The sequence below is a fragment of the Nocardia sp. NPDC003693 genome (assembly GCF_053981095.1).
Map to the genome: position 1 here is coordinate 115,344 of NZ_JBSFNO010000012.1, position 54,855 is coordinate 170,198.

Here is a 54,855-nt window from a genome sequence, read left to right on the forward strand (position 1 = left end):
CCGCACCGTAACGGAAGGTGGTGTTTCACATTGGCTTTTTCAGGAAAATTTCCCGGGAAATTGCTGATCTCACGGTATCGACCCGCGATTCGACCACACTTCCGCTGGACGCCGAACCCCCGACGCGCGATGCTGTTCGCATGACCCAGGCGCCCACCGTAGACCTGCACCGACCGAAGGTGGAGTACTTCAACGTCGATGAGCTCACCAATATCGACCCGAAGGGCTTCGTCCGCCACGTCGAGCGCTATCACGCCGAACCCTGGGGACTTTACATGGCACGCCCCTCGGACCATCCGGAGTTCCACTACATCGAATCCTGGCTGCTGCCACGGTTGTCCATTCGCGCCACGATCTTCCATTTCACTCCCGGAAACCTGCGCGATCAGGACTACTACATCGATATCGGCGAGTTCGTCCGGGTGAGCCCGCAGAAGTGGACCTCGGTGGATCACTACCTCGATCTGGTGGTGCGCACCGGGCGCGAGGTCGAACTCCTCGACGTCGACGAACTGCTGGCCGCGCACGCCGCCGGCTACGTGGAGCTCGGGCAGGCCCAGCGCGCCATCGAGTCCGCCACCGCCGCCATCGACGGCATCGCCGCGCACGGGCACAGCTTCGAGGGCTGGCTCGAATCCGAGGGCATCACGCTGACCTGGAAGTAGCGCGGCCGATCACGGCGCGGGGGCGAAGCGAGCAGCGCACCCGCGCCGTCGTGCTGTCCGGTGCTAATCCCGCGGGGCCAGCACCACATTCACCGCGCGGCCCGGATCCGCGTTGCCGTGCACGAGCTCGTTCGCATCGGCCGGTACGCCGGGCGCGGCCGGAAAACCCGCGTCCGCCAGCCGATCCCGCAGTCCGGCGGCGGTCGCGGCGTCCGCGACCGTCACCCGCAGGTCCAGGATGTCCTCGGCGGGCTTGCCCGGCACCGCCGTCGGGCCGACGTGCTCGATGCGCTCGGCCGCGGCACCGCACGCCACGTGCAGGCGCGCGATGAGCCGCTGCGCCTGGGCGGGCCACTCCGGATTCGCGGGCACCACCGGCGATTCCGCCGGCCGCGGCGCCGGGGTCCGGGCGCGCAGATTCCGTTCGAAGGGCACCAGTCGCTCGTCCCAGAGCCGGTGCACCTCGGCCCCGATGACGCCGTCGGCGCCGTTGTTGTCCAGCAGCACGTCCGCCGCGGCCCGGCGCTGAGCGTCGGTGGCCTGTGCGGCGATGCGAGCCCGGGCGTCGGCCTCGTCGATGCCGCGGAACTCCACCAGGCGGCGCACCCTGGTCTCCTGCTCGGCGTCGACCACCAGGACCAGGTTCATGAAGGGCCCGAGCCCGTTCTCCACCAGCAGCGGAATGTCCTGCACCACAATGGCGTCCGCCGGCGCGGCGGCGATCAGCGCGGTGGTGCGCTGCCCGACCAGCGGATGGGTGATGCCGTTGAGGGTGGCGCGGGCCTCGTCGCTGGCAAAAGCCTTGGCGGCCAAGGCGGGCCGGTCCAGGCTGCCGTCCGCGGCGAGGATCTCGTCCCCGAACGCGGCGACGAGGGCGGCCAGGCCCTCGGTCCCCGGGGCCACCACCTCGCGCGCGATGACATCACTATCCACGAGCACCGCACCGCGTTCGACGAGGATGCGGGCGACGGTGGATTTGCCCGCTCCCATGCCTCCGGTGAGACCGATTCGCAACATCGGATCAGTCTCGCATCCGCTCGAATACGCCGATCCGGCACCCCTCACCTGCCGGAAGTACGGAATACCCATTCACTCCCCGAATTTCACTATCAATCGTCCATATTGCCCATTCCGTGATAATCGCGAGACCAACTCGCAACTTTTCCGGCGAATTCGGCGCGATCGGCGACAACATTCCGACACGCCGGTGCGAATGTCACGCAAAATACGGTGTCGGACACTTTTGTTCGGCTAAGGTTCGCCGCAGGCGATCGCAGGCCGGTTCACGCAAGAGAAGGAATATCATTGGGCACCAGAAACATCCAGGCGGGTCGCCACCGTCTGGGACTGCCGGGCATGATGCACTGCATCGAGATCCCCGCGGTCAGGGCAGCGCTTGCCGAGCACCGTCGCACGTGGTTCTCCACCCTGATAAATCCCGCCCGGCACAGTTTCGCGGCCATGCGAAAACGCTCCGCTGCGGCGGCGAATCGCTGGGTACCGGCAACCGCCGGCTGAAACACATTTCCGCCGTGGCCCAGATCCTTTGGACTGGGCCACCTTTGTGTGCGGGCATTCCACCGTCCGAATAGCTGCCGTCTATCAATAGGCGGCAGCTCTAATTCGCGTACCCGAATTCGATGGGCCGATTCGCATGCGCAATTCGAACCCGCACAATACGAAACCCCCGGATCCTGACGGACCCGGGGGTTTCGGTGTAGCTTATCGCGCTACCGCGTCAGCGAATCAGGCGTTGCCCGACAGCTTCTCACGGAGGGCGGCCAGCTGCGCGTCGCTCGCCAGCGAGCCACCGGCGGACTCGGTGGAGGACGAAGACGACGAGGAGGACGCGGCCTGCGAGCCACTCTCGGAGGAGTAGTTCGAGGAACCGCCGTTGGCGGCCTCGGCGGCAGCGTCAGCGGCCATCTTCTCCATCTGAGCGGTGTGCATCTTGTGGCGACGCTCGGCCTCGGCGTAACGGCCTTCCCACTCCTCGCGGACCTTGTCCGAGCCCTCGAGCCATTCGTTGGTCTCGGGATCGAAGCCCTCGGGGAAGATGTAGTTGCCCTGGTCGTCGTAGCTGTCGGCCATGCCGTACTTCGACGGGTCGAACTCGGCGTTGTAGTCCTCGTTCGCCTGCTTCAGCGACAGCGAGATCCGGCGACGCTCGAGGTCGATGTCGATGACCTTGACCATGGCGTCGTCGCCGACGGCGACAACCTGGTCCGGGACCTCGACGTGGCGCTCGGCCAGCTCGGAGATGTGCACCAGGCCCTCGATGCCCTCTTCGACGCGCACGAAGGCGCCGAACGGAACGAGCTTGGTGACCTTGCCCGGGACGATCTGGCCGATCGCGTGGGTGCGGGCGAACTGACGCCACGGGTCTTCCTGGGTCGCCTTGAGCGACAGGGAGACGCGCTCGCGGTCGAGATCGACGTCGAGAACCTCGACGGTGACCTCGTTGCCGACCTCGACAACCTCGGACGGGTGATCGATGTGCTTCCAGGACAGCTCGGAGACGTGCACCAGGCCGTCGACGCCACCCAGGTCCACGAAGGCACCGAAGTTGACGATGGAGGACACGACGCCCTTGCGGACCTGGCCCTTCTGGAGCTGGTGCAGGAACTCGCTGCGGACCTCGGACTGGGTCTGCTCGAGCCAGGCGCGACGCGACAGGACCACGTTGTTGCGGTTCTTGTCGAGCTCGATGATCTTGGCCTCGATCTCCTTGCCGACGTACGGCTGGAGGTCGCGGACGCGGCGCATCTCGACGAGCGAGGCGGGGAGGAAGCCGCGGAGGCCGATGTCCAGGATCAGACCACCCTTGACGACCTCGATGACGGTGCCCTTGACGGCCTCGTCCTTCTCCTTGAGCTCCTCGATCGTGCCCCAGGCGCGCTCGTACTGAGCCCGCTTCTTCGACAGGATCAGGCGGCCTTCCTTGTCCTCCTTGGTGAGAACGAGGGCCTCGACCTCATCGCCCACGGAAACGACCTCGGAAGGGTCGACATCGTGCTTGATGGAGAGTTCGCGGGAAGGGATGACGCCTTCGGTCTTGTAACCGATGTCGAGAAGAACCTCGTCACGGTCGACCTTGACGATGGTGCCTTCGACGATATCGCCGTCGTTGAAGTACTTGATCGTCTTGTCGATAGCGGCGAGGAAGTCCTCGGCAGAGCCAATGTCGTTGATGGCTACCTGCGGCGAGGTCACGGTGGTGGGCATGTGTTGGGAGGCTCCGGACGGATTGTGGTCGGTAGTGGACATGTGGGCTTTCGGTATTGCTGCGAACACACAGCGATGGAACTACGTTGGTCATGCGACAGCACATCGCTGTGGCGGAGCACAACGCTGCCAGAAGCATGCGGACTCACAGCACGAACGTCTGCTCTGCTCGATCGCCCCGTGAAGTTCCGATCCGGACCCCCTGGAGGAACGAGTACAGAAGACACTCGCGGAAAACAGCGTACGCGACTGTCGTTGTACCAAGCAAACACGGGTGCCGCAACGCGAGTCGATAGAGTGCGGCCATGGCCGAAGATCACCCCGATTCCCCCGACGATACCCGGCACGCCGAGGCGAACGCACTGCTCGGCACCGTGGGCGTGGCCCGCGCCAAGGTCGACTCGGCCGTCAGCGAGCGCGCGAACCGGCGCTGGTGGGACGCGGACGCGGCGGCCTATCACGAGACGCACGCCGATTTCCTGGGCGTCGACTCCCCCGCCGGCGAATTCGTCTGGTGCCCCGAGGGTTTGCACGAGGGCGATTGGCGGCTGCTCGGGGACGTCGTGGACAAGACGATCCTCGAGATCGGGTGCGGTTCGGCGCCGTGTTCGCGCTGGCTCGCCGCGCACGGCGCGCGGCCGGTGGGCCTGGACATCTCGCGCAGCATGCTCGACCGCGGCGTGGCGGCCATGGCGGCAGGCGGGCCGCGCGTCCCGCTGGTGCAGGCGGGCGCCGAAGCGCTCCCCTTCGCCGACGCCGCCTTCGATCTGGCGTGCTCGGCCTTCGGCGCGGTCCCCTTCGTGGCCGATTCGGCGCAGGTGATGCGCGAGGTCGCCCGGGTCCTGCGCCCCGGCGGCCGGTGGGTGTTCTCGGTGAATCACCCCATGCGCTGGATCTTTCCGGACGATCCGGGCCCCGAGGGCCTGCGCGCCACGATCCCGTATTTCGACCGCACGCCCTACGTGGAACACGACGCCGACGGCGAGGCGACCTACGTCGAGCACCACCGCACGGTGGGCGACAGAGTTCGCGAGATAGTTGCCGCGGGCCTGACCCTGGTGGACATCATCGAGCCCGACTGGCCGGAGTGGCTGGACCGCGAATGGGGCCAGTGGAGTCCGCTGCGCGGCGAGATCTTCCCGGGCACAGCCATTTTCGTCACCGAGAAGCCCGCCTGACGCGCTCGGACGCCGCGGTTCAGCCGCGGAACGGCGGCAGGGCGGCGAAGGCCGGGTCGAGGCGGATCGTGGGCACCGTCCGCGTCAGCCACGCCCGGACCCGGCTCAGCGGATGGTCCGGGAAGTCGGCGTCGAATTCGGCGGCGTCGGCGCGGTTGTACGGGAGGTCGCCGCGTACCTCGGGCGCGTAGGGGTGCGGCGGGTACATGGACTCGAATCCCAGCCTGGCCATGGTCATCGCCTCCCGCATGCCGGTGATGCCGGTCTCCTCGCAGAAGAGCATGAGCACGGCGCTGCACCGATCCTTGGGCACCACGATCGACGCGGCGAAGACCAGCCCGGTCGGCTGGTCGCGACGCCGCATCTTCTCGATGCGCAGCAGCGCGGGCTGCCCGTCCACGCCGATGACCCAGGCTTCGATGAGCCCGCCGGTGGACGCGTGGATCGCGGTCAGCCGGGCGCGCAGGGTCTCGACGTCCTCCAGCGACGCGGGTAGGTCGGGCGGCAGATCGAAGTACTGCACCCCCGCCATGTCGCCGGTGCCGGGATCGACCCAGCGGGTGGCGTCCGCCTGCTGAAAACCGCCTGTATCGAACGAGATTGGCACCCGGTCACCCTAAACGCCCGATGCCGGGAACGCCGGATCGTCGTCCTGGTTCGCCGGCCGCGGGACACGGCGGGAAGCGCTCGCCGGCACGTCGAACGCCCGCGACGCGGGGTCGCGGGCGTTCGACGAACAGCGGTGGAACTACGGGGATTTGGGATCGCGGCCGGCCTGTTTGAGGGCCAGGCGCAGGGCGTACTCGATCTGGGCGTTGATGCTGCGCAGGTCGTCGGCGGCCCACTTGGCCACGGCTTCGTGAACGGCCGGGTCGAGCCGGAGCAGCACCTTTTTCGGCTCGCGCTTGACCATTACGAGTAGAGGGAGCCGGTGTTCACGACGGGCTGGGCGGGGCGGTCACCACAGAGCACGACCAGCAGGTTGGAGACCATGGTGGCTTTGCGCTCCTCATCGAGTTCGACCATGCCCTGTGCCGCGAGACGCTCGAGGGCCATGCCGACCATACCGACAGCGCCCTCGACGATGCGGCTGCGGGCCGCCACGACCTGGGATGCCTGCTGGCGCACCAGCATCGCCTGCGCGATCTCGGGCGCGTACGCGAGGTGGGTGATGCGGGCCTCGAGCACCTCGATGCCGGCCAGATCGGTGCGCTCGCGCAGCTCGGTGGTGAGCTCCTCGGCGATCTCGGCGCCGTCGCGCAGGCTGGTGCGGGCGTCGTCGTGCGCGTCGTACGGGTGGATGGTGGCCAGGTGCCGGACCGCGGCCTCGGACTGGGTCTCCACGTACTGCTCGTAGTCGTCGACCGAGAAGGCGGCCTTGAAGCTGTCGACCACGCGGTACACCACGACCGCGCCGATCTCGACCGGGTTGCCGTCGGCGTCGTTGACCTTCAGCTTCTGGGTCTCGAAGTTCCGCACGCGCAACGAGATTCGGCGCCGATCGGTCAGCGGCACCACCCAGAAGAAGCCGGGATCGCTGACCGAGCCGATGTAGCGGCCGAAGAACTGGATGACGCGGGCCTCGTTCGGGTTGACCACCAGCAGCCCGGACAGGCCGAGCACGGCCAGCGTCGCGATGGTGAAGCCGAGAACGGCGCCCGCGACCCAGCCCGCGCCGCCGCCGTCACCCGCGGCCGCCAGGCAGGCCACCGCCGCCACGATGGTCACGACGATGACCGCGACCAGGAGCAAAAGGAAGAGGAAACCGTTCCGCCGGAATGCCGGACGTAGCTCCATGTCTGTGCCCTCCAAATATCGAAGTGATATCACGACGATAGCGCGGATCGGCGGGGTTGCCAAGCGACATGATCGACCGGGTTCGCCCTCTCACCTCGGCGCACGTGCGGACGCGAACGCGGGCCGGGGCAACGGCCGTGCCATAGACCCACCTTCGACAGGCCGGCACTACATGCGTAGATGCGCATATAGACGTCTCGCGATTGCCGGAGCGCGCGACCGCACGGCGGCGATTCAGCGCGGGCGAATGTTGCGGTTGGCCCGAAAGAGGTTGCGGGGGTCGTGGTTCGACTTCATGCCCGCCAGGCGGTCGTAGGTGGCGGGGGCGTACCCCGCCCGGGTCTGCGCCTCACCGGCGTCCGCGCCGCCGCCGTACAGGAAGTTGAGATGGTGCCCGATCGTCCAGGGGGACAACGCTTCCCGGATGTCGGCGAGGCGATCACGGGTCTCGTGCCCGGCGTCGCCGTCCGGCATGGCGATGACGCGGGCCACGTAGTCGGCGTCGCGGTGATCGACCGCGACGCCGGCGGGCCCCGGACGCCGCAGCGCGCCGCCCAGGTGCCGCAGGCCCGCCACCACCGGGCTGCCCGAGCGCGGGCCGGTGTGCTCGAGGAAGGTGTCGGTGGCCTCGGCGGGCAGTTCACGCAGTAGCGCGTTGGTGGCGGTGTAGGCGTGCGGGAAGTCCGGATCACGGTAGATGGCATGGGATTCGGTGTAGGGCATGACCCGCAGGTCGTCCGCGAGCCGAGGTCCGATCGCCCGCAGCGGGGCGACCAGTCGCTCGCCTTCCTCACGACCCCCGGTGTACGCGATGTTGATCGTCGCGGTGTAGCGCCCGCGCAGCGGCTCGGGCACCCCGGGATGATCCGGAACGGTGAGCACGGTGACGGCCGAGGTCAGCTCGTCGGGCAGGTCCGCGGTCCACAGTCGCCAGCCCTCGAGCGCGGGTTCGACCAGGCGCGTATCGAACTGGAGCTGACCGCCGTACACCGCGGTGACGGGCAGGAGTTCGAGTTCGAGGGCGGTGACGACGCCGAAGTTGCCGCCGGTGCCCAGCACCGCGCCGAAGAGCTCGTCCCCCGGTGCCAGCCGGCGCGGGCGGCCGTCCGCGGTGACGATCTCGATGGCGCGCACATGGTCTGCGGCGTAACCGAATTCGCGGGCAAGCAGTCCCAGTCCGCCGCCGAGGGTGTAGCCCACCACGCCCACCGAGAGCGAGGATCCGTTGAGCGGGGCGAGCCCGTGCGCGGCCGCGGCCTCGACGAGCGCCCCGGCGCGCACCCCCGCGCCGACGCGGGCGATCCGGGTGACGGGATCGACGCGGATATCTGTCATGCGCCGCGTCGAGATCAGCACTCCGCCGGACAGCGGCGCCGACAGGCCGTGGCCGGTGGCCTGCACCGCGATCGGCAGCTCGCGCAGGGCGGCGTATTCCACCGCCGCGCGCACGTCCTCGGCGTGCAGCGCACCCACGACCACCCCCGGCCGATGCGTGTAAGCGGTTTGGAATCCGGCGATCTCGTCGTCGTAGCCCGCGTCGCCGGGGCGGAACACCGGGCCGGTCACGTCGGGCAGATCGGTTGTGGAACGCGTTGTCTGTGCCATGTCTGCCAGCCTGCCGAGCCGCGTTCGATAACTCCAACAGATAGTTCTTCTCACTACTAGAATCTGATGTTATGGAACTGCGGCAGCTGCGCTACTTCGTCACGGTGGCCGAGGAAGCCAATTTCACCCGGGCCGCGGCCCGTCTGCACCTGTCGCAGCCTGGGCTGAGCGCGCAGATCCGGCAGCTGGAACGTGAACTGGGACAGCGGCTTCTGGACCGCTCGTCGCGCACCGTGACCGTGACGCCCGTCGGCGCGGCGGTACTCCCGCACGCCCGGGCCGCACTCGCCGCGGCCGAGCGGGTGAGCCATACCGTCGACGAGTTCACCGTATTGTTGCGGGGCCGCGTGCGGGTGGGGATGATCTCGGGCGCGGCCGACGGCGAGGTCGACATCGCGCGCGTGCTGTCGGAGTACCACCGCGATCATCCGCAGATCGCGATCACCCTGACCGAGGACACCTCCGAGACCATGTACGAGGCGCTGCGGCACGGCGCCCTCGACATCTGCCTGATCAGTCTCTCCGGCGCGGATTCCGATCCCGACATCGCATTGGAGACGGTGTACGAGTCCCCGATCGTCGCGGCGGTCGCGGCGACCGCGACCGGCTTCGGCGATCGCATCGGACTGGCAGAACTGTGCACCCATCCGCTGGTCTGCCTCCCCGCGGGCGCCGGGATTCGGGGTGTGCTGGAAAAGAGCTGTGCCGCAGCGGGTCTGGTTCCGAACGTGGCGTTCGAGGCGGCCGCTCCCCCGCTGCTCATGCGGCTGGCGTCCTACGATCTCGGTGTCGCGATCGTGCCGCCGATTCCCCCGGACGCCGCCGCGGCGCTCGGGGTGCGCCTGCTCGACATCGACCCGCCGATGCGCGGCCGCCTGGCCCTGGCCTGGAGTACCGCGCAGCCGCTGAGCCCGGCCGCGAAGGTGCTGCTCGGTCAGCTGCGCATCGCCGTGTCGGTCTGGAAGGACCCCGCGGCCATGTTCGTCAGCGCGCCGGAGTGAAGACCGCGCGCAGACCGCCGTCCAGCACCGCCTGCACGGCAACCAGGGCGAGCAGCAAGACGCCGGTCGCGATGTGTTGAACGGCGTCGGCGGTGTGGTTCGGGAAGCTGAAGACCAACACCCGATGGGAGAACAGCGCCCAGACGCCGACCCCGAAACCGCCGCCGAGCGCGGCGATGACGCAGTACCACGCGGACCAGTGCTTACGGGTGGCGGCCGCCAGCGCCGGCATGAACAGCAGCAGGCCGGCGACGGCGTGCCAGCCGTTGTAGTCCATGCCGAGCACCGGCGTGGCGGGTGCGTGCTCCCCGAGGGCGAAGCTCGGTTCGGCGATCCAGCCTGCGATGGCCCACACGATGTGCACCAGCCCGACGACGGCGGTAGCCCATTGCAGAAAGCTCCACCGGGACAGGGTGATTCGGAGTCGGTCGGAAGTGTGCGCAGCCATCGCCAATGCCCCCATCGCATTCGACACAATGTCTACTACATGTCGTAGTTGGATCTACTACACAGCGTAGCTGTCGAGCGGCATCACACGGAAGACTTCGGCAGAAACCTCCCTAAACTTCCCTAAACAACCTTATTGCGCATTCTCATAGGGCTGTTTACAGTCGTTCACATGAACGATCGTCTGTACTCGGTGGAGGAAGTCGCCGAACGACTCGGACTGCACGTGCGCACCGTGCGCGGCTATGTCCGCGATGGAAAGCTCACCGCCGTGCGGATCGGGAAGCAGTACCGCATCGCGCACGCGGATCTGGAGGCGTTCACCGGCCTGCCGGTGCCCGCCTCCCCGAGCGAGAGCGTCGCCCGGCGTCGGCACGCCGAAGCCTCGACGATCGTCGAGGTCGACGCCGTGGACCCGGCCACCGTCGATCGGGTGGCGGCGCTGCTCACCGGTGCGACGGGCAATCGCCGGCTCGGCGACGATCCCCTGCGCTTCCAGACCTTTCACGACCCCGAACGCGCCCGGCTCAAGATCATCATCGTGGGCGGTCTCGCCGATACCGCGCGACTGCTCGAATACCTGGAAGGAGTGCTCGTCCCATGAGCACGCGAAGCACCACCGACGCCGTCGCCCCCATCTACAAGTCCGCCGCCGGCGCGGCCGCCATCGCCGAGCGCTACCGGGAAGTGCTGCGCGAGTGGCCTATTCCCGCCGAACAGTTGCGGATACCCACCCGCGCGGGCGAGACCTTCGTGCTGGCCTCCGGCCCGGTGGACGCGCCCCCACTGGTGCTGCTGCACGGTTCGGGGGCGAACTCCTCGATGTGGCGCGGTGATGTCGCCGCCTGGGCGCGGGAGTTCCGCGTCTACTCGGTCGATCTGGTCGGCGAACCCGGCGGCAGCGCGCCCACCCGGCCGGTGCTGGCGTCCGAGGAAGTCGCGCTGTGGCTCGACGATGTGCTTGCGGGACTGGGTGTTTCGGAAACCTCGATGGTCGCCATCTCACTCGGTGGCTGGACGGCGCTCGACTACGCCATCCGCCGCCCCGGGCGCGTCACCCGGCTGGCCCTGCTGTGCCCCGGAGGCATCGGCAAGCAGCGCCTCGGCTTGATCGTGAAGATGGTGGTGGGCAGGATTTTCGGCCGTCACGACGTCCGCGCCTCGGCGGCCCTGGCCACCGGCCTGAGCGGAGCCGACCTGGACCCGATCCTCGACGACATCACGCTGACCTTCACCCACTTCAACCCCCGTACCGAGCGCCTTCCCGGCTTCACCGACGCCCAATTGCGCACTCTCGCAATGCCCGTGCTCGCCATCGTGGGCGATCGCGATGCCATGCTCGACTCCGCAGCGACCGCCCGTCGCCTGCGGTCGGCGGTCCCGCACGCCACCGTCGAGGTCCTGCCCGGGGTCGGCCACGCCATCTTCGGCCGGACCGGCCGCATCCTCGAATTCCTGCGCGCGGACGCTCCGCCCGCCTGAATCCGCGCGGACACCGGCCACCGCCGCCGAAACACTCCCACCAGACCGATGGACCCTCATCGCCCCTCGGCCCCGCACACGAATCCGCCCGCCTGGTCATTCAGGCGGGCGGATTCAGCCGTGCGGCAATATATTTTGCCAGCGGCAGGTCAGAGAATCCGGGACAGGAACGTCTTGGTCCGGTCGTGCTGCGGATTGGCGAGCAGCTCGCGCGGATCACCCGCCTCCACGACCACGCCGCCGTCCATGAACGCCAGCTGATCGGCCACCTCGCGGGCGAAGCCCATTTCGTGCGTCACGACCACCATCGTCATGCCCGAGGCGGCGAGTTCGCGCATGACGCCGAGCACCTCGCCGACGAGTTCCGGATCCAGCGCCGAGGTGGGCTCGTCGAACAGCATCAGCTTGGGATCCATGGCCAGCGCCCGGGCGATCGCCACCCGCTGCTGCTGCCCGCCGGACAGCTGCGCCGGATACGAATCGGCCTTGTCCGCCAGGCCGACTCGGGCCAGCAGCTCCTTCGCGCGCGTGATCGCGTCGGCCTTGCGCACCTTCTTCACCCGGGTCGGCGCCTCGATGATGTTCTCGAGGACGGTCCGGTGCGGGAACAGGTTGAAGTGCTGGAACACCATGCCGATGTCGCGGCGCTGGCGGGCGGCCTCGCGCGGATGCAGCTCGTAGAGCTTGTCGCCCTTCTCGCGGTAGCCCACGAGTTCGCCGTCCACGTACAGCCTGCCGGCGTTCACCTGCTCCAGGTGATTGATGCAGCGCAGGAAGGTGGACTTGCCCGAGCCGGATGGGCCGATCAGGCACAGCACCTCACCGCGCTTCACCTCCAGCGAGATGCCCTTGAGCACCTGCAGCGTGCCGAAGCTCTTGCACACCCGATCCGCGCGCACCATCGGCGTGGCCGCGGCGACCGGATCCTGATCGAGGCTCTTCTTCTCGAGGCTCACTGACCCTCCACCCCCGAACGCTGCATGGAAGCCAAGGCCCGCAACTGTTTCGCGGTCATCTTGCGCGAGGATCCGCGCGAGTAGTACCGCTCCAGGTAGAACTGGCCCACCATCAGCACGCTGGTGATGGCCAGGTACCAGGTGGCAGCGACCAGCAGCAGCGGGATCGGCTGGAAGTTGATGCCGTAGATGTCGCGCGCCCGCCCGTACAGGTCGGTGGTGAGCGGAATGGCGGTGACCAGCGAGGTGGTCTTGAGCATGGAGATCAGCTCGTTGCCGGTCGGCGGGATGATCACGCGCATGGCCTGCGGCAGCACCGTGCGGGTCATGGTCTGCGACCACGACATGCCCAGGGCGGTCGACGCCTCGCGCTGCCCGTCACCCACCGAACCGATTCCGGCGCGGACGATTTCGGCCATGTAGGCGGCCTCGTTGAGACCCAGGCCGATGACCGCGAACACGAACGGCGCCGAGAAGTCCTGCACGTTCCAGTTCGCCAGCGTCGGGCCGAACGGCACGCCGAGGGTGATGGTCTTGTACAGCGACGGGAACAGACCCCAGAACACCAGCTGCACGTACACCGGCGTGCCGCGGAAGATCCACAGGTACACCCACGCCACCGAGCGCAGCACCGGATTCGGCGACAGCCGCATGACCGCGAGCAGCACGCCCAGCACCACGCCGATCGCCATGGCCAGCACGGTGAGCTCGAGGGTGACCAGCGCGCCGGAGGCGATCTTGCTGTCGCGCAGGTACAACCGGTACGTGTCCCAGTGGTAGGCCGGGTTGGTCGCGGCCCCGTAGAGGAACAGCCCCAGCAGCACCAGGATGATCGCGGCCGCGAGCCACCGGCCCGGCCGACGCAGCGGAATCGCTTTGATCGGCTCGGGTTCGGTGGATGTCACGGTCGCGGCGGTGGAATCGGGCCCCGGAGCCGAAGCGGCGGGGTCCTTCTCGTCCTGCGACATGGCCGGCGATCAGCCCTGTGCGCCGTTGATGACCGACTTGGTGATCGCGCCCTCCTGGACGCCCCAGTTCTCGGTGATCGAGCGGTACTGGCCGTTGTCCATGAGGTACTGGACGGCCTCCTGCAGCACGGGCGCGAGCGCCGAACCCTTCTTGACCGGCCAGCCGTACGGCGCGGCGTCGAAGAGCGGGCCGGCGGACTCGATGCTGTCCTGCGCCTGCTTGATGGCGTACGCGGTCACCGGGGAGTCGGCGGACATGGCGTCGACCTGGCCGTTCACCAGCGCGGTGGCCGCGGCGCTCTGCTCGTCGTAGGCGACCTTGGTGATCTCGGGCTTGCCGGCGGCGACGCACGCCGCGCTCTTGGCCGGGATCTCGTCGGTGTCCTGAATGGTGGTGCGCTGCACCGCGACCCGCTTGCCGCAGGCGTTGTTCGGGTCGACCGGCTTGCCCTTGCGCTGAGCCCACTGGCTGCCCGCGTTGAAGTAGGTGACGAAGTCGGCGGTCTTCTCGCGCTCGGCGTTGTCGGTCATCGAGGACATGCCGAGGTTGTAGGTCCCGGCCTCGATGGCCGGGATGATCTTCTCGAAGTCCGATTCCTTGTAGTCCACGGTCAGGCCGAGAACCTTGGCGACCGCGTCGACCAGGTCGACGTCGAAGCCGATGATCTTGCCCGAGTTGGGATCCTTGTACTCGTTCGGCGCGTAGGGAATGTTCACGCCGACGATCAGCTTGCCCGAGCTCGCGATGTCCGCGGGCACCTTGGCGGCGATGGCGTCCACCTTGGCCACCTCGACCTTGGCCACCTCGGGCGAGTCGGTCTCGGTGGTGCTGGTACAGGCGGTCACTACGAGAGCGCCACCCGCTAGGACGCAGGCGGCCCGCAGGGCACGCCCGCGGAAATCGATACGAGACACAGCAGTCCTCCACAGTTCGGTCACGCGACAACCGGACGTCGCCCGCCGTTTGAAATGTAGGCGAGTCGTACATTTCGTGCGGGCCGGTAACCGAACATTAATCGGCGACACGCCGACAGGTGCTCGTTACACGACCGGTTCCGGCAGTGCGCTCACCAGCGATGCAGCCGGGCCCGCACCTGCTCGGTGAATTCGGTCGTTGATGCTAACCCACCCAAATCGGATGTTGCTACACCAGCCCGCAACGTATCGGCTACCGCATGTTCGATGCGTTCCGCCACCCGCTGCAGCGCGCTGTGCGCGGTGCGTGTCGCGAGCCAGCGCAGCAGCAGCGCGGCCGAGAGCTGCAGGGCCACCGGGTTGGCCCGGTTGCGACCGGCGATGGCCGGGGCCGCGCCGTGCACGGCCTGCGCCATGGCCTGCTCGTCGGAACAGTTCAGCGAGGGCGCCATGCCCAGCGAACCGCTCAGCTCCCCCGCCAGGTCGGACAGGATGTCGCCGAACATGTTCTCGGTGACGATGACGTCGTAGTCCTGCGGCGCGCGCACCAGATGCGCCGCTGCGGCGTCCACGTGCTCGTCCCCGACCTCGAGGTCGGGGAACTCCGCCGCCGCGATCTCGTAGCACACGTCCCGGAACAGTCCCATGGACATGGGCAGCACGTTGGCCTTGTGCACGATGGTGACGCGCTTGCCGCGGGCGGCCGCGTTCTCGAACGCGGCGCGCGCGATCCGCTCGATCGCCGCGCGGGTGAACAGGCCCACCGCCATCGCCACGTCCGGGGTCGGCTTGAACTCGCCGGACCCGGCGAACATGTTGCGGTCGGCGTAGAGCCCCTCGCTGTTCTCGCGCACGATCAGCAGATCCATCTGCGCCACCGTCGACCGCACGCCCTCGACGGTGCGCGAGGGCCGCAGGTTGCCGTACAGGCCGAAACGCTTGCGGACCGCGCCCGCGGGCGGCAGTCCCGTGCGGTAATCGGCTGCGTAGGAAGCGTTGTCGTGCGGGCCCATGATCCAGCCGGTGAGGCCGGCGAGCGCGGTGAGCGTCGGCTCGGGCACCGGGTCGCCGTACTCCTCGATGGCGGCGTGACCGATGAGCAGATGCACCCACTCGACGGGCGGCACCCCGACCACCGCCATCGCCTCGTCCACCACGTCCCGGGTGGCGCGCACCACCTCCGGGCCGATGCCGTCACCTTCGATCAACCCCAGCCGGAGCCGAGTCTCGCTGTCGCTCATGGCAGTCATCCTCGCGCAAACCGGGCGGCGGCCCGGAGGCGGCACGCGGTTGGCGGCTACCGTAATGGGTACAGGGAAGAGAACCGCATGGCCCGGTGTTGGACCGGGAAATCGACACGAGAGGACGCCATGGCCACCCAGACCCTGACCGAACAGAACTTCGACGAGACCGTCACCGGTAGCGACATCGTGCTCGTGGACTTCTGGGCCTCCTGGTGTGGCCCGTGCCGCGCCTTCGCCCCCACCTACGAGAAGTCGTCCGAGAAGCATCCCGACGTGGTTTTCGGCAAGGTCGACACCGAGGCCGAGCAGGGTCTCGCGGCGGCGGCGAACATTCGCTCGATCCCGACGATCATGGCCTTCCGCGAGGGCGTGCTGGTGTTCGCGCAGCCGGGCGCGCTGCCCGCCGAGGCCCTCGAGGACCTCATCGGCCAGGTGCAGGCGCTGGACATGGACGAGGTCCGCAAGCAGCTCGCCGAGCAGCAGCAGGCCGCCAAGTAGGTCCCGGGCGAGCGCGCCGCGCGCTCGCACCGCGTCAACTCGAAAAGACTGCGCCGCAACCGGAATCGGTTGCGGCGCAGTCTTTTACGTGTGTCCGGCGGGCCGCCCGCGGTGGCGGGCGGGGCCGTCAGCCGAGCGAGTTGATGCCCGCGATCATGGCGCGGACGGTCGATTCGGCGCTCTCGTCGGCGAGGGCGGCGCCCCAGCCGCGACGGCCGTTGAACTCGCACTGCACGAAGGTGGCGGTGCCCCGGCCGGTGCGGCGCTGGTGGAACTGCAGGATCTCGACCGGATAGCCCTCGTCGTACAGGGCAGAGGTCAGGGCGGCGACCGGGCTGCCGGTGGAGTGCACCGTGCGCAACCGGCCTTCGAATTCGAGGGTCGCGGAGAAGTCCGCGGCCCGGCGGTAGGTCCATTCGCCGAGCTTGATCGCGCCCGCGTCGCGGCAGTAGCGGTCGTTGAGCTCGTCGAGGGTCAGGCCGGTGCTCTCGGCCCGCAGGCTCGCGGGGGCAGCGGCATGGAACGTGGGGGTGTCAAAAGTAATTGTCATTGGACTAGGTCTTCCCGACTTCTTCCCAGAAATTGGCAGAGGGGACCAGCACAGAAAAGTTCAATCGGCCCGCAGCGAGGGACCGGTCCGAATCAGACCCCGCTACGGCGGAGAACTACGAGTACGCGCGTCACAGCCACCATCGCGGTAAGCGGAACAAGCGCGGCGGCGTCGCGGTCGGCGACGTTGCGCGCCGCGCTGCGGCTGTGGACGGGATTCGGCACGGCACCGAGCATAGGGGCAGATTTGCGCAATGGCAACCATATTCGTCATCGACCCGCGGGTAACTTCGTCGCAGGTCACCGACCCTGTGGTGCGCGCCATATCGCTCGCCTTCCCGATGCTCGGCAACCAGCTTTCCGGCCGCCGGCAACCGCGGCTGCGACAATGGGCGAACCCTGCCGGACGATCTTTCGAACCCTCCGTGAACGCCCCCCGCGGCATGTTCCGCCGCCGAGCCCAGGAGTACCGCCCCGATGACCGATCCGAAAGTCTCTGCCGGCTCACCGCGGACCTGCTGGATCGGCGATCGCCGTGGGCTACGGGGTTGTGTGAGGTCACCGCGCGGATCTGCACGGCGACCGCGGAGAGCTGCGAGCGGCTCGGCGAGCCGATCGCCGCGCGGACCTGCCGCGAGACCGCGGAGGTGGTGACGGTGCTGGCCGCACAGTTGGCGCGGCAGTGAGTACGCACGGCCGCGGGTGACAACTCGCGCGGCCGTGCGAATTCGTCGCGTCAGTGCGCGGCGGCGTCCCAGCTGCGGCCGACGCCCACCGAGACCTCGAGCGGCACCGACAGCTCGATGGCGTTCGACATGTGTTCGCGGGCAAGGGCTTCGAGCTCGTCGCGCTCACCGGCGGCGACCTCGAACAGGAGCTCGTCGTGGATCTGCAGCAGCATCCGCGACCGTAGTCCGGCGTCCTTGATCGCCTGCTGGGTGGAGATCATGGCGACCTTGATGATGTCGGCCGCGGTGCCCTGGATGGGCGCGTTCAGGGCCATGCGCTCGGCGGCCTCGCGGCGCTGGCGATTGCTGGAGTCGAGATCGGGCAGGTAGCGGCGGCGGCCGAAGAGGGTTTCGGTGTAGCCGGTCTTGCGGGCCTCGTCCACGGCGTCGTTCAGGTAGTCGCGAATCGCGCCGAAACGCGAGAAGTACACGTCCATCTGAACTTTCGCCTCTTCGGCGCTGATCTTGAGCTGCTGGGACAGGCCGTAGGCGGACAGTCCGTAGGCCAGGCCGTACGACATGGCCTTGATGCGGCGGCGCAGTTCGGGATCGACCTCGGTGATCGGAATGTCGAACGCCTTGGAGGCCACGAAATTGTGCAGATCCTCGCCCGAGTTGAAGGCCTCGATCAGGCCCTCGTCCTTGGACAGATGCGCCATGATGCGCATCTCGATCTGGCTGTAGTCCGCGGTCATGAGCGATTCGAAACCCGAGCCGACCACGAAGGTGTCGCGGATGCGGCGGCCGGTGTCGGTGCGAATCGGGATGTTCTGCAGGTTCGGCTCGGTCGAGGAGAGCCGGCCGGTGGCGGCGACGGTCTGGTTGAAGGTGGTGTGGATGCGGCCGTCGTCGGCGACCGCCTTGAGCAGGCCGTCGACCGTCACCTTCAGGCGCGTCGCGTCGCGGTGTTCGAGCAGATGCTGCAGGAACGGGTGCTGGGTCTTCTCGTAAAGCCCTTCCAGCGCATCGGCATCGGTGGTGTAGCCGGTCTTGGTGCGCTTGGTCTTGGGCATGTCGAGCTCGTCGAACAGCACCACCTGGAGCTGTTTGGGCGAGCCCAGGTTGATCTGCTTGCCGATGACGCCGTACGCGGCGTTGGCGGCCTCGCCCACGCGGTCGGCGAACTGGCGCTGCAACTGCTCGAGCTGACCGGAATCGACGGCGATGCCCGCGGCCTCGAGTTCGGCGAGCACGCTCAGCAGCGGCAGTTCGATGTCGCGCAGCAGGGCGGTGGACTCGATGCGCTCGAGTTCGGTGTCGAAGGCGTCGGCGAGGTCGAAAACCGCACGGGCGCGCAGCATCGCGGCCTTGGCGACCTCGGTGTCGACGTGGTCCTCGTCGTCGAGCAGGGACAGCTGGGTCTCGCCCGCGTCGTCCACGCGCAGTTCGCGCTTGAGGTAGCGCAGGGACAGATCGTCGAGGTTGAAGCTGCGCTGGCCCGGCAGGATCAGGTACGCCGCCAGGGCGGTGTCGCTGGCCAGACCGCCCAGGGTCCAGCCGCGCCCGCGCAGGGCGTGCATGGCGGATTTGGCCTCGTGCAACGCCTTCGGGGTCTTCGGGTCGGCGAGCCAGGCGCCCAGGGCCTGCTCGTCCTCGGGGGTGAGACCGTGCACGTCGAGGTACGCGCCCTCGCCGTCGGCGGCGGCCAAGGCGATGGCCTGGACGTCGCCGTGGATGGGCGCGCCGGTGCCGATGACCGTAACCCCGTGCCGCACACCGGAAGGCGCGTGCTGGGCCAGCCAGGCGGTCGCCTCGCCCGGCAGCAGGGCGGCGCCGCTGATCTCGAAACCGGATTCGGCCTCGGGCTCGACCGGGGACAGCGTGTCGAAGAGGCGATCGCGCAGGACGCGGAACTCGAGCTCGTCGAACAGGCGGTGGATCTTGTCCCGATCCCAGGGCTGCACGGCCAGCTGATCGGGGGTGTACGGCAGCGGCACCTCCTTCACCATCTCGGTGAGCTGGCGGTTGAGCAGCACGCTGGACAGGTTGGCGCGCAAGGCATCTCCGACCTTGCCCTTGACCGTGTCGACCTTGTCCACCAGGTTGACCAGATCGCCGAATTCGCGAATCCACTTGGTGGCGGTCTTCTCCCCCACGCCCGGGATGCCCGGCAGGTTGTCGCTCGGGTCGCCGCGCAGGGCCGCGAAGTCCGGGTACTGCGCGGGGGTGAGGCCGTACTTGTCCTCCACCGCGGCCGGGGTGAAGCGGGTGAGCTCGGAGACGCCCTTCTTGGGGTAGAGCACGGTGACGTCGTCGTTGACCAGCTGCAGCGAATCGCGGTCGCCGGTGACGATCAGCACGCGGAAACCCTGCGGCACGGCCTGCGTGGTGAGGGTGGCGATCACGTCGTCGGCCTCGTACCCGTCGATGGCCATGACCGGGATACCGAGCGCGCCCAGGACCTCCTGGGTGACCTCGACCTGGCCGCGGAACTCGTCCGGCGTCGTGGCGCGGTTGGCCTTGTACTCCGGGTACGCCTCGGTGCGGAAGGTCTTGCGGCTCACGTCGAACGCCGCGGCCACGTGGGTGGGCTTCTCGTCCCGCAGCAGGTTGATCAGCATCGCGGTGAACCCGTAGACCGCGTTGGTGGTCTGCCCGCCCGCGGTCTTGAAGTTCTCCGCGGGCAGCGCGTAGAACGCGCGATAGGCCAGCGAATGCCCGTCCAGCAGCAACAGCGTGGGCTGTGCACCGGAGGCGGGAGCGGACACGGCACTCGGACGCTGATCGGTAGAGGCAGGAGTCACGGCACAGAGTCTAGGGACGTGCACCGACACATGTGGGAAGCGGGCACGGAACCTTCGCCCGGCCGGGTCATCCGTTCGCGGACCGCTCGCGAAATCGGGTTTCGCGGGCGCGCCGAAATCCGATTTCGCGCGCGCGGCCCTTGCTGATAATCTCACTCCGCGCACAGCGCACCAAGGGGCGTAGCTCAATTGGCAGAGCAGCGGTCTCCAAAACCGCAGGTTGCAGGTTCAAGTCCTGTCGCCCCTGCAAGACCACTCGGGCCGGTCCTCCATCGATGGAGGACCGGCCCGAGTCGTTCGCGGACCCGCGCCCTCAGCCGACGCCGAGGTAGGCGGACTTGACGGCCGGATCGTGCAGGAGCTCACGGCCGGGGCCGGTCTTGGTGACCTCGCCGGTCTCCAGGATGTAGGCGCGGTCGCTGCGGGTCAGGGCTTGCTGGGCGTTCTGCTCGACCAGCAGGACCGTGGTGCCCTGGGCGTTGATGTCGGCGATGATCCGGAAGATCTGCTGAATCACCATGGGGGCCAAGCCCATCGACGGTTCGTCCAGCAGCAGCAGCTTCGGGCGGGCCATGAGGGCGCGGCCGATGGCGACCATCTGCTGTTCGCCGCCGGAGAGGGTGCCGCCGACCTGTTTCTGGCGTTCCTTCACCCGGGGGAAGAGTTCGAAGATCCAGTCCAGGGTGCTGTTGTAGTCGGCCTTGTCCTTGAAAGGGCGGCTGTAGCAACCCATGTCGAGGTTTTCCTGCACCGTCATGCCGGGGAACACGCCCCGGCCCTCGGGCGCCTGGATGAGACCGATGCCGACCCGTTCGTGTGCCTTCATCCGGGTGATGTCACGGCCCTCGAAGAGGACGCGGCCGCCGGTGAGCGGGAGCAGCCCCGACAGCGCCCGCATGGTGGTGGTCTTGCCGGCGCCGTTGGCTCCCAGCAGCGTGACCAGCTCGCCCTGCCCGACGCTCAGCGAAATACCGTGCAGCGCTTGGATTCTGCCGTAGTTGACGACCATGTCCTCGACCTCGAGGAGGGCCGTGCTCTTGTCGCTCTTGTCCAAGGAAGTCACATCTCACCCAGTTCCTCGTCGGGCACGCCGAGGTACGCGGCGATCACCTTGGGGTCTTCGCGAATCTCGGCGGGCAGGCCGTCGGCGATCTTGCGGCCGAACTCGAGCACGACGACGCGATCGGTCACACCCATGACCAGGCGCATATCGTGCTCGATCAGCAACACCGTGAAACCGTCGTCACGGATCTTGCGAATCAGATCCATGAGCGCGGATTTCTCGCTCGGGTTGAAGCCGGCAGCGGGTTCGTCCAGGCACAGCAGTTTCGGTTCGGTGGCCAAGGCGCGCGCGATCTCCAGCCGGCGCTGATCACCGTAAGAGAGATTGCGGGCCTTCTCCACCGCGCGGGGCGCGATGCCGACGAATTCCAGGAGCGCCATGCCCCGCTCGATGGCGTCGTGCTCCTCGGCTCGATGCCGCTTCGTGCGAAAGATGGCGCCGGGCACCGAGGTTCGGTGCCTGGCGTCGGTGCCGACGACCACGTTCTCGAGCGCGGTCATCTCCGCGAAGAGCCGCACGTTCTGGAACGTGCGCGCGATGCCGAGCCGGGTGATCTCGTTTCGCTTGGTCTTGGTCAGCGGCTTGCCGTCGAAATGCACCGTGCCCGAGGAGGGCCGGTACACACCGGTGATGGCGTTGAAGCAGGTGGTCTTGCCCGCGCCGTTGGGACCGATCAGCCCGAGGATCTCCCCGCGCCGGATCTCGAAGCTCACGTTGTCCAGCGCGGTCAGGCCGCCGAACTTGACGGTGAGCCCGTCGGTGCGCAAAAGCGGTGCGCCGACGGCGGTGTCGATGTCGCGGTGCGGGGCGACGACCTTGGCGACCTCGGTCTCGTCGGCCAGGATCGGCAGCACCTCGGTCACGTCGAGGGTGCCCGCGCTGGGCGCTTCCGGCGGTGCGGCGTATCCGGCGGCGATGTCCTCGTTATCGAACAGCGCACCGCCCGGGCCCGTCATCGCTGACCTCCCGCGGCCGTGCCGGGCTCGGGCCGGACGGCCCGGTACACCTGCCGCCCGTAGGCGAGCAATTTCTGCCGAGCCGGGAACAGGCCCTGCGGCCGGAAGATCATCACAACCACCAGTGCGATACCGAAGAACAGATACTTGTAGTCGCCGAGCGCTTGATCGCCGACCTCGACCGACATGAATCGGTTCGGCAGGTAGACGATCAGGAACGCGCCGACGATCACGCCCAGCTTATTGCCCTGACCGCCGATCACCACGGCGCACAGGAACAGCATCGAGTTGATGATGTTGAACCCGGGCGGATTCACGAACTGCACCTGACCCGCGTACAGCGCGCCGGACAGACCGCCGATCGCCGCGCCGATCATGAATGCCCACAGCTTGAACTTGAAGGTCGGCACACCCATGATCTCGGCGGCGTCCTCGTCCTCGCGAATGGCGACCCAGGCGCGGCCGACCCGGCTGCGCTCCAGATTGCCGACCATCAGCAGCACCAGCACCACCAGGATCATGCCCAGCCAGAACCACCAGGTGCCGGAGTTGGCTCGGTCCAACAGGTTCGGCGACGAATCGTCGCCCAGGTTGCCGGAGGAGAAGTAGCCGGAGGGATGGTCGTCGGAGACGCCGACGCGCGGGTAGGCGATACCCGGCAGGCCCATGCTGCCGCCGGTGACCTCGCTGAGATTGTCCGCGATGAGCCGCACGATCTCACCGAATCCGAGCGTCACGATGGCCAGGTAGTCACCGCGCAGGCGCAGCGTCGGCGATCCCAGGATCAGGCCCGAGAGCGCAGCCACGGCGATGGCGATGGGCACGCACGCCAGCCACGCCCAATCGGTTTCGAGCCAGCCGTCGCCGATCTGGTTCCACGGGCTCTGCGGACTGGTGAGCAGGGCGACGGTGTACGCGCCGACGGCGTAGAAGCCGACATAGCCCAGGTCGAGCAGACCGGCCTGACCGACCACCACGTTCAAACCGATGGCGATCAGCGCGACCATGGCGAACTGCGCCATCACTCCACCGAAACTCGTTCCGGGAGTGTCGATCAGCGGCGGCGGGAACACCGGCAGCAGCGCCAGCAGGATCAGCGCGGGAACAGCTACGCCCCACTGCGCGGGCCGGGACAGGCCGGACCACCACGCGCGGAGCTTGTCGCCGACGCCGTGCATCGGGCGCGGCATCCGTTCGGGCGCCTTCGTCGGAGTCGTCATGCGCGAGCCCTCCCCAGGCTTTCTCCCAGAATGCCGGTCGGGCGGAACATCAGCACGACCACCAGGACCACGAAGGCCACCACGTCACGCCACTGCGTTCCGAACAGGATCTGGCCGTAGTTCTCCACCAGGCCGAGCAGCAGACCACCCAGCAGGGCGCCGCGCAGATTGCCGATACCCCCGAGCACCGCGGCGCTGAATGCCTTGATGCCCAGGATGAATCCGCCGGAATAGATGATGCCGTTGGGGATCTTCAAGGAGTAGAGCAGGGCCGCCGCGCCGGCGAGCAGGCCACCCACCAGGAAGGTGAGCATGATGATCCGCTCCCGCGAGACGCCCATCAGGGTGGCGGTATCCGGATCCTGCGCCACAGCGCGAATACCGCGGCCGAATTTGGTTCGGTTGATCAGCAATTCGGTGCCGATCGCCAAACCCACGGCCGCCAGAATGATGACCAGGGTGATGTTGGTGACCGGGGCGCCGAAGATGGTGAACTGGTCCGTCGGCCGCACCAGCATGATCGGCTGCTGGGCGTTGGTGCCGCCCAGCCCGGGCCAGATCTTGGGCAGGACGTAGTGCACGAACTCCTGCAGCACGAACGACATGCCGATCGCCGTGATGAGGAAGATCAGGGGTTTCGCGCCCCGTTTTCGCAAGGGGCGGTAGGCGATTCGCTCCAGCCCCACCGCGGTGCCGCCCGCGACCAGCATGCCGAAGAGCATCGCGGCGAGCAGGCAGAGGATCGTTATCAGGATGCCTTTGGAATAGGCGTTTCCGCTGGGATCGAATCCGAGCAGCATCAGGCCCACATACTGGGCGAACAGGCCCACCATGAAGATTTCCGAATGGGCGAAATTGATCAATCGCAGTACGCCGTAGACCAGCGTGTACCCCACCGCGACCAAGGCGTAAATCGACCCATAGGCCAATCCGTCGACGGTGAGTCGCCAGAATTGGTCGACCACCCCCGAAACGTTGAATTCGATCGACCCAGCAGCGATCTGGGTCGTCGCAACGGAAAAACTCATTCGCTACTCTCGCCGTCAAGGAAAGCGCGTGTGCCGGGGATCGGCGGGTTCGCCGCCGGGTCCCCGGCACACACTGCTTTCGGATAGGTGAACTACTTGCCTGCCGCCGCGATCCCCTTCAACACGATGGTGGTCAAGTCGTAGCCCTCGGTCGAATAGGTGCCGGCCTCGAAACCGCTCGACGCCTTGTACGCCGCAGCGAAGGAATCGGGCGCCGGGCCACAGGGGCAGGACAGCAGCGAGCCCTTGGAGGCGTCACCCGCCTGCTTGGTGAACTCGACGTCCTTGGTGCCGTCCGCGGAGATGAACTCGGCGGTCACGCCGCCCGAGCGCAGCTGCTGCACCAGCGGGGCGGCCTCGGCGTAGTAGCCGGCGTAGTAGATGCCGTCCGGCTTGGCGGCGTTGAGCTTGGAGACCACCGCCGAGAAGTCCTTGTCGCCTTCCTTGATCTCGGCAGCACAGCTCGGATCGGCGATGGCGCCGAGGGTGTCGGTGAGGTTCTGGGCCAGGCCCGTGCCGTACTCGGTGTTGTCCTTGACGACACAGATCTTCTTGTACTTGCCGTTGCCCGCCAGGTACTTGGCGACGGCGGGGCCCTGCACGGCGTCGTTACCGAGACCGCGGAAGAAGGTCTTCCAGCCGTTCTTGGTCAGATCCGGGTTGGTGGCCGACGGGGTGAGCGCGAGCAGGCCCGCCTCGCTCAGAATCTGGCCGGTCGCCTTGGTCTCACCCGAGAAGGTCGGGCCGATCAGGGCGACGACCGACTTGTCGTTGACGATGGTCGGGATGACCTGGGTGGCCTTCTGCGGGTTGCCCTCGGTGTCGAATTCCTTGAGGTTGACCTTGCAGTTCGGGTTGGCCTTGTTGAACTCGTCCAGCGCGAGGCGCACGCCGCGCACGATATTGAGGCCGAGGTTCGCGTTCGGGCCGGTCAGCGGGCCTGCCATGGCGATGGACTGCTCGGCGCAGGTGGCCTGGCCGTCACCGGCCGCCTTGGCGGCGGCGGCCTGATCGGTCGCCGCGACCTGCTTGCCGTCGCTGTCGATCTGCACGACCGGGTCGATGGTGAGCTGGCCCGAGCCGTTGACCTGGTACATCCAGATCAGTGCCTTCTCGAGCTCGCCGTTCGAGCCCCACTTGTAGTTGCGCGCCAGACCCGCGCCGTCGTACGAACGTACGTAGTCGACCAGTTTGGTGCGGTTCTTCTTACCGGTGTCGTCGGTGGATGAGCTGCTGCAGCCGGTCACCGCGAGCGTCAGCGCGGCGCCGACGGCTACCGCGGCACGGACCGTACGCCACCGCCGCCTACTGCTCGCCGAACCTCGCGTCTTCGTACCAAGCACGATTCACCTCTATGTTCTGTGCTCCCCCGGCTTACCGAGGCGGGCCGCCCCATCGATCGGCCCGGACAGAACATATCCCCGCCACGTTAGCGGCGCATCACATTCGCATCATCCATGTGACATCGCAACAAACGATTGCGCCCCTCGTGTTACCGGCAGGTAAATCGCAACGGCGTATTCGAGGCAACAGAGGGGCAATCATCGGGCAATCGGTCGCCTACTTGGGCGCGAGATTCTCCAGCACGACCTCGGCGACCGCTTTCATCGTGGTGCGGCGGTCCATGGCGGTGCGCTGAATCCACTTGAAGGCCTGCGGTTCCGACAGGCCCTGGGTCTGCATGAGCACACCCTTGGCGCGCTCGACGAGCTTGCGGGTCTCCAGGCGGTCCGCGAGGTTGGCAACCTCGCCCTCGAGTGCCGTGATCTCGTGGAAACGACTGGCCGCCAACTCGATGGCGGGGACCAGATCGGACTTGGTGAACGGCTTGACCAGATAGGCCATCGCGCCGGCGTCGCGGGCGCGCTCCACCAGGTCGCGCTGACTGAAGGCGGTCAGAATGACCACCGGCGCAAGGCGTTTCGAGGCGATCTCGGCCGCGGCGTCTATACCGTCGCGGCGCGGCATCTTCACGTCCATGATCACCAGATCCGGGCGCTTCTCCTCGGCGAGGTCCACGGCCTGCTGGCCGTCGCCCGCCTCACCCACCACCAGGTAGCCCTCCTCGGAGAGCATCTCCACCAGATCCATCCGGATGAGGGCCTCGTCCTCGGCGACCACCACGCGCTTGGGGGCCGATGCCGCGGCATCCTTCTTCGAACCGCCCCCTGCTGTCGTTCCCATAGATGAAACCCCTGTCGCTCCGATACCAACACCCGACGTACATCGGTCCGAAGCCACCCTCGACGGATCGGCACGTACCCGAGTCACCAAAGAGTACCGTCCACCCGCCGCTACAACCCATCTACCCAGCGCAAACCGACCAGTATCACAACGATGTCATCCGCCACGGACTCCGGTTAGGTTCCCGCCACCCCCACCCGCTATAGTTTCGACCTGGTGCGCCGAGTTGGCGGAATAGGCAGACGCGACGGTCTCAAAAACCGTTGCCCGAAAGGGCGTGTGGGTTCGATTCCCACACTCGGCACTGAAAGAGAGGGCTTGTCCGGCGGTTGCCGGACGAGCCCTCTTTCTGTTTCGGCCGCGACGGACAGCCGTGAAAGCTCGCCTGTAGCAATCGGATCCGATTGCGGTCCCGTCAGTGCGCGAAGTCGGCCGGCCATCGGGTCTTGGCATCGAACCGCATTTCACTGTAGGAGCCACCCCTGTAGGTCGCCAGCTGCGAGGTGCGAAGTTCGGCTGCCGGGTCATCGGTGGATTCGAGTGCATGAAACCCGGTGGGGAGGTCCGACGGCAGGTCGAACCACGTTCCGCGCACATCGGCCTGTAGGAAGGTGACGCGGTCCAGACTCGCATCGAGTAGCACCGCTCGCCGGAGGTCCGCCCTCGCAAGCCTCGCGCCGTCCAAGTTCGTGCCGGACAGATTCGCATCCTGCAGATTCGCACGGTTCAGCAGCGCGTCACTCAGATCGGAGTCCGTCATGAGCGCGAATGCCAACTGCGCCTCCGTCATCGCCGCACCGGCTAGGTTCGCGTTGTCCATGACGGCCGCCGTCAGATTCGCTTTGTCGAGCCGGGCGCCTTGGAGATTCGCCTGCTCGAGGGTCGCTCGAACCAGGCAGGTGTTCGACAGATCGATCGGCTCGGTCCGCGTCCGGTCGCGGCGGCCGATGACGGTCAGGACAGCCTGTACGTCCGTGGAAACCATTGCTTCGGGTTGTGCGTTGCAGGCGGGGGTGTTCGGCGCGTGGGTGCGGACGAAAGCGCTCAGCACCTCGAAGATCTGCGGCCGATCGTTCGGCGAGTCGGTCGCCAGCCGCTCGAGCAGGTAGACACCGCCCAGCCGTACATCCAGCTTCTCGCTGCCGAGCTGTTCGATGGCCTTCGCGAACCTGTCGGTGATGGCCGTCTGCCGGGCCAGCCCCGCTTGATCGCTGGTCGCGCGCAGCGACTGGTTGGTGAACCACAGCGCGGCCAGGGCCGCGACGGCCGTCACCATCGACGCGAGTTTCGACCAGCCGCCCCAGCCGAAGAAGGAGCGGCTCGCCCGCTTGACCCGCGTTCGGCGCGTGGCGGGCAGAGTAAGAGAGTGGACACGATTCAACCGGCGTCGCGCACCGGTTGCCCCCGTTCTAGAGATCACTCCTCGATGATCTATCAAAACTCTTGTCCCGCTATTCCGTTCGCCCACCGGATGCCGCCCGTCCCGTACCATGTGTGCCCGAGTCACGGGCCGACGCGGAGGAACCTGCCCCGCCGGTGTGGTAGGGAGAGGTATGAGGGTCGAGCAGTCCAGCGACGGAGTCGTCGAAATCAGCGGGTCCGCCGAAGAGCTCGACGGGTTGGCGGCGGTCGTCGCCCGGGGCGCGGGGCGCTTCGAGACCGAGGAGCTCACCGCGATCGAGGTCCGCTCCGACGAGAACCCCGGCCTGCTGGCCGAGGTCGACGTCCAGCGCCGGGTGCTGCTGCTGTCCGGCGACCGCGAAAGCCGCACCCGCTTCGCGGATTCCCTCGCCGCCGTGGTGGCGATGAACACCGGCCAGCCCCAGCGGATCGAGTTCCGCGAGGGTTCGGACTACCTCCGCAAGGGCTCGGCCGCCCTCCTCCTGAACAGCCCCCGCGCCGGGGCGCCCCACGAATAAGACAGTCCCACCGCCTCATTGGGCCGAATAGACCATGAGCCCGGGCACGAGTGATATGCACGTGTACGGACGAATGGCTCCGCGGGTCCGTGACGCGCCCGCGGCAGCGTTCCGAAACGAGCTCGTTCGAGATGGATACGCGAATACCGAGGACATCAGCGACGCGGCCCGGCCGCGCCCGTGTCCGGAGGAGGTGGGCCATGGCGAGAATCGAGTACTACAACGACCCCGACGCCCCGGCGGCGAACAGGATCATCGCGGCGACAACGGCTTTCGTCGTCGACGGCCGGGAGCGGGTGTTGCTGATCCAACGCGGTGACAGCGAACCGTGGGTGCTACCCGGCGGCGGACAGGAGTGCGGCGAATACATCGCCGCCACCGCCGTGCGCGAGACCCGCCACGAGACCGGCATCGACATACACGTGACCGGGCTGGTCGGGATCTACACCAGCCCCGGCCACGTCACCGCCTTTCCCGACGGCGAAGTGCGCCAGCAGTTCTCGATCTGCTTCCGCGCCGAACCGCTCGGCGGCGAGTTGCACGCCGGCCCCGGATCCCTTCGCGCGAGCTGGGTGTCGCGCCCCGAACTCGACGACCTCACCATCCACCCCTCGACCCGCCTCCGCATCAAGCACGGCTACAGCCGCCTCCCCGACCCCTATATCGGCTGATCCCCACCGCCGAGCCGGCGGGGGTATCAGCCGGGCCGTCCGACTCGGTCAGCGGGAAGGTCCTCGACCGCCCCGAGACGGCGGACCGGGCGGCGGAAAATCGGATGCGGGGGCGGGCATCCGGGGTGTTGTATGCGGGTATGACATTGTCGCGTAAGGGAGCTCGGATCATCACGGTCGGCGAGCAGCGGTATCGGTGGCGGGTCTCGGCTACCAACCTGCCGAACCTGCGGTTCGTGGTCGAGGCCGCGGAGGGGGCGGCGCAGCGCATCGTGGTGCGGGCGGGAGCGGTCGAGACCGTCGGGCCCGGGATGGTCGCCGCCGCCGTCGAGGGGGCTTTGGGGGCCGGGTGGACGCCGGACGAGCGGGGAGCGGAGATGCACTTCCGGCTCGAACGGGGCAGGCTGGTCGCGCCGCTGGGCGTATGACGCGGCGACGCCGATCGGGCGACGCCGACCGGGCCGCGCGGCGAGCGGCGACCGGGTTCACACCGGGAAGCCATCGCCTTCCCGGCCCGAACCCGGCCCGCCACCCGCTGTCAGTCGTGCGGATAGTCCGTCGGATCGGGCGCGGCCCCGCCGCCACCGGCCGCCGCCACCTCGTCGGCGGTGAACGTCAGGTGCGCGCGATTGCCGAGCAGGATCCGGAGCAGATCCTCCAGCATGTCCAGGTGCGCCTCCCGGGAGGAGTCGAGCAGCTGATCGAGGCGCTTGGACGTGGCCTTGATCCGCAGGCCGGGCTCGCCCGCCGCCTCCAGTGAGCGCAGCAGCAGACCGGCCTCCAGATTGCCGGGCGTGCGCAACGCCAGCGCCGAGTTCACCGTCGCGCGAAAGTGCATGAACAGCACCGTCCCGCGCGGGATCTCGACCATTTCCTTCATCTCGAGCTTCAGCTCGTACAGCTCCTCCAGCGTCTCCAGCAGCCGCTCCCGATGTGCCCGCAACGCCTTGTTGTAGGCGGTGCTGTCCTGCTGATATCCGCCGATCGAATCCGACCAGTCGGCCCGGGCCAGCACATAGGCCTCAGCAAACTCCCGCAACCCGTACTCAACTCGCCTGTCCACACCCCGCACCCTGCCAGAGATCCCCCACCCCCACACCGGTATTCGCCCCGAGCGGGCCTCGATTACGGCGTTGTGCCGCGCCGCGTACCCGGCGGTCGCGTTTCGGAGCCGCCCGGGGGCCGCGAACAAGGCGGCAAATGTCCGGCCATGGCATTCGAACCGGATAGGCGGGATAATCCGTATATCTCCGACAGGGCTGGCGTACGGCCTCGGCGAGGGAGGTCGCGCATGCGGGTCAATCGATTGACGGCGGATCTGTCCGAATATCCGGATCTGGTGATGATCCTGCTCGGTATGCGGGTGCACCGCCCCCGCGGCATGCTGCGCCTGCTCGGCGTCGGCCCCAAGCTCTACAGCTCCCATCGCGAACGCCCCGACGGCCTGCTGAGCCACGAGGACATCGTGTGGTCGTTCTTCCCGCCGCACTGGGGCGCGCGCCAGTACTGGCGCGATCTGGAGAGCCTGGAACGCTGGACCCGCTCGGACCCGCATCGCATCTGGTGGCAGGAGTTCCTCAAGGACTCCGGCGGCACCGGCTTCTGGCACGAGGCGTACTTCGCCCGCGGCGGGATCGACTCGGTCTACGACGACATGGCCGCACCCAGCGGACTCGGCCGATTCGCGCCCGTGGTCCCGGCGCGCGGCCGGTTGTTCTCCACCCGGGACCGGGTGCGCGGGGCCGCGCCGAAAGTAGCCTCGGTCGTGACCGAAAAATCCTATTACGGTTCCGACGCAACCGAATCCGATCGGAACTGAATCATCGCGCACTTGATTTGCTGGGCGAAAACCACCATGCTCACATTTCAGGGACGTTGACACGCACATCCCCGGCCCCATGGATACCTTCGAGCGAACGCGAAGCGACCGACATTCGGCCGACGGATGAACTTCCCGGACGAAAGGTGTGATTCGGTCACGCAGCCATTCTCGGCGCGCGAAACCGCGCCTAGGTTGTGCGCATGCATGTGCTCTTCGTATGCAGCGGAAACGTTTGCCGGTCCGTCATCGCCGAGCGCCTCACCCTCGCGGTGGCCGCCGAACACGGCCTACGACTGACCGCCGAGAGTGCCGGCGTCCGGGCGCTGGTCGGCTTCCCGGTGGAACCCCTTGCCGCCCAGACCATTACCGGTCTCGGCGGTGACCCGAGCGGCTTTCGCGCGCGCCGGTTCAAACCCGAGATGGCCCAGCGCGCCGATCTGATCCTCACCATGACCGACAAGATCCGCGACCAGGTCCGCGAGACGGCCCCCGCGGCCTTCCCGCGCACCTTCACCCTGCTCGAGGCCTACCGCATCGCCAAGATCAGCGGCGCGCGCACGCTCGCGGGCCTGCACGCCGCGCGCGACGACCTTGCCTACCCGGGCCGGGAGAACATCGCCGACCCCGTCGGACTGTCGCCCAAGGCGTTCTGCGAGGTCGGCGACCGCATAGCCGACGCCCTGGTTCCCCTGCTGCTGGCCCTGCACGCGCACGAGCACCCCGAGGCCACCATCCACCCCCGCACCGCCGCCAGTGACGCCGGCACACCCCGCCCGACCCTGCTGGTCCTGCCCGGCGGCCGCGACAGATCCGCTCCCGTGCCCGAATTGCCCGAGCAATCACGGCAACCGGCCCATCGCGCCATGGAATCGGCCGGGTAAGAGCACATTCCGATACTCCTCACCCCGGATGTGTTCCCATTCGAGGTAACGAGGATTACGCTGGGCCCTGCGTGTCAATCCACCTGTCTGCCCCATTGGTCCGTTCAAGGATTACACTGCCCCGCGGAACCACACCGCCGATGGTTCCTCGACACAGGAACAGGACTCAGACATGCCGAAGCGAATTTCGGATGTTTCACTCCATGTTTTCGTGACACCGCAGACCCTCCACCGCGTCACCGAAACGGTGTGCCGCGTCGTGGACGAGTACGTGGACGATCGCGACATCTTCGCGTGGCGTTTCACCCTCCCCGTGGAGTGTGACGACCCCACCCATACGGTTCTGGAAACCCAATGGCGACTCGACCACCCCGACACCGAGCCGGGTGACCGCCGCACCTACGAGATCGCGCTGAGCCTGGTCGGCGAGGCGCGTCAGCTCACCAAGGCCGGCATCGCGCGCCTGGAGCAGCGGCTGGTCTTCGAGCTGTCCGCCGAGGAGCCGATCCCCTACATCGCGCACGCGCTGCAACGCGAGAACTTCGAGCTCGCGGAGAACCGCGAACTCATCTGAACGCGAATCAGGCCGCACCCTTCGCGGGTACGGCCTGAATCCGGTGTCGGCTCAGCGCTTGGGGAAGTGCCGGATCACGCCTTCCTGCACCGTGGTCGCGAGCAGATCGCCGTTGCGCGAATAGAAGTGCCCGCGCGCCAGCCCGCGCGAGCCCGCCGCGACCGGCGACTCGGTGGCGTACAGCGCCCACTCGTCGAACCGGAACGGGCGATGGAACCAGATGGAGTGGTTCACCGTCGCCGCCAGGATGCGATCCAGCCCCCAGGACAGCCCGTGCGTGGTGATGATCGAGTCCAGCACCGTGGTGTCCGACGAATACGCCAGCGCCGCAACGTGAATCATCGGATCGTCGGGCAACGCGCCGTCGGTCCGCATCCACACCCGGTTGTGGTTGAGCTTCTCGCCGGTGCCCTTGAGGATCCACGCCGGATCGTTCGTGTACCGCATGTCGATGGGATGCGGTGCGTTGACGAACATCTCGAGCTTGTCCTCCAGGCCGGCGAAGGACTCCTCCACCCGGGGCAGGCTCTCGGGATCGGCCACGTCGGGCAGCGGCGTGCCGTGCTCGAGACCCTTACCCCAGTCCTGGAAGGCGGCCAGCATGACGAACAGTTCCTGCCCGTCCTGGTAGGCCGTCACCGTGCGATTGGCGAACGCGCGCCCGTCGCGATGGCGATCGACCTGGTATTCGATCGGCTTCTTGGTGTCGCCACCGCGCACGAAATGCGCGTTGACCGCGTGCACCGGGCGACCCGGACCCACGGTGCGGCCCGCGGCGATCATCGCCTGCGCGACCAGCTGGCCGCCGAAGGTCCGGCTCCACGTCTTCTCCGGATGCTTTCCGATGAAGATGTCGGGCCCGTGCTCCTCGAGATCGAGCACCTCCAGCAGCCCCCGCAGATCGTCGGACGGGGGGCCGGGATTCACCGAATCCGCTGCCCCGTCCACGGTTTCGCCTAGCGACGCACTCACCTAGTGGTCCTCCTCGCCGATACGGTGCACGTGAATCATGTTGGTGGATCCGACCGTGCCCGGCGGCGATCCCGCCACGATGACCACCAGATCGCCCTTCTTGTAGCGACCGATCGACAACAGCGCGTTGTCGACCTGGTGGATCATCTCGTCGGTCGAACCCACCGGAGGAACGATGAACGTTTCCGTACCCCACGTCAAGGCCAGTTGCGAACGAATCACCGCGTTCGGGGTGAAGGCCAGCAGCGGCAGCGGGGTGTGCAGGCGCGCGAGGCGGCGCACGGTGTCACCGGACTGGGTGAACGCGACCAGCGCCTTGGCGTTGAGCCGCTCGCCGATGTCGCGGGCGGCGTAGGAGATGACGCCGCGCTTGGTGCGCGGCACGTGGGTCAGCGGCGGCACCCGGGTGGACGATTCGCTCTCCACCGCGTGCACGATGCGGGCCATGGTGCGCACGGTCTCGATCGGGTAGTCGCCGACCGAGGTCTCGCCCGAGAGCATGACCGCGTCCGCGCCGTCGAGCACCGCGTTGGCCACGTCGCTGGCCTCGGCGCGGGTCGGGCGCGAGTTGGTGATCATCGATTCCAGCATCTGGGTGGCCACGATGACCGGCTTGGCGTTCTCGCGCGCCATCTGGATCGCGCGCTTCTGCACCAGCGGCACCTGCTCGAGCGGCAGTTCGACGCCGAGGTCGCCGCGCGCCACCATGACCGCGTCGAAGGCCAGCACGATGGCCTCCAAATTGTCGATGGCCTCGGGCTTTTCGAGCTTGCCGATCACCGGGACCCGGCGGCCGACGCGGTCCATGATCTCGTGCACGAGCTCGACGTCCGACGGCGAGCGCACGAAGGACAGCGCGATGAAGTCCACGCCGAGGTTCAGCGCGAACTCGAGATCCTCGATGTCCTTCTCGGACAACGCCGGAACCGAGACGTCCATACCCGGCAGGGACACGCCCTTGTTGTTGGAGACCGGGCCGCCCTCGGTCACCCGGCAGACCACGTCGTTGCCGTCGACGCGCTCGACCGTCAGGCCGACCTTGCCGTCGTCGACGAGCAGCCGGTCCCCGGCCTTGGCATCGAGCGCGAGCTGCTTGTAGGTGGTCGAAACACGGTCGTGGGTACCGTCGATCTCGTCGACGGTAATGCGGACTTCCTCACCCGTCGCCCAGACGGTCTTACCCTCGATGAACCGGCCCAGCCGGATCTTCGGACCCTGCAGATCGGCCAGGATGCCGACCGCGCGTCCGAGCAGATCGCTGGCCGCTCGTACCTTCTTGTAGTTCTCGGCGTGGTCGGAGTGTTCGCCATGGCTGAAGTTCAGCCGCGCCACGTCCATACCGCTCTCGACGAGTTCACGAATCCGGTCCTCGGAGGACACAGCGGGCCCGAGTGTGCACACAATCTTCGTTCGTCGCATCACGGGGACAACCCTAGTCCTGAGAGTTTTGTCCCGCTGAACGGGCACGGGGTGTTTTCCCGCGTGACACGTGGCGGATCAGCTAATCGCGGGTCAGCGCGCCACGTGACGGGCCAGTCGCGTCTCCAGCCCGGATTGCCCGAAGCCCAGGATCAGGCAGATCACCCAGTAATAGACCGCGGCGACGCCGTACAGCGCGAAGAAGTCGAAACTGGGCGCGGCGGCCAGCTGCGCCGTGCGCAACAGTTCGGTGACCAGGATGGTCGACGCGAGCGAGGTGTCCTTGACCAGGGAGATGAGGGTGTTCGACAGCGGCGGCACCGCGATGCGCGAGGCCTGCGGCAGGATGATCAGGCGCAGCGCCTGCGAGTAGGACATGCCCACCGCGTAGGACGCCTCCCACTGCCCGTCCGCGACCGAAAGTATCGACGCGCGAATGACTTCCGCCGCGTAGCCGGCCACGTTGAGACTGAACGCGATGACCGCCGCCGGGAACGGATCGATCACCACGTTCAATTGCGGCAGCGCGTAGAAGACGATGAACAGCTGCACCAGCAGCGGCGTGCCGCGAATGATCGAGATGTAGCAGCGGGCCGCGGCGGACACCGGCCAGATCGTCGACATCCGCGCCAGCGCCACGAACAGCGCGAGCACCAGGCCGACCACGAAGCTGATCGCGGTCAGCGGCAGCGTCTTGGTGACGGTGGCCTCGAGCATCGGCCACAGGTTCGCCCGAATGAGCTCCCAGGTGGAGTCGTCCATCGTCGCGTAATCCGCCCGATTCGCCCGGGTCCTACTTGCTCACGTCCACGCCGAAGTACTTGTCCGAGATCTTCGCCAGGGTGCCGTCGGCGCGCAGTTCGGCGAGCGCGGTGTTTATCCGGTCGGTCAGCGCCTGGTCGTCCTTGCGGGCGGCGAACGCCTGCCGGGTGGTCTCCCCGGTCTTGCCCGCGATCTTGACGCTCGTGTCGTTCTTGGTCTTGACGTACTCGTTGTAGGCGAGATTGTCGTTGACGGTGGCGTCCACGCGGCCCTGCTTGAGCAGGGTGATGGCCTCGACGAAACCGGGCACGCCCTCGACCTTGCAGCCCGCGCCCTCGGCGACCTTGTTCCAGTTGCTGGTCACCGACTGCGCGCAGGTCTTGCCCGGCAGGCTCGCCAGGCCGCTGATCGCGGTGTTGTCGTTCTTGGTGACGACGACGCCGTCGGAGACGGTGTACGGCTCGGACAGCGAATACTTCGCGGTGCGTTCGGGATTGACCGTCACCTGATTGGCGACCAGGTCGAAACGCTTGGACTCGAGGCCCGCGAACAGCGAATCCCACGGCGCCTGGACGAATTCGACCGTGCGGCCGAGCTTGCCGGCCACCGCCTCGGCCACCTCGATGTCGTAGCCGGTGAGCGTGCCGCCGTCCTGATAGCTGAACGGGGAGTAGGTGCCCTCGGTGCCGATCTTCAGCACGTTCGGGTCGTCGCCGCTGCCGCACGCGGTGAGCGCGGCGGTGGCGGCAATGGCTAGCACGGCGGCGAACAGCTTACGGCGCACGGGTGGACAACCTCTCCTCGAACCTACAACCGACCGACAACCGACACAGGGTACGCCCGAAACCGACCGACCGGGACAGTAAACGTCGCGCTGAGTTTAATGGCCGAGTGGTGACGCTCCGGGGCACGTGCCCGGCCCCGGAGCGGCGCGCGGTCAATCCTTGAGCGGACGACCCTGCGGGTCCGGCACCTTGCCGGTGAGGATGAGAACGCCGTCGATGAGCGCCCAGACGCCGAAGCCACCGCAGGTGATCAGCTGCAGCACGCCGATGGTGGTGTAGCCCAGGTAGAACCGGCCGATGCCCAGCGTGCCGATGAGCAGCTGCAGCAGACCGGCGACGAGCTTGGACTTGTCCGAGTACGGCACGCCGTACACGTCGCGGCCGTAGGGCGCCTCCGGATCGGCGCCGTAGGGCTGACCGTAGGGGGCGGGCTGGCCGTAACCCGGCTGCGGCGCACCGTAACCCGGCTGCTGACCGTACTGCGGCTGGCCGTACGCGGGCTGCTGTCCGTAGCCCGGCTGCTGCTGGCCGTACTCGGGCTGAGGCTGCTGGCCGTACTGCGGACCGGTGCCGGGCGCGCCGTACTGCGGGCCCTGGTCCGGCTGCTTGGCGAATGGGTCGGTCACTGACAATCCTCCTGAATCACGGGCACTGCGCCCCCTGGCTGAACCCCCGTGCAGCTTCCACTACCCGATGGTCAGGAGTCATTCTTGCCTGAGTCGGCCGATTTCGCCGCCTCTCCCTCGACCGCCGGTGTGGAGCTACCGGATTCGGAGGAATTATCGCGCTCGGTCGCCGAATCGTTGCCGTCGGCAGCGGATTCGTCGCTCTTCTTGGTCAACTTCGCGGAATCGCTCGTCGACTCGGCCAGGTCGGCCGGTGTGTCCGGCTTCGCCGCGTCCTTGTCATCGGCGGAGTCCTCGGCGCTGTCGCCTGCCGGGCTGTCGCCCGCGGTGCTCGCGCCGGGAACCACGGCCGCCGCCGAGCCCGCGCCGTACGCCCGCAGCTTCGCGAACTGCCACGGCCAGGGCCTGATGACCTCGGCGCGCATCTGATCCGCGGTCTCGCGGCCCTTGGTCGCGAGCACGAAATAGGCCACGGCGCCGGCGAATACGATCACCGAGGTGAAGGTGTTGATGCGAATGCCCGCGATATGGGTGGCCTCGTCGTCGCGCAGCAGCTCCACGAAGAACCGGCCGAAGCAGTAGATGGCCACGTACAGCGCGAACAGGCGGCCGTGCCCGATCTTGAACTTGCGATCCACGTAGATCAGCACCGCCACGCCCAGCAGGTTCCACACCATTTCGTACAGGAAGGTGGGCTGCACGACCTTGATGACCACGCCGCTCGAGGTGCCGTTCATCATGTCCGGGACGATGCCGTCGAAGCGCTCGTAGATCTCGAGACCCCAGGGCACCGTGGTCTCGCGACCGTAGAGCTCCTGGTTGAAGTAGTTCCCTAGTCTGCCGATGGCCTGGGCCAGCAGCACGCCGGGCGCGACGGCATCGGCGAAGGCGGGCAACGGAATCCGGTAGATGCGGCAGCCGATCCAGGCGCCGACGCCGCCCAGCAGCACCGCGCCCCAGATGCCGAGACCGCCCTCCCAGATCTTGAGGGCGTCGATCGGATGGCCGTTCTCGCCGAAGTACTTCTGCCAGTCGGTGGCCACGTGATAGAGCCGGCCGCCGATGAGGCCGAACGGCACCGCGAACATGGCCACGTCCAGCACCATGCCCTGCTGCCCGCCGCGCTGCTGCCACCGCTTCTCGCCCCACCAGATGGCGGCGATGATGCCGATGATGATGCACAGGGCGTACGCGCGCAGTGGGAATCCACCGATATCCCAGACGCCGCGGGGCGGACTGGGGATGTAGGCCAGCACGTCGGAGGCCGGAAGTCGGTCGGCCAGGGCTCGTATGGTCACGCGCCCACCGTACTGGAACCGACCGAACAACCCGCTGCCCCGGGTAACGCGCCGCCGACATCCGGCGGAACACAGCGATCGCCTCGGCTACTCGGCGGGTCCGGTGGCTTCCGCGCGCCGGCGGCGACCGAGGTCGGTGATCATGTTCATGATCCCGAAGACGCCGAGGGTGATCAGGATCAGCACGGGGATGCGCACCGTCTCGCCCCACCACAGCAGCGGTACCGCGAAGCGACCGACCGCGAAGATCACCGCGATCGCCGCGACCCGGGCGAGAACCATCAGCACGGTGGTCTTGTCCCACCCCGTCATCGAGCGCCGAATGCGCGCCAGCACAGCCATGCCCGGTATTACCGAACGGGGCGCGTATCGAGTTCGATACGCGCCCCGCCGTTCTCGCTTCGTGATCCCACCGATAGCACCCGAGCTGACAGGAAACCGGCCGCTACGGAACTGGGCGCGTACCGAGTTCGATACGCGCCCTGTTGTTCTCGCTTCGTGACCGGGTCTCGCCCGGCGTTCCCCGACCTAGGCGGAGAGGGTCGACGCGGAGCGAACGCCCAGCGCCAGCTCCTCGGTCAGCGTCCGCACCGCGGCCAGGCTCTCACCGGCGGCGCTGACCAGCGCCGAGCCGACGATGACGCCGTCCGCGTAGGCGGCGATCTCCGCGGCCTGCGCGCCGTTGCGCACACCCAGGCCGACGCCGATCGGGATGTCGGAGTGTGCGCGCACCCGGGCGCACAGCGCGGGCGCCATGTCCGAGACCGCGTCGCGGGCGCCGGTGACGCCCATGGTGGAGGCCGCGTAGATGAAGCCGCGCGACGCCTCGAGGGTCTTGACCAGCCGCTCTTCGGTGGAGGACGGGGCGACCAGGAAGATGCGATCCAGGTTGTAGGTCGAGGAGGCGATGAACCAGTCGTCGGCCTCTTCCGGGATCAGGTTCGGGGTGATCAGCCCGCACCCGCCCGCACCGGCGAGATCGCGCGCGAACGAATCCACGCCGTACTGCAGCACCGGGTTCCAGTACGCCATGACCACGGCCTTGCCGCCGGCGTCACTGATGGCCTGCACGACCTTGAACACGTCGCGCACCCGCACGCCGCCGCGCAGCGCCTGCTCGGCGGCGACCTGGATGGTCGGGCCGTCCATCACCGGATCGGAGTAGGCGACGCCGACTTCGATGATGTCGCAACCGGATTCGACCATCGCGACGCAGGTGTCGATGGAGCCCTGCAGATCCGGGTACCCGGCCGGCAGATAGCCGATCAGCGCCGCGCGATTCTCCTCGCGGCAGGCGGCGAAGGTGTTGGCGAGACGGGACTGCTGGCTCACTGGGCGTTCTCCTGCGCGGCATTCTCGGCGTTGTCGTCGAAGAGCCCGAACCAGCGGGCGGCGGTGTCCATGTCCTTGTCACCGCGGCCGGACAGGTTCACCAGGATGATCGCGCCGGGGCCGAGCTGCTTACCCAGTCGCAGCGAACCCGCCACCGCGTGCGCCGACTCGATGGCCGGGATGATGCCCTCGGTGCGGCTCAGCAGCAGGAGCGCGTCCATCGCCTCGGCATCGGTGACCGGCTCGTACTCGGCGCGGCCGATGTCCTTGAGATGGGCGTGCTCCGGGCCGACGCCCGGGTAGTCCAAACCCGCGGAGATGGAATGCGATTCGATGGTCTGGCCGTCCTCGTCCTGCAGCAGGTACGAGTAGGCGCCCTGGAAGGCGCCGGGCCGTCCACCAGCGAAAGTGGCCGCGTGCCTGCCGGTTTCGACGCCGTCGCCGGCCGCCTCGTAACCGATCAGGCGTACGCCCGCGTCGTCGATGAAGGGGTGGAAGATGCCGATGGCGTTGGAACCGCCACCGACGCAGGCGGTTACCGCGTCGGGCAGGCGGCCGGTGAGCGCCTGGATCTGCTGGCGCGCCTCCATGCCGACGATGCGCTGGAAATCGCGCACCATGAGCGGGAACGGGTGCGGGCCCGCGGCGGTGCCGAAGCAGTAGTAGGTGCGGTCGGCATTGGTGACCCAGTCGCGCAGCGCCTCGTTGATGGCGTCCTTGAGGGTCTGCGAACCCGTTGTCACACTGACGACTTCGGCGCCGAGCAGCCGCATGCGGGCCACGTTCAGCGCCTGGCGGGCGGTGTCGACCGCGCCCATGTAGATGACGCATTCCAGGCCGAGCAGCGCGCACGCGGTGGCGGTGGCGACGCCGTGCTGGCCCGCTCCGGTCTCGGCGATGACGCGGGTCTTGCCCATGCGCTTGGCCAGCAGCGCCTGCCCCAGCACATTGTTGATCTTGTGAGATCCGGTGTGGTTCAGGTCTTCCCGCTTGAGCACGATGCGGGCGCCGCCCGCGTGCTGCGCGAGGTTGGCGCACTCGAACACCGGCGAGGGCCGCCCGGTGTAGTCGCGCTGCAACCGGTCCAGCTCGTTCAGGAAGTTCGGGTCGATCCGCACCTTGTCGTACTCGGCGGTGACCTCTTCGATCACGGCCATGAGCGCCTCGGGCACATGCCGGCCGCCGTACACGCCGAAATGACCGCCCGCGTCGGGCTCGTGGTTGCTCTTGTGCGCGACACCGTCACTGGCCTTCGGCCGCACGAGCGTGTCGTTACCCGGATCGTCGATTTGCGTCATCGGCTCTTTCACCGTCCCCGGCGAACCGGTTTCGGGCACGAAGGATGGGTTCCGGCGGTGACCAGTTCGGCCACGGCCGCGCGCGGGTCGCCGCTGGTGACCAGGCCCTCGCCGACGAGCACGGCGTCCGCGCCCGCACCGGCGTACGCCAGCAGATCGGCGGTGCCGCGGATACCGGATTCGGCGATGCGGATCACGTCACTGGGCAGGCCGGGGGCGATGCGCGCGAACACATCCCGGTCCACCTCGAGGGTCTTGAGATTGCGGGCGTTCACACCGATCACCGTGGCGCCGGCCTCGAGGGCGCGATCCGCCTCTTCCTCGGTGTGCACCTCCACCAGCGCGGTCATGCCGAGCGATTCGGTGCGGTCGATCAGCGCGGACAGCACGTCCTGCGACAGCGCCGCCACGATCAGCAGAATCACGTCCGCGCCGTGCGCGCGGGCCTCGTGAATCTGGTACGGGCCCACGATGAAATCCTTGCGCAGGACCGGGATGTCCACGGCCGCGCGCACCGCGTCGAGATCGGCCAGCGAGCCGTTGAAACGACGCTGTTCGGTCAGCACGCTGATGATGCGCGCACCGCCGTCCTCGTACGCGCGGGCCAGTACGGCCGGGTCCGGGATGGTGGCCAGTGCGCCCTTGGACGGAGAAGCCCGCTTGACCTCGGCGACGACGCCGATGCCGTCTTCGTGCAGCGCCGCCTTGGCGTCGCGCGGGGACTTCGCCGCGGCTGCGGCCTTCTTCACTGCCTGGAAGTCCAGGAGGGCTTCCCGAGCGGCCACATCCGCGCGGACCCCGTCGAGAATCGAGTCGAGTACCGTCATCTGGCTCGAATCCTTTCTGGGGAGACGGACTTGCTGCCTGAGAATCCCCCCAGGCGCTGTCTCACCGATGCTGATAAAGAGTAAATGGCTATGTTTCCGCCGCTGACGGCGGGTCTGGAACGGAGGCCGACGATGGTCGAGCTTCCTGCTCAGCGCGGTTTGTGACCGTCGCCGGCGGTGCCCGGATCCCGGTGCGCGGCAGCGGTATTGCCGTCGTCGTCGGTGGGATCGGTGCCCGCGTCCAGGGCATCCCACAGCACGCGGCCCGACAGGGTGGCGTCGGCGGGGTCCTGTGACGTGGATTCCGCGGCCCGTGTTTCGGCCCGGTGCTCGGCGACGCGTTCGGCCGCCTCGGACTTGCGGAAGACCGGATTATCGTACTTGCCGGAGAGCTGCGCGGACTCCGCGGGCATGCGCGCGAGCAGCACCCCGGCGGCGAAGGCGGCCACCGCGCCGAGCAGGGTCAGCACCGCGGGCAGGGTGCCGGTCTGCACCGATCCGGCGTGCTCCCAGTCCCGCAGGCCCGCCAGCTGAGCCGCCCGCTCGGCGGTGCGGCCCTCGCCCTGGATCACCGCGTAGGCGGGCACCGCCGCCACCGCGGCCAGCACGGCCACCACCGCGCCCAGGGCCCGGCGCACCCAGCCGCGGGCGGCGAAGACCGCCGCGATGGTGGCGACGAGCACCAGCGCCAGGGGCGTGAGGGCGCCGAACCAGGTGCCGCCGTCGAGGTCGATGGTGCGCGGTTCGCCGAGCTCGCTGGTGACCTCGAGCGACACCCAGGTCATCCGGGAGGACGCCCACAGCAGGATCGCGGCGAGCGTGAGCAGCACGACCGCGCCGATCGGCCGGGAGCGCGGTGGCGCGGGGCGCGCCGGGGCCTCGGCCGCCCCACCTGCGGGCCGATCCGAATCCGCCTGCGCCGCTGGGGTTTCCGAAGACTGACCGGCGGGCGCGGAGTCCGCCGGCGGCTGCTCGGACGCGGGCGTTCCCGCCGGCTCCGGCGCGGGCGTTCCCGGCTGCTCCGCGCCGGTCATCGCGCGGCCTCGTCCGGGCGATAGGCGCGCACGGTCTCGGCCGCGGCGATCGCCTTGAGCACCGCCATGGCCTTGTTCCGGGACTCGACGTCCTCGTAGTCCGGATCGGAGTCCGCGACCACGCCCGCGCCCGCCTGCACGTAGGCCGTGCCGTCCTTGAGCAGCGCGGTCCGGATGCAGATCGCGGTGTCGGCGTCACCGGCGAAATCGAGGTAGCCGACCACGCCGCCGTAGATGCCCCGGCGCGTGGGCTCGAGTTCCTCGATCAGTTCCATCGCGCGCACCTTGGGCGCGCCCGAGAGGGTGCCCGCCGGGAAGCAGGCGTTGACCGCGTCCAGGGCCGCCTTCCCCGGGGCCAGGCGGCCCGAGACGGTGGAGACCAGGTGCATGACGTGGCTGTAGCGCTCGATGTGCCGGTACTCGGTGACGCGCACGGTGCCCGGCTCGCAGACCCGGCCCAGGTCGTTGCGGCCCAGATCGACGAGCATGAGGTGCTCGGCGTTCTCCTTCTCGTCCGCGAGCAGATCCTTCTCGAGGAGCAGGTCGTCCTCCTCGGTGCGGCCGCGCCAGCGCGTGCCCGCGATGGGATGGGTCGTCGCCACCCCGTCCTTGACCGTCACCAGCGATTCGGGGCTCGACCCGACGATGGAGAAGGCGGTGTCGCCCGAGCCGTCCGGGATGTGCATGAGGTACATGTACGGGCTCGGGTTCGAGGCGCGCAGCATGCGGTAGAGGTCGATCGCGGTGCCGCCGTAGTCCATCTCGAAGCGCTGGGACAGCACGACCTGGAACGCCTCGCCCGCCTCGATCTCCTTGATCAGGCGGCGCACGCCGGCGCCGAACTCCGCGGACGTGCGCTGGCGGCGGAAGTCCGGCTCGGGGCTGTCGAAGACCGAGACGGTGGAGTCCGCGGGCGCGGCCAGGTCGGCGGTCATGCGGTCGAGCCGGGCCACCGCGTCGTCGTACGCCTGGTCGACGTGCTCGTCGGTGCCGTTCCAGTTCACGGCGTTGGCGATGAGGGTGATCGCGCCCTCGTGATGGTCGAACGCGGCCAGATCGGTGGCCAGCAGCAGCACCATCTCGGGCAGCCGCAGGTCGTCGGTGGCGAGCTCGGGCAGGCGTTCCATGCGGCGCACCGCGTCGTAGCCCAGGTAGCCGACCATGCCGCCGGTCAGCGGGGGCAGCCCGGGCACGCGCTCGGTCTGCAGCAGCCGCAGGGTTTCCCGCAGGGCCAGCAGCGGATCGCCGCCGGCGGGCGCGTCGGCGGGCGTCTGCCCCAGCCAGGCCGCTTCCCCGTCCACCACGCTCAGCGCGGTCGGGCTCCCGGCGCCGATGAACGACCATCGCGACCAGGATCGCCCGTTCTCCGCCGACTCCAGCAGGAAGGTGCCCGCCCGGTCCGCCGCCAGTTTGCGGTAGGCCGAGAGCGGAGTCTCCGAGTCCGCCAACACCTTTCGGATCACCGGGACCACCCGATGATCGGCGGCGAGCAGGCGGAACTGTTCACGGGAAGTGGTGCTATTCGACACGCCGGACATGAGCCCATCATTCCAGGCACCGATTTCACCGGCGCGCCCCGCATCGGGTTCGCGCCCGGGTTGCCCGGCGGCGCGAAGTCCGAGACACAACCGAGACACAGCCGGGCCGGGGGCGGCCGCGAATACTCCGTGCGGTCATCACCAACCTCGCGGCAATCTGCTCCTCGGATATCGGGAGAGAGCGCCATGCGATATCCCATCGAGAGGAGTTCAACACAGATGTACCCCTCGCAACCGGTCGCTCCGGAGGGTCCCCGGCACGCAGCCCCCGGTCAGGGCTCGATGCCCGGCCAGGTTCCGCGCATGATGAACATGAACAACGGCGGCGGCAAGTACAGCGCGATCGCCTCGTTCGTGACGTACGTCAAGGCCCTGGAATCGCTGGATCCCCGCAGCTTCCCGGACGAGTACGCCGAGCACACCGATCGGATTCGCGAGCTCAAGCCCTTCCTGCGGGCGCACGGCATCCTCGATGTCATGGAGATCAAGAACCCGGAGGTCGCCGCGCTCATCGGCGTATAGCTGCGGGCGTGCACCGGCGCCCCGCTCGCGCGGCCCGGTCTGCCGGTTTTCGGCGGTTCGCCGACAGTTTTTCCCATTCGGGTTCGGCCCGTGCACGGATCAGGTGAGACCGGTCCGTACGCGGGCCGATTCGCATTTCCGGAGAATCCCGTAATCTCCTGCCCATGAAGGCAGGCCAGCTCGCTCCGAACTTCGAACTTCCCGATCAGTCCGGCACGCTCCAGACCCTCGACGCGCTCCTCGCGAACGGACCGGTCGTGCTGTTCTTCTACCCCGCCGCCAACACCCCGGTGTGCACCGCCGAGGCGTGCCACTTCCGGGATCTCGCAGCCGAATTCAAGAATCTGGGCGCGTCCTGCGTCGGGATCAGCTCCGATTCGGTGGAGGTGCAGTCCGGCTTCGCCGAGCGGCAGTCGCTGGGCTACCCGATCCTGTCCGATCCGGGCGCGAAGGTCGCCGCCGAGTTCGGCGTCAAGCGCGGTCTGCTCGGGGCGCTGGTTCCGGTCAAGCGCACCACCTTCGTCATCGATCCGGATCGCACCATCGCCAAGGTGATCAGCAGCGAACTGCGCGCCAACGTGCACGCGGACGACGCGCTGACGTTCCTGCGCGAACGCGCCTGAACCACCCGCCCGGACTCGCCGCGACAGGGCGCGCGGCGATCCGGGCCCGAACGGCCCGCGCACACCGGAGTGGCGCTGCGGGACACGCCGCACCGTCGGGCATACGCTGACGCTATGACTACCACCGGCCAGGAGCTGCCCGCCGAGAGCAAGGGATCCTCGTTCCGCACGTGGCGCAATCGGATCATCGCGGTGGTGGTCTCGGCCCTGGTGCTGTGGGTGTCGTATCTGATTCTGGCGGCGTTCATTCCGCGCTGGTGGGCCCAGCGCATCGCCGAGAGCGTGAGCGGGAGTTTCGCCAAGGGCATCTGGTCGGGCCTGCTCATGGGCGCGGTATGCACGGCCCTGCCGCTTTTCCTGCTGTTATTGGCGGGCACCACGTGGCGAAAACGGGGCGGTCCGTTTATTGCGGGCGCCGCCGCCGTTCTCGCGCTCGCGACGGCCATCCCTAATTTGATGACGCTAACTATCGTTTTGGGCAACTCCAATGCCGCGCACGCCGGCGAGCGCATTCTCGACGTGGACGCGCCCGGATTTCGCGGGGCCGCCCTGGCGGGTGCGATCGGCGCCGCGATCGTGTTCCTGGTGGTGGCATTTCTTGTGCTGCGCAGGCGATTTCGGAAGAATCGCGCCGCGAAGCAGCGTGCCGCTCAGGAAAAGCAGAGCGTTTCGACCACCACGACGCCTAATACCCCGGAATCCGGCGCGTACTGATTTTCCCCGGCGACACGCGTGATCGATGTCACGTCATTCACCAACACCGTGACTGGTGAGCGAAATCGTGGCAAACTCTGATCTGCGGGTGACTCGCTGTTGATGCTCCACCGTCCGCCGGACTGACCAGCGCTACATGTCACTTGGCTGCTACGAGAGGGCTGGCACGGTGACGAAGTGGTTGAATCCCATGGAACAGCGAGCGTGGCGCAGCGTCATAGCGCTGATGACCCGGCTTCCGGCCGCCCTGGACACTCAGCTCCAACGCGAGTCCGGGATTACCCATTTCGAATACTTCGTGATGACTCTGCTCTCCGAAGAACCGGGGCATCGGTTGCAACTGAGCGACCTTGCGCAAAAGGCAAACGCATCGCTATCACGCCTCTCGCACGTGATTTCCAAACTCGAACGACTCGGCTGGGCCGAGCGCGTGACCATTCCCGGACGGCGTGGCGCGCAGGCCGTCCTGACCGACGCGGGCTTCGAGAAAGTCACCGAGGCGGCGCCCGGCTATCTGGAATGCGTGCGCGGGCTGGTGTTCGACGGTCTGGACAAAGAACAGACCAAAGAGTTGCTCGAACTCAGCGAAGCCATGGTGCAGCAGCTCGATAAAGGAATGGCTCGCGGAATCGGCCGTTCCGGCCGACCCCCGAGCCATTGATCCCGGACCCCGGAACTACTCCCCCGGCGCCGCTTCCGGGCGGGCCAGCAACACATCGGTATCGAAACACGTGTGCGTTCCGGTGTGGCAGGCCGCGCCCTGCTGATCGACGATCAGCAGCACGGTGTCCCCGTCGCAATCCAGGCGCACCTCGTGCACGTACTGGGTGTGGCCGGAGGTCTCGCCCTTGACCCAGTACTGCTGCCGCGACCGCGAATAGTACGTTCCCCGACGGGTTTCCAGCGTGCGGGCCAGGGCCTCGTCGTCCATCCAGGCCATCATGAGCACGTCGCCGGTGGCGCGCTCCTGCGCCACGGCGGCGAACAACCCCTCGGCGTTGCGCTTGAGGCGGGCGGCGATCGCGGGATCCAGGCTCATCGGACCACGATCCCCTCGGTGCGCATGGCGTCCTTGACCTGGCCGATGGTGAGGTCGCCGAAGTGGAAGACGCTCGCGGCCAGCACGGCGTCGGCGCCGGACTGCACCGCGGGCGCGAAGTCCTCGACCTTGCCAGCGCCGCCGGAGGCGATGACCGGCACCGAGACCGCGGCGCGGACGGCGCGGATCATGGTGAGGTCGAAGCCCGCCTTGGTGCCGTCGGCGTCCATGGAGTTGAGCAGGATCTCCCCGACGCCGAGTTCGGCTCCGCGCGTTGCCCATTCGACGGCGTCGATACCGGTGCCGCGTTTGCCGCCGTGCGTGGTGACCTCCCAGCCCGACGGGGTCGGCGGCTGATCGGCGGGCACGGTACGGGCGTCGACCGACAGCACGATGCACTGCGAGCCGAAGCGCTGGGACATCTCGCGCAGCACCTCGGGGCGGGCGATCGCGGCGGTGTTCACCGAGACCTTGTCCGCGCCCGCGCGCAGCAGGCGGTCGACGTCCTCGACCGTGCGGACGCCGCCGCCGACGGTGAGCGGGATGAAGATCTGCTCGGCGGTGCGGGTGACCACGTCGATCATGGTGCCGCGGTCGCCGGTGGAGGCGGTGACGTCGAGGAAGGTGAGCTCGTCCGCGCCCTGGGCGTCGTAGGTGGCCGCGAGTTCGACGGGATCGCCCGCGTCGCGCAGGTTCTCGAAGTTCACGCCCTTGACCACCCGGCCGGCGTCCACGTCCAGGCACGGAATCACACGCACTGCCAACGTCATTGCTGCTGCCTCTCCCGCGAGTCCGCGACGGCCGGATCGGCCGGGGATTCGCTTGCGCCGCTCACGGTTTCCCGCACGGTGTCGTCGATCATGTCCAAAAGTTCCTCGTGCACGCCGGGCGCCGCCGCCAGCACCGAACCGGATTCGATGGTCCAGTCGCGGCCCCGCAGATCGGTGACGACGCCGCCCGCCGCCCGCACCAGGGCCACGCCCGCGGCGTTGTCCCACGGATGGTGGCCGAAGACCACGGCTCCGCCCAGCACCCCGGACGCGGTGTACGCCAGGTCGATTCCGGTGGAGCCGTGCATGCGCACGCGGCCGGACAACCGGCTCAGCGCGCCCAGCAGGTTGAACCGGAAGATGCCCGGAATCCGGCCCGCGCCGTCGATGTTGAACGCGCCGAAGCCGATCATCGCGTCGGACAGCTTGGCGCGCTCCAGGGGCGGCAGCGGCTGGCCGTTCAGGAACACCGGGCCGCCGGCCGCCGCCGCGTAGCGCTGACCGAGACCGGGCAGCCAGGTCAGGCCGATGACCGGTTCGCCGTCGCGGACCAGGGCCAGCAGCATGCCCGAAAGCGGGTGTCCCGCCGAGTAATTGAAGGTGCCGTCGATGGGGTCGAGCACCCAGGCGGTGCCGGAGGTGAGTTCGGGGCCGCCGAATTCCTCACCGTGCACCGGGAATCCGGTGCGCTCGGTCAGCTGGGCCGAGAGCGTGCGCTCGAGCTCGAGATCGAGTTCGGTCGCGAAGTCACCGCGGCCCTTCTGGACCGCGCTGGGCGCGCCGACCCCTTCCACGAAACGCGAGGCCACCCCATCGAGGGCGGCACCGGCGACGGCGAGCAGATCGGCGAGGTCGGCGTCCTTCGGGCGCAGCGCGGCGGCCATCGGCTCAGCGCACCGCCGCGAGGGCTTCGGGCAGGGTGAAACGGCCCGCGTACAGGGCCTTTCCGACGATCGCGCCCTCCACGCCGTCGTCGACCAGGGTCGCGATGGCGCGCAGGTCGTCGAGGGTGGAGACGCCGCCCGAGGCGATGACCGGGGCATCGGTGGCATTGGCCACCTGCAGCAGCAGATCCAGGTTGGGGCCGGTCAGGGTGCCGTCCTTGCTGACGTCGGTGACCACGTAGCGCGAGCAGCCGTCGCGTTCGAGGCGCTCTAGCACCTCCCACAGGTCGCCGCCGTCGGTGACCCAGCCGCGCCCGCGCAGCCGGTAGTCGCCGTCGATCAGCTTGACGTCCATGCCGACCGCGATCTTGTCGCCGTACTCGCCGATGGCGCGGCGGCACCACTCCGGATCCTCGATGGCCGCGGTGCCGAGGTTCACGCGCGCGCAACCGGTGGCCAGGGCCGCCTTCAGCGATTCGTCGTCGCGGATGCCGCCGGAGAGCTCCACCTTCACGTCGAGTTCGCCGATCACCCCGGCCAGCAGATCGCGGTTGGAACCCTTGCCGAAGGCCGCGTCCAGATCCACCAGATGGACCCATTCGGCGCCGTGGTTCTGCCAGGCCAGGGCGGCGTCGCGCGGCGAACCGTAGTTGGTTTCGCTGCCCGCCTCTCCCTGAACCAGGCGCACGGCCTCACCATTGGCGACATCGACGGCAGGTAGCAGCACAAGACTCACGCAAGCATCCTAGTGGCTACCGAACTCACCCCCGCTGCCGGGGCTTTCGCCGGAATCGAGTCGGTTCCGCTCCCGAGCCGCCCGGACACGGCCGCCGGATACGGCGTGCCGTCGCGGACACGGGCCATCGGGCGACCCGCGTGCGGCAGGTGGCCGCGTGACCGTCAGCGAGCGTGCTGCTCGAGTATGCGGTTGAGCAGCAGGACGAAACTCGCGCGATCGGCGATCGAGAAGCCCGGCAGGAGTTCGTCCTGGGCGAACTCCAGGCGGGTGTCCAGGTCCGCCAGATGGGCCGCCCCGGCCGCGGTCAGGCTGACGATCTTGCGGCGGCGGTCGGCGGGGTCGGGGGTCCGGTGGGCGAAGCCGCGATCGGCCAGGTCGTTGACGGCCGCGACGACGTCACTGCGGTCTATGCGGGTGCGCCGGCCCAGTTCGGCCTGGCTGCCCGGGCCGGACTCGTCGAGGGTGGCGAGCAGGGCGTAGTGGTGGCGCCGGGATCCGGTGGGCTCCAGGGCCCGGTCGGTGGCGCGATTGGCGACGACGGCCACCTGGTCGATCAGGCGGGTCGGCAGTGCCCGCAACCGCCCGGAAGGGCCCTCGCGCACGATGTCCATGCGAGCAACATAATCCCCGGCGGGCCGTTTGCGCGGGGCACTCCCGCGCGCGGTCCGAGCGCCGCTTGGGCTCGATCATCGCGCTCGATCCGGGCGCCGCCCGCGAACGCCGAACCCCCGCCGGCGGCGAGGGTTTCGGGTCTACCGGTTCAGAGTGACAGCACCCAGTTGCGCAGCAGGTGCGCGCCCGCGTCGCCGGATTTCTCCGGGTGGAACTGGGTGGCGCTGAGCGGGCCGTTCTCCACCGCGGCCAGGAACGGCACACCGTGCTCGGCCCAGGTCAGCTTGGCCGGGGGCAGGCCGCTGTCGCCCTCGTTCCAGCCCCAGGTCTGCGCGGCGTAGGAGTGCACGAAGTAGAAACGGGTGTCGGCATCCATGCCCGCGAACAGCACGCTGTCGGCGGGCGCCTTGACCGTGTTCCACCCCATGTGCGGCAGCACCGGCGCGTCCAGGCGCTCGACGGTGCCCGGCCACTCGCCGCAGCCCTCGGTCTCGACACCGAACTCGACGCCGCGCTCGAACAGGATCTGCATGCCCACGCAGATGCCGAGCACCGGGCGGCCGCCCGCGAGGCGGGAGCCGATGATCCGCTCACCGCGCACCCCGAGCAGGCCCGACATGCACGCCTCGAACGCACCGACGCCGGGCACCACGAGACCGTCCGCGTTCAGAGCGATCTCGGGATCGGCGGTGACGGTGACGTCCGCGCCGGCGCGCACCAGCGCGCGTTCGGCCGAGTGCAGGTTGCCGGAGCCGTAGTCCAGCAGTGCGATCTTCTTGCTCATAGCGTTCCCTTGGTGGACGGGATGCCGCTCACGCGCGGATCGAGTTCCACGGCCGCGCGCAACGCCCGTGCGACAGCCTTGAATTCGGCCTCGGTGATGTGGTGCTGGTCGCGGCCGTACAGCACCCGCACGTGCAGGGCGATGCGGGCGTTGAGCGCGATGGACTCGAAGACGTGCCGGTTCAAAACCGTGGAGTACGACGCGCCGGGCCCCGCCGACGGAATGATGGTGTGCAGCAGGTGTTCCGGCTCCCCCACGTGCACGCAGTACGGGCGGCCGGAGACATCGACGATGGCCTGGGCGAGCGTCTCGTCCATGGGAATGAACGAATCGCCGAACCGGCGGATGCCCTTCTTGTCGCCCAGCGCCTGCGCCAGCGCCTGGCCCAGCACGATGGCGGTGTCCTCGACGGTGTGGTGCGCCTCGATCTCGATGTCGCCCTTGGCCGCGACGGTCAGATCGAAACTGCCGTGCTGACCGAACGCGGTGAGCATGTGGTCGTAGAACGGGACGCCGGTGGAGATGTCGGTCTTGCCGGTGCCGTCGAGGTTCAGTTCGACAACGATGCTGGACTCCCGGGTGGTGCGTTCCACCCGCGCGATTCGGTTCATGCTCGCTTCCCTGATCGGTGTGGATTCGGTCATCGCCGGACCAGCTCGGTGGCCGCCAATTTCTCGCTCACGCGCAGCAATTCGTCGTTCTCCGCGGCCAGCCCGATGGTGGCGCGCAGGTAGCCCGGGAGGCCGACGTCGCGGATGAGGACGCCGTCGTCGAGGTAGCGCTGCCAGGTGGCGGCGGCGTCGGTGAAGTGGCCGTACAGCAGGAAATTGGCGTCCGAGGGAATGACGTCGTAGCCCATGCCGCGCAGGGCCGCCGCGACGCGATCGCGCTGGGCGGCGAGTTCGGCGACGCTGGCGAGGGTTTCGTCGGCGTGCCGCAGGGCCGCGCGCGCGGCGGCCTGGGTGACCACCGACAGGTGGTACGGCAGGCGGACCAGCAGCATGGCGTCGATGATGGCGGGCGCGCCGACCAGGTAGCCGAGGCGGCCGCCGGCGAAGGCGAACGCCTTCGACATCGTCCGCGACACAACCAGTTTGGCGGGGAAGCGGTCGATAAGCGCCAGTGCGCTCGGCGCGGCCGAGAACTCGCCGTAGGCCTCGTCCACCACCACGATGCCGGGGGCGGCGTCCAGGATCCGTTCCAGCTCAGCGACCGGAATGCTGTGCCCGGTCGGGTTGTTGGGGCTGGTCACGAACACCACGTCGGGGCGGCGCTCGGCGATCACGGCCACGGCGTAGTCGACATCGAGGGAGAAATCCCCGTTGCGCTTGGCCTCGAGCCACTCGGTGTCGATGCTCTCGGAGATGATCGGGTGCATGGAGTAGGACGGCACGAAACCCAGTGCGCTGCGGCCGGGTCCGCCGAACGCCTGCAGCAACTGCTGCAGGATCTCGTTGGAGCCGTTGGCGGCCCACACGTTCGACACGTCGACGGCCACACCGGTCTGCCTGCGCAGGTAGGCGGCCAGCTCGGCGCGCAGGAACACCGCGTCCCGGTCCGGGTAGCGGTGCAGGTCGGCCGCGGCCGCGCGCACCGATTCGGCGACGTCGTCGACCAGGGCCTGGCTCGGCGGGTGCGGGTTCTCGTTCGTGTTGAGCTGTACCGGCACCGTCAATTGCGGTGCGCCGTAGGGGCTCTTGCCACGCAGGTTCTCGCGCAGCGGCAGATCGGCGAGCGAGATCGAGGAGCCGGGCACGGTCGCGGCGCTCACGACAGTGCTCCGAAGCGCACCTGCACGGCCTGGCCGTGCGCGGGCAGATCCTCGGCGTTGGCCAGCGCGACCACGTGCGCGGCCACGTCCTTCAGCGCCGCCTCGGAGTAGTCGACGACGTGAATGCCGCGCAGGAAGGTCTGCACGCTCAAACCCGAAGAGTGCCGGGCACATCCGGCGGTGGGCAGCACGTGGTTCGAGCCCGCGCAGTAGTCGCCCAGGCTGACCGGGGACCAGGCGCCCACGAAAACCGCTCCGGCGCTGCGCACCCGGGCGGCCACGGCGGAGGCGTCGGCGGTCTGGATCTCGAGGTGTTCGGCGGCGTACGCGTTCACCACGCGCAGACCCTGATCGATGTCGTCGACCAGAACGGTGCCGGACTGCTTGCCGGACAGCGCTTCCGCGACGCGATCGTGGTGCTTGACCACGGCCATCTGCGCGGTGAGCGCGGCGTCCACGGCATCGGCCAGCTCGACGCTGTCGGTGACCAGCACGCTCGCGGCGAGCACGTCGTGTTCGGCCTGGGAGATGAGGTCGGCGGCCACGTGCGCGGCGTCGGCGGTGGCGTCGGCCAGGATCGCGATCTCGGTGGGACCGGCCTCGGCGTCGATGCCGACCAGGCCGCGGCACAGCCGCTTGGCGGCGGTGACGTAGATGTTACCCGGGCCGGTGATCATGTCGACCGGTTCCAGTTGCGCGCCATCGGTATCGGCGCCGCCGTAGGACAGCAGGGCCACCGCCTGCGCGCCGCCGACCGCCCAGACCTCCTGGACGCCCAGCAGTTTCGCCGCGGCGAGGATCGTCGGGTGCGGCAGGCCGCCGAACTGCGCCTGCGGCGGGGAGGCCACCACCAGCGAATCCACGCCGGCGGTCTGGGCGGGCACCACGTTCATGACCACGCTGGAGGGGTAGACGGCGTTACCGCCGGGCACGTACAGCCCGACCCGCTCGACCGGCAGCCAGCGTTCGGTGACGGTGCCGCCGGGCACCACCTCGGTGGTCTTGTCGGTGCGGCGCTGGTCGGCGTGCACCGTGCGGGTGCGGTCGATGGCGACCTCGAGCGCGGTTCGCACGGCCGGGTCCAGCTCGGCCAGGGCCCGGTCGAGTTCGGCGGCGGGGACCCGCACGGTGGCGGGGGCGACGCCGTCGAACTTGCGGCTGAACTCCTGCGCGGCCTCGACGCCCCGGTCGCGGACGGCCTCCACGACCGGCCGCACGTGATGCAGCACCGAGTCCACGTCGACGCCCCCGCGCGGCAGCGCCGCGCGCAGTTCGGCAGCAGTGGGAGTACGTCCGCGCAGATCGACGCGAGCGAGCTCGATGCGGCTAGTCATAACGGTGTGCGGTCCTTGTCTCTGATGAACATCTGCTGATCATGCTCGAGCGGTTCCCGAGCAGCCGAAACTGCCCGCGACCAGCTACCAGACTATCGGGTCGGCGCCGGCGCGTTTCCGCCACACCGAGCCGGACGGGCCCGGTGGCGCGATCGGGCGACCCAGGTCACAGTCGCCCGCGGGTCTGCGCGGCATTCCGGCCGGTCAGTGCACTGTTCCGCGGTTGGAGTCGCAACCGCACCGATCAGGGTGCGTCCGCGGCGTGGACGCGGCGATGGATCAGGTGCTGCTGGGCGAAGGTGCAGGCGTTCTGGGTGAGGAAGTAGAGCAGGATCGCCACCGGCAGGATCGCGCCCGCGACCAGGGCGCCGGCGGGGAAGACCCACAGCGTCAGGGTGTTCATGATCCGGGTCTGCTGGGTGGGTTCGACGCCGCTCTCGAGCTGGCGGGCCACCGCGAAACGGGCGGTGCAGTGGGTGGCCACGGCGGCCACGAGCATGAGCGGAATGGCAACGGCGGCAACGGTGACGAGGGAGTCACCGGCGCCGGAGATCGTCGCGGCCAGGGGTGCGCCGAGGAACTTGGCCTGCAGGAACGACTCCACCTGGGTGGGTGAGAAGACGTAGTTGGCGGTGTCCGCGCTCGTGAACGAGCGCAGGACGTGGAACAGGCCCAGGAAGACCAGGCCCTGACCCAGGATCGGCAGGCAGCCGGCCAGCATGCTGACACCGTGTTCCTGGCGCACGCGCTGCATTTCGGTGGCCTGCTTGGTCATGTCGTCGGGGTATCTGCGCTTGATCTCGGCGAACTCCGGCTGGAGTTTCACCAGGCCGCGCTGAAATCTGGCCTGCG

At 68.3% G+C, this 54,855-nt stretch carries 59 protein-coding genes, 2 tRNA genes and 1 pseudogene (1 of these 62 cut by a window edge); 19 read left to right on the forward strand and 43 right to left on the reverse strand.

What is annotated here, in order from left to right:
* Positions 1–140 precede the first annotated feature (140 nt).
* The gene (locus ACWDOP_RS15985; protein ID WP_454203809.1) at positions 141–665 is read left to right on the forward strand and encodes a DUF402 domain-containing protein; all 525 of its coding nucleotides are present in this window, start codon (positions 141–143) and stop codon (positions 663–665) included.
* Positions 666–749: 84 nt separating this feature from the next.
* Here the strand turns inward: ACWDOP_RS15985 and coaE are convergent.
* A pseudogene (gene coaE / locus ACWDOP_RS15990) lies at positions 750–1,682 on the reverse strand (dephospho-CoA kinase); the annotation flags it as partial.
* A 729-nt stretch (positions 1,683–2,411) separates the two neighbouring features.
* The gene (gene rpsA, locus ACWDOP_RS15995) at positions 2,412–3,890 is read right to left on the reverse strand and encodes a 30S ribosomal protein S1 (protein ID WP_454203808.1); all 1,479 of its coding nucleotides are present in this window, start codon (positions 3,888–3,890) and stop codon (positions 2,412–2,414) included.
* A 305-nt stretch (positions 3,891–4,195) separates the two neighbouring features.
* On the opposite strand from rpsA, the gene ACWDOP_RS16000 reads away from it, so the two are divergent.
* Positions 4,196–5,068 (forward strand): class I SAM-dependent methyltransferase, encoded by an 873-nt coding sequence (locus ACWDOP_RS16000; RefSeq protein ID WP_456345680.1) that lies wholly within the window; start codon positions 4,196–4,198, stop codon positions 5,066–5,068.
* A 19-nt stretch (positions 5,069–5,087) separates the two neighbouring features.
* Here ACWDOP_RS16000 and ACWDOP_RS16005 read toward each other — a convergent pair whose 3' ends face one another.
* The 4 genes from ACWDOP_RS16005 to ACWDOP_RS16020 all read right to left on the reverse strand — a co-directional run bounded on the left by ACWDOP_RS16005 (position 5,088) and on the right by ACWDOP_RS16020 (position 8,470).
* Positions 5,088–5,675: a hypothetical protein gene (locus tag ACWDOP_RS16005; protein WP_456345681.1), complete on the reverse strand. Its 588-nt coding sequence runs from the start codon at positions 5,673–5,675 to the stop codon at positions 5,088–5,090.
* Positions 5,676–5,816: 141 nt separating this feature from the next.
* Positions 5,817–5,981 (reverse strand): hypothetical protein, encoded by a 165-nt coding sequence (locus ACWDOP_RS16010; protein WP_354987797.1) that lies wholly within the window; start codon positions 5,979–5,981, stop codon positions 5,817–5,819.
* Positions 5,981–6,865, reverse strand: coding sequence for an SPFH domain-containing protein (locus ACWDOP_RS16015; RefSeq protein WP_456345682.1), 885 nt, complete (start codon positions 6,863–6,865; stop codon positions 5,981–5,983). The genes ACWDOP_RS16010 and ACWDOP_RS16015 overlap by 1 nt, the downstream gene beginning before the upstream one ends.
* A 234-nt stretch (positions 6,866–7,099) precedes the next feature.
* Positions 7,100–8,470, reverse strand: a complete 1,371-nt coding sequence (locus tag ACWDOP_RS16020; protein WP_456345683.1) for an FAD-binding oxidoreductase — start codon at positions 8,468–8,470, stop codon at positions 7,100–7,102.
* A gap of 71 nt (positions 8,471–8,541) precedes the next feature.
* Between ACWDOP_RS16020 and ACWDOP_RS16025 the strand changes: the two genes are divergently transcribed.
* Positions 8,542–9,471, forward strand: coding sequence for a LysR family transcriptional regulator (locus tag ACWDOP_RS16025; RefSeq protein ID WP_456345684.1), 930 nt, complete (start codon positions 8,542–8,544; stop codon positions 9,469–9,471).
* Here ACWDOP_RS16025 and ACWDOP_RS16030 read toward each other — a convergent pair.
* Positions 9,455–9,919, reverse strand: coding sequence for a DUF4383 domain-containing protein (locus tag ACWDOP_RS16030; protein ID WP_456345685.1), 465 nt, complete (start codon positions 9,917–9,919; stop codon positions 9,455–9,457). The genes ACWDOP_RS16025 and ACWDOP_RS16030 overlap by 17 nt on opposite strands.
* Before the next feature lie 171 nt (positions 9,920–10,090).
* Between ACWDOP_RS16030 and ACWDOP_RS16035 the strand changes: the two genes are divergently transcribed.
* On the forward strand, positions 10,091–10,522 hold the full coding sequence (locus tag ACWDOP_RS16035) for a helix-turn-helix domain-containing protein (RefSeq protein WP_456345686.1): 432 nt from the start codon (positions 10,091–10,093) through the stop codon (positions 10,520–10,522).
* Entirely contained in the window at positions 10,519–11,400 is an 882-nt protein-coding gene (locus ACWDOP_RS16040) for an alpha/beta fold hydrolase (protein ID WP_456345687.1), read from the forward strand. Before ACWDOP_RS16035 ends, ACWDOP_RS16040 begins: the two co-directional genes overlap by 4 nt.
* Before the next feature lie 149 nt (positions 11,401–11,549).
* On the opposite strand, the gene ACWDOP_RS16045 is transcribed toward ACWDOP_RS16040, so the two are convergent.
* The 4 genes from ACWDOP_RS16045 to ACWDOP_RS16060 form a co-directional block, all read right to left on the reverse strand.
* Positions 11,550–12,302, reverse strand: a complete 753-nt coding sequence (locus tag ACWDOP_RS16045; protein WP_456345747.1) for an amino acid ABC transporter ATP-binding protein — start codon at positions 12,300–12,302, stop codon at positions 11,550–11,552.
* A 50-nt stretch (positions 12,303–12,352) separates the two neighbouring features.
* On the reverse strand, positions 12,353–13,324 hold the full coding sequence (locus ACWDOP_RS16050; protein WP_456345688.1) for an amino acid ABC transporter permease: 972 nt from the start codon (positions 13,322–13,324) through the stop codon (positions 12,353–12,355).
* 9 nt (positions 13,325–13,333) lie between these two features.
* Entirely contained in the window at positions 13,334–14,239 is a 906-nt protein-coding gene (locus ACWDOP_RS16055) for an ABC transporter substrate-binding protein (protein ID WP_456345689.1), read from the reverse strand.
* 152 nt (positions 14,240–14,391) lie between these two features.
* Entirely contained in the window at positions 14,392–15,480 is a 1,089-nt protein-coding gene (locus tag ACWDOP_RS16060) for an isocitrate/isopropylmalate dehydrogenase family protein (RefSeq protein ID WP_456345690.1), read from the reverse strand.
* A 129-nt stretch (positions 15,481–15,609) separates the two neighbouring features.
* Between ACWDOP_RS16060 and trxA the strand changes: the two genes are divergently transcribed.
* Positions 15,610–15,981, forward strand: coding sequence for a thioredoxin (trxA, locus tag ACWDOP_RS16065; RefSeq protein WP_454203796.1), 372 nt, complete (start codon positions 15,610–15,612; stop codon positions 15,979–15,981).
* 127 nt (positions 15,982–16,108) lie between these two features.
* On the opposite strand, the gene ACWDOP_RS16070 is transcribed toward trxA, so the two are convergent.
* Complete coding sequence (locus ACWDOP_RS16070; RefSeq protein WP_456345691.1) at positions 16,109–16,531, reverse strand: 2-keto-3-deoxygluconate kinase; 423 nt, start codon at positions 16,529–16,531, stop codon at positions 16,109–16,111.
* A gap of 424 nt (positions 16,532–16,955) precedes the next feature.
* Here ACWDOP_RS16070 and ACWDOP_RS16075 point away from each other — a divergent pair, with 424 nt between their 5' ends.
* A complete protein-coding gene (locus ACWDOP_RS16075; protein WP_456345692.1) occupies positions 16,956–17,216 on the forward strand; it encodes a hypothetical protein in 261 nt (86 codons plus the stop codon).
* Positions 17,217–17,266: 50 nt separating this feature from the next.
* Here the strand turns inward: ACWDOP_RS16075 and polA are convergent, their stop codons facing one another.
* Complete coding sequence (polA, locus tag ACWDOP_RS16080) at positions 17,267–20,002, reverse strand: DNA polymerase I (RefSeq protein ID WP_456345693.1); 2,736 nt, start codon at positions 20,000–20,002, stop codon at positions 17,267–17,269.
* Between the two features lie 174 nt (positions 20,003–20,176).
* Here polA and ACWDOP_RS16085 point away from each other — a divergent pair.
* Positions 20,177–20,249, forward strand: a tRNA-Trp gene (locus ACWDOP_RS16085).
* Between the two features lie 66 nt (positions 20,250–20,315).
* Here the strand turns inward: ACWDOP_RS16085 and ACWDOP_RS16090 are convergent.
* The 6 genes from ACWDOP_RS16090 to ACWDOP_RS16115 all read right to left on the reverse strand — a co-directional run bounded on the left by ACWDOP_RS16090 (position 20,316) and on the right by ACWDOP_RS16115 (position 26,453).
* On the reverse strand, positions 20,316–21,011 hold the full coding sequence (locus ACWDOP_RS16090; RefSeq protein ID WP_456345748.1) for an ABC transporter ATP-binding protein: 696 nt from the start codon (positions 21,009–21,011) through the stop codon (positions 20,316–20,318).
* Positions 21,012–21,061: 50 nt separating this feature from the next.
* On the reverse strand, positions 21,062–22,021 hold the full coding sequence (locus tag ACWDOP_RS16095; protein WP_454203791.1) for an ABC transporter ATP-binding protein: 960 nt from the start codon (positions 22,019–22,021) through the stop codon (positions 21,062–21,064).
* On the reverse strand, positions 22,018–23,241 hold the full coding sequence (locus ACWDOP_RS16100; protein WP_456345694.1) for a branched-chain amino acid ABC transporter permease: 1,224 nt from the start codon (positions 23,239–23,241) through the stop codon (positions 22,018–22,020). Before ACWDOP_RS16100 ends, ACWDOP_RS16095 begins: the two co-directional genes overlap by 4 nt.
* A complete protein-coding gene (locus ACWDOP_RS16105; RefSeq protein ID WP_456345695.1) occupies positions 23,238–24,269 on the reverse strand; it encodes a branched-chain amino acid ABC transporter permease in 1,032 nt (343 codons plus the stop codon). The genes ACWDOP_RS16100 and ACWDOP_RS16105 overlap by 4 nt, the downstream gene beginning before the upstream one ends.
* A gap of 92 nt (positions 24,270–24,361) precedes the next feature.
* On the reverse strand, positions 24,362–25,366 hold the full coding sequence (locus ACWDOP_RS16110) for a branched-chain amino acid ABC transporter substrate-binding protein (RefSeq protein WP_456345749.1): 1,005 nt from the start codon (positions 25,364–25,366) through the stop codon (positions 24,362–24,364).
* 463 nt (positions 25,367–25,829) lie between these two features.
* A complete protein-coding gene (locus ACWDOP_RS16115) occupies positions 25,830–26,453 on the reverse strand; it encodes an ANTAR domain-containing response regulator (protein ID WP_354990567.1) in 624 nt (207 codons plus the stop codon).
* Between the two features lie 220 nt (positions 26,454–26,673).
* Between ACWDOP_RS16115 and ACWDOP_RS16120 the strand changes: the two genes are divergently transcribed.
* Positions 26,674–26,757: transfer RNA gene (locus tag ACWDOP_RS16120), tRNA-Leu, on the forward strand.
* Positions 26,758–26,868: 111 nt separating this feature from the next.
* Here the strand turns inward: ACWDOP_RS16120 and ACWDOP_RS16125 are convergent.
* Positions 26,869–27,945 carry a pentapeptide repeat-containing protein gene (locus ACWDOP_RS16125; RefSeq protein ID WP_456345696.1) on the reverse strand — a complete coding sequence of 359 codons (1,077 nt, stop codon included), beginning with the start codon at positions 27,943–27,945 and terminating at the stop codon, positions 26,869–26,871.
* Between the two features lie 61 nt (positions 27,946–28,006).
* Here ACWDOP_RS16125 and ACWDOP_RS16130 point away from each other — a divergent pair, with 61 nt between their 5' ends.
* The 3 genes from ACWDOP_RS16130 to ACWDOP_RS16140 all read left to right on the forward strand — a co-directional run bounded on the left by ACWDOP_RS16130 (position 28,007) and on the right by ACWDOP_RS16140 (position 29,471).
* A complete protein-coding gene (locus ACWDOP_RS16130) occupies positions 28,007–28,372 on the forward strand; it encodes a hypothetical protein (protein ID WP_456345697.1) in 366 nt (121 codons plus the stop codon).
* A gap of 200 nt (positions 28,373–28,572) precedes the next feature.
* Complete coding sequence (locus tag ACWDOP_RS16135) at positions 28,573–29,043, forward strand: NUDIX hydrolase (RefSeq protein ID WP_456345698.1); 471 nt, start codon at positions 28,573–28,575, stop codon at positions 29,041–29,043.
* 140 nt (positions 29,044–29,183) lie between these two features.
* The gene (locus tag ACWDOP_RS16140) at positions 29,184–29,471 is read left to right on the forward strand and encodes a hypothetical protein (RefSeq protein WP_456345699.1); all 288 of its coding nucleotides are present in this window, start codon (positions 29,184–29,186) and stop codon (positions 29,469–29,471) included.
* Between the two features lie 110 nt (positions 29,472–29,581).
* On the opposite strand, the gene ACWDOP_RS16145 is transcribed toward ACWDOP_RS16140, so the two are convergent.
* Entirely contained in the window at positions 29,582–30,106 is a 525-nt protein-coding gene (locus tag ACWDOP_RS16145; RefSeq protein WP_454203782.1) for a hypothetical protein, read from the reverse strand.
* A 228-nt stretch (positions 30,107–30,334) separates the two neighbouring features.
* Between ACWDOP_RS16145 and ACWDOP_RS16150 the strand changes: the two genes are divergently transcribed.
* The 3 genes from ACWDOP_RS16150 to ACWDOP_RS16160 all read left to right on the forward strand — a co-directional run bounded on the left by ACWDOP_RS16150 (position 30,335) and on the right by ACWDOP_RS16160 (position 32,320).
* The gene (locus ACWDOP_RS16150; RefSeq protein ID WP_456345700.1) at positions 30,335–30,862 is read left to right on the forward strand and encodes a monooxygenase family protein; all 528 of its coding nucleotides are present in this window, start codon (positions 30,335–30,337) and stop codon (positions 30,860–30,862) included.
* 203 nt (positions 30,863–31,065) lie between these two features.
* Positions 31,066–31,746 carry an arsenate reductase/protein-tyrosine-phosphatase family protein gene (locus tag ACWDOP_RS16155; protein ID WP_454203780.1) on the forward strand — a complete coding sequence of 227 codons (681 nt, stop codon included), beginning with the start codon at positions 31,066–31,068 and terminating at the stop codon, positions 31,744–31,746.
* Between the two features lie 211 nt (positions 31,747–31,957).
* Positions 31,958–32,320: a hypothetical protein gene (locus ACWDOP_RS16160; RefSeq protein ID WP_454203779.1), complete on the forward strand. Its 363-nt coding sequence runs from the start codon at positions 31,958–31,960 to the stop codon at positions 32,318–32,320.
* A 51-nt stretch (positions 32,321–32,371) separates the two neighbouring features.
* On the opposite strand, the gene ACWDOP_RS16165 is transcribed toward ACWDOP_RS16160, so the two are convergent.
* The 12 genes from ACWDOP_RS16165 to ACWDOP_RS16220 all read right to left on the reverse strand — a co-directional run bounded on the left by ACWDOP_RS16165 (position 32,372) and on the right by ACWDOP_RS16220 (position 44,211).
* Positions 32,372–33,247, reverse strand: coding sequence for an acyl-CoA thioesterase (locus ACWDOP_RS16165; protein ID WP_456345750.1), 876 nt, complete (start codon positions 33,245–33,247; stop codon positions 32,372–32,374).
* Positions 33,248–33,292: 45 nt separating this feature from the next.
* Positions 33,293–34,714 (reverse strand): pyruvate kinase, encoded by a 1,422-nt coding sequence (pyk, locus tag ACWDOP_RS16170; protein WP_454203778.1) that lies wholly within the window; start codon positions 34,712–34,714, stop codon positions 33,293–33,295.
* A 90-nt stretch (positions 34,715–34,804) separates the two neighbouring features.
* Complete coding sequence (locus ACWDOP_RS16175) at positions 34,805–35,473, reverse strand: amino acid ABC transporter permease (RefSeq protein WP_456345701.1); 669 nt, start codon at positions 35,471–35,473, stop codon at positions 34,805–34,807.
* A 31-nt stretch (positions 35,474–35,504) separates the two neighbouring features.
* Positions 35,505–36,257 carry a transporter substrate-binding domain-containing protein gene (locus ACWDOP_RS16180; RefSeq protein ID WP_454203776.1) on the reverse strand — a complete coding sequence of 251 codons (753 nt, stop codon included), beginning with the start codon at positions 36,255–36,257 and terminating at the stop codon, positions 35,505–35,507.
* A gap of 153 nt (positions 36,258–36,410) precedes the next feature.
* The gene (locus ACWDOP_RS16185) at positions 36,411–36,884 is read right to left on the reverse strand and encodes an NINE protein (RefSeq protein ID WP_456345702.1); all 474 of its coding nucleotides are present in this window, start codon (positions 36,882–36,884) and stop codon (positions 36,411–36,413) included.
* A 71-nt stretch (positions 36,885–36,955) separates the two neighbouring features.
* Positions 36,956–38,182: a prolipoprotein diacylglyceryl transferase gene (gene lgt / locus ACWDOP_RS16190; protein WP_456345703.1), complete on the reverse strand. Its 1,227-nt coding sequence runs from the start codon at positions 38,180–38,182 to the stop codon at positions 36,956–36,958.
* A gap of 87 nt (positions 38,183–38,269) precedes the next feature.
* Complete coding sequence (locus ACWDOP_RS16195) at positions 38,270–38,524, reverse strand: hypothetical protein (protein ID WP_456345704.1); 255 nt, start codon at positions 38,522–38,524, stop codon at positions 38,270–38,272.
* Positions 38,525–38,710: 186 nt separating this feature from the next.
* On the reverse strand, positions 38,711–39,514 hold the full coding sequence (trpA, locus tag ACWDOP_RS16200; protein WP_456345705.1) for a tryptophan synthase subunit alpha: 804 nt from the start codon (positions 39,512–39,514) through the stop codon (positions 38,711–38,713).
* A complete protein-coding gene (trpB, locus tag ACWDOP_RS16205) occupies positions 39,511–40,812 on the reverse strand; it encodes a tryptophan synthase subunit beta (protein WP_456345706.1) in 1,302 nt (433 codons plus the stop codon). The genes trpA and trpB overlap by 4 nt, the downstream gene beginning before the upstream one ends.
* 8 nt (positions 40,813–40,820) lie before the next feature.
* The gene (trpC, locus tag ACWDOP_RS16210; protein WP_456345707.1) at positions 40,821–41,639 is read right to left on the reverse strand and encodes an indole-3-glycerol phosphate synthase TrpC; all 819 of its coding nucleotides are present in this window, start codon (positions 41,637–41,639) and stop codon (positions 40,821–40,823) included.
* Between the two features lie 149 nt (positions 41,640–41,788).
* Entirely contained in the window at positions 41,789–42,673 is an 885-nt protein-coding gene (locus ACWDOP_RS16215; protein WP_456345708.1) for a TIGR02234 family membrane protein, read from the reverse strand.
* A complete protein-coding gene (locus ACWDOP_RS16220) occupies positions 42,670–44,211 on the reverse strand; it encodes an anthranilate synthase component I (protein ID WP_456345709.1) in 1,542 nt (513 codons plus the stop codon). The genes ACWDOP_RS16215 and ACWDOP_RS16220 overlap by 4 nt, the downstream gene beginning before the upstream one ends.
* A gap of 219 nt (positions 44,212–44,430) precedes the next feature.
* Here ACWDOP_RS16220 and ACWDOP_RS16225 point away from each other — a divergent pair, with 219 nt between their 5' ends.
* The 4 genes from ACWDOP_RS16225 to ACWDOP_RS16240 all read left to right on the forward strand — a co-directional run bounded on the left by ACWDOP_RS16225 (position 44,431) and on the right by ACWDOP_RS16240 (position 46,731).
* Positions 44,431–44,733, forward strand: a complete 303-nt coding sequence (locus ACWDOP_RS16225; RefSeq protein ID WP_454203767.1) for a hypothetical protein — start codon at positions 44,431–44,433, stop codon at positions 44,731–44,733.
* A gap of 164 nt (positions 44,734–44,897) precedes the next feature.
* Positions 44,898–45,356, forward strand: a complete 459-nt coding sequence (locus ACWDOP_RS16230) for a peroxiredoxin (protein ID WP_456345710.1) — start codon at positions 44,898–44,900, stop codon at positions 45,354–45,356.
* Positions 45,357–45,470: 114 nt separating this feature from the next.
* Positions 45,471–46,070, forward strand: coding sequence for a permease (locus ACWDOP_RS16235; protein ID WP_454203765.1), 600 nt, complete (start codon positions 45,471–45,473; stop codon positions 46,068–46,070).
* A gap of 136 nt (positions 46,071–46,206) precedes the next feature.
* Positions 46,207–46,731 (forward strand): MarR family winged helix-turn-helix transcriptional regulator, encoded by a 525-nt coding sequence (locus ACWDOP_RS16240; protein WP_454203764.1) that lies wholly within the window; start codon positions 46,207–46,209, stop codon positions 46,729–46,731.
* A gap of 15 nt (positions 46,732–46,746) precedes the next feature.
* Here ACWDOP_RS16240 and hisI read toward each other — a convergent pair whose 3' ends face one another.
* The 10 genes from hisI to yidC form a co-directional block, all read right to left on the reverse strand.
* Positions 46,747–47,109 carry a phosphoribosyl-AMP cyclohydrolase gene (gene hisI, locus ACWDOP_RS16245; protein WP_454203763.1) on the reverse strand — a complete coding sequence of 121 codons (363 nt, stop codon included), beginning with the start codon at positions 47,107–47,109 and terminating at the stop codon, positions 46,747–46,749.
* The gene (gene hisF / locus ACWDOP_RS16250) at positions 47,106–47,879 is read right to left on the reverse strand and encodes an imidazole glycerol phosphate synthase subunit HisF (RefSeq protein WP_354991591.1); all 774 of its coding nucleotides are present in this window, start codon (positions 47,877–47,879) and stop codon (positions 47,106–47,108) included. The genes hisI and hisF overlap by 4 nt, the downstream gene beginning before the upstream one ends.
* Complete coding sequence (locus ACWDOP_RS16255) at positions 47,876–48,763, reverse strand: inositol monophosphatase family protein (RefSeq protein ID WP_454203762.1); 888 nt, start codon at positions 48,761–48,763, stop codon at positions 47,876–47,878. Before ACWDOP_RS16255 ends, hisF begins: the two co-directional genes overlap by 4 nt.
* A 4-nt stretch (positions 48,764–48,767) precedes the next feature.
* On the reverse strand, positions 48,768–49,499 hold the full coding sequence (gene priA / locus ACWDOP_RS16260) for a bifunctional 1-(5-phosphoribosyl)-5-((5-phosphoribosylamino)methylideneamino)imidazole-4-carboxamide isomerase/phosphoribosylanthranilate isomerase PriA (protein ID WP_456345711.1): 732 nt from the start codon (positions 49,497–49,499) through the stop codon (positions 48,768–48,770).
* A 164-nt stretch (positions 49,500–49,663) separates the two neighbouring features.
* Entirely contained in the window at positions 49,664–50,113 is a 450-nt protein-coding gene (locus tag ACWDOP_RS16265; protein ID WP_454203760.1) for a MarR family winged helix-turn-helix transcriptional regulator, read from the reverse strand.
* A 149-nt stretch (positions 50,114–50,262) separates the two neighbouring features.
* On the reverse strand, positions 50,263–50,898 hold the full coding sequence (hisH, locus tag ACWDOP_RS16270) for an imidazole glycerol phosphate synthase subunit HisH (protein ID WP_456345712.1): 636 nt from the start codon (positions 50,896–50,898) through the stop codon (positions 50,263–50,265).
* The gene (hisB, locus tag ACWDOP_RS16275; RefSeq protein WP_454203758.1) at positions 50,895–51,509 is read right to left on the reverse strand and encodes an imidazoleglycerol-phosphate dehydratase HisB; all 615 of its coding nucleotides are present in this window, start codon (positions 51,507–51,509) and stop codon (positions 50,895–50,897) included. Before hisB ends, hisH begins: the two co-directional genes overlap by 4 nt.
* Before the next feature lie 29 nt (positions 51,510–51,538).
* Positions 51,539–52,669, reverse strand: coding sequence for a histidinol-phosphate transaminase (locus tag ACWDOP_RS16280; protein WP_456345713.1), 1,131 nt, complete (start codon positions 52,667–52,669; stop codon positions 51,539–51,541).
* The gene (hisD, locus tag ACWDOP_RS16285) at positions 52,666–54,003 is read right to left on the reverse strand and encodes a histidinol dehydrogenase (protein ID WP_456345714.1); all 1,338 of its coding nucleotides are present in this window, start codon (positions 54,001–54,003) and stop codon (positions 52,666–52,668) included. Before hisD ends, ACWDOP_RS16280 begins: the two co-directional genes overlap by 4 nt.
* A gap of 244 nt (positions 54,004–54,247) precedes the next feature.
* Positions 54,248–54,855, reverse strand: the 3' portion of a protein-coding gene (gene yidC, locus ACWDOP_RS16290; protein ID WP_456345715.1) for a membrane protein insertase YidC. 163 nt of this gene lie beyond the right edge of the window; only the last 608 of its 771 coding nucleotides appear in the window; its start codon lies beyond the right edge, outside the window — the gene reads right to left on this strand; the stop codon is at positions 54,248–54,250.

Bases quoted from the DNA above. Each gene is read 5' to 3' on its own strand.
- ACWDOP_RS15985 (WP_454203809.1), top strand. From the start codon at position 141: ATGACCCAGGCGCCCACCGTAGACCTGCACCGACCGAAGGTGGAGTAC.
- rpsA (WP_454203808.1), bottom strand. From the start codon at position 3,890: ATGCCCACCACCGTGACCTCGCCGCAGGTAGCCATCAACGACATTGGC.
- ACWDOP_RS16000 (WP_456345680.1), top strand. From the start codon at position 4,196: ATGGCCGAAGATCACCCCGATTCCCCCGACGATACCCGGCACGCCGAG.
- ACWDOP_RS16010 (WP_354987797.1), bottom strand. From the start codon at position 5,981: ATGGTCAAGCGCGAGCCGAAAAAGGTGCTGCTCCGGCTCGACCCGGCC.
- ACWDOP_RS16015 (WP_456345682.1), bottom strand. From the start codon at position 6,865: ATGGAGCTACGTCCGGCATTCCGGCGGAACGGTTTCCTCTTCCTTTTG.
- ACWDOP_RS16020 (WP_456345683.1), bottom strand. From the start codon at position 8,470: ATGGCACAGACAACGCGTTCCACAACCGATCTGCCCGACGTGACCGGC.
- ACWDOP_RS16025 (WP_456345684.1), top strand. From the start codon at position 8,542: ATGGAACTGCGGCAGCTGCGCTACTTCGTCACGGTGGCCGAGGAAGCC.
- ACWDOP_RS16030 (WP_456345685.1), bottom strand. From the start codon at position 9,919: ATGGCTGCGCACACTTCCGACCGACTCCGAATCACCCTGTCCCGGTGG.
- ACWDOP_RS16035 (WP_456345686.1), top strand. From the start codon at position 10,091: ATGAACGATCGTCTGTACTCGGTGGAGGAAGTCGCCGAACGACTCGGA.
- ACWDOP_RS16040 (WP_456345687.1), top strand. From the start codon at position 10,519: ATGAGCACGCGAAGCACCACCGACGCCGTCGCCCCCATCTACAAGTCC.
- ACWDOP_RS16045 (WP_456345747.1), bottom strand. From the start codon at position 12,302: ATGGTGCGCGCGGATCGGGTGTGCAAGAGCTTCGGCACGCTGCAGGTG.
- ACWDOP_RS16050 (WP_456345688.1), bottom strand. From the start codon at position 13,324: ATGTCGCAGGACGAGAAGGACCCCGCCGCTTCGGCTCCGGGGCCCGAT.
- ACWDOP_RS16060 (WP_456345690.1), bottom strand. From the start codon at position 15,480: ATGAGCGACAGCGAGACTCGGCTCCGGCTGGGGTTGATCGAAGGTGAC.
- trxA (WP_454203796.1), top strand. From the start codon at position 15,610: ATGGCCACCCAGACCCTGACCGAACAGAACTTCGACGAGACCGTCACC.
- ACWDOP_RS16070 (WP_456345691.1), bottom strand. From the start codon at position 16,531: ATGACAATTACTTTTGACACCCCCACGTTCCATGCCGCTGCCCCCGCG.
- ACWDOP_RS16090 (WP_456345748.1), bottom strand. From the start codon at position 21,011: ATGGTCGTCAACTACGGCAGAATCCAAGCGCTGCACGGTATTTCGCTG.
- ACWDOP_RS16095 (WP_454203791.1), bottom strand. From the start codon at position 22,021: ATGACGGGCCCGGGCGGTGCGCTGTTCGATAACGAGGACATCGCCGCC.
- ACWDOP_RS16100 (WP_456345694.1), bottom strand. From the start codon at position 23,241: ATGACGACTCCGACGAAGGCGCCCGAACGGATGCCGCGCCCGATGCAC.
- ACWDOP_RS16105 (WP_456345695.1), bottom strand. From the start codon at position 24,269: ATGAGTTTTTCCGTTGCGACGACCCAGATCGCTGCTGGGTCGATCGAA.
- ACWDOP_RS16110 (WP_456345749.1), bottom strand. From the start codon at position 25,366: ATGTACCAGGTCAACGGCTCGGGCCAGCTCACCATCGACCCGGTCGTG.
- ACWDOP_RS16115 (WP_354990567.1), bottom strand. From the start codon at position 26,453: ATGGGAACGACAGCAGGGGGCGGTTCGAAGAAGGATGCCGCGGCATCG.
- ACWDOP_RS16125 (WP_456345696.1), bottom strand. From the start codon at position 27,945: ATGGTACGGGACGGGCGGCATCCGGTGGGCGAACGGAATAGCGGGACA.
- ACWDOP_RS16130 (WP_456345697.1), top strand. From the start codon at position 28,007: ATGAGGGTCGAGCAGTCCAGCGACGGAGTCGTCGAAATCAGCGGGTCC.
- ACWDOP_RS16135 (WP_456345698.1), top strand. From the start codon at position 28,573: ATGGCGAGAATCGAGTACTACAACGACCCCGACGCCCCGGCGGCGAAC.
- ACWDOP_RS16140 (WP_456345699.1), top strand. From the start codon at position 29,184: ATGACATTGTCGCGTAAGGGAGCTCGGATCATCACGGTCGGCGAGCAG.
- ACWDOP_RS16150 (WP_456345700.1), top strand. From the start codon at position 30,335: ATGCGGGTCAATCGATTGACGGCGGATCTGTCCGAATATCCGGATCTG.
- ACWDOP_RS16155 (WP_454203780.1), top strand. From the start codon at position 31,066: ATGCATGTGCTCTTCGTATGCAGCGGAAACGTTTGCCGGTCCGTCATC.
- ACWDOP_RS16175 (WP_456345701.1), bottom strand. From the start codon at position 35,473: ATGGACGACTCCACCTGGGAGCTCATTCGGGCGAACCTGTGGCCGATG.
- ACWDOP_RS16195 (WP_456345704.1), bottom strand. From the start codon at position 38,524: ATGGCTGTGCTGGCGCGCATTCGGCGCTCGATGACGGGGTGGGACAAG.
- trpB (WP_456345706.1), bottom strand. From the start codon at position 40,812: ATGACGCAAATCGACGATCCGGGTAACGACACGCTCGTGCGGCCGAAG.
- trpC (WP_456345707.1), bottom strand. From the start codon at position 41,639: ATGACGGTACTCGACTCGATTCTCGACGGGGTCCGCGCGGATGTGGCC.
- ACWDOP_RS16215 (WP_456345708.1), bottom strand. From the start codon at position 42,673: ATGACCGGCGCGGAGCAGCCGGGAACGCCCGCGCCGGAGCCGGCGGGA.
- ACWDOP_RS16220 (WP_456345709.1), bottom strand. From the start codon at position 44,211: ATGTCCGGCGTGTCGAATAGCACCACTTCCCGTGAACAGTTCCGCCTG.
- ACWDOP_RS16225 (WP_454203767.1), top strand. From the start codon at position 44,431: ATGTACCCCTCGCAACCGGTCGCTCCGGAGGGTCCCCGGCACGCAGCC.
- ACWDOP_RS16230 (WP_456345710.1), top strand. From the start codon at position 44,898: ATGAAGGCAGGCCAGCTCGCTCCGAACTTCGAACTTCCCGATCAGTCC.
- ACWDOP_RS16235 (WP_454203765.1), top strand. From the start codon at position 45,471: ATGACTACCACCGGCCAGGAGCTGCCCGCCGAGAGCAAGGGATCCTCG.
- ACWDOP_RS16240 (WP_454203764.1), top strand. From the start codon at position 46,207: ATGTCACTTGGCTGCTACGAGAGGGCTGGCACGGTGACGAAGTGGTTG.
- hisI (WP_454203763.1), bottom strand. From the start codon at position 47,109: ATGAGCCTGGATCCCGCGATCGCCGCCCGCCTCAAGCGCAACGCCGAG.
- hisF (WP_354991591.1), bottom strand. From the start codon at position 47,879: ATGACGTTGGCAGTGCGTGTGATTCCGTGCCTGGACGTGGACGCCGGC.
- ACWDOP_RS16255 (WP_454203762.1), bottom strand. From the start codon at position 48,763: ATGGCCGCCGCGCTGCGCCCGAAGGACGCCGACCTCGCCGATCTGCTC.
- ACWDOP_RS16265 (WP_454203760.1), bottom strand. From the start codon at position 50,113: ATGGACATCGTGCGCGAGGGCCCTTCCGGGCGGTTGCGGGCACTGCCG.
- hisH (WP_456345712.1), bottom strand. From the start codon at position 50,898: ATGAGCAAGAAGATCGCACTGCTGGACTACGGCTCCGGCAACCTGCAC.
- hisB (WP_454203758.1), bottom strand. From the start codon at position 51,509: ATGAACCGAATCGCGCGGGTGGAACGCACCACCCGGGAGTCCAGCATC.
- hisD (WP_456345714.1), bottom strand. From the start codon at position 54,003: ATGACTAGCCGCATCGAGCTCGCTCGCGTCGATCTGCGCGGACGTACT.